Here is a 57671-nt window from a genome sequence, read left to right as displayed (position 1 = left end):
ACTTTGAATATGCGACTGCCTATGTGGCACGCCCTATGGTTGGGCTTGGAATTGCGTTACTTTTCATCATCATAGCTGCTTTTGCCGCCGGTCTGTTTTTTGGTGATTTCCCCTCCAACATGGTTGTGATCGCAGCCGCAGCAGTTGGCGCCTATATGGCGATCAACATTGGCGCGAACGATGTCGCCAACAACATGGGCCCGGCTGTTGGGGCAAATGCGCTGACAATGGGTGGTGCGATTGCCATTGCCGCTTTCTTTGAAAGTGCTGGGGCACTTTTGGCAGGCGGAGACGTTGTGTCGACCATTTCCAAAGGCATCATTGACCCTGCTGGCATTGCCAATGCGCGCGTCTTTATTTGGGCGATGATGGCCGCTCTGATTTCGTCTGCAGTCTGGGTTAACATGGCGACTTTTGTCGGCGCGCCGGTCTCGACCACGCACTCGGTTGTGGGTGGTGTTATGGGGGCTGGCATCGCCGCTGCCGGATTTGCCGCCGTGAACTGGCCGACAATGGGCAAGATTGCCGCCAGCTGGGTGATTTCCCCGGTTCTGGGCGGGGCAATTGCCGCCGGATTTCTGGCCTTCATCAAGGCCTATATCATCTATCAGGATGACAAGATTGCCGCCGCACGCCGCTGGGTTCCCGTTTTGATTGCCATCATGGCAGCAGCATTTTCGGCCTATCTGGCGCTCAAAGGCTTGAAGCGCATCATCAAGATCGACATCCAGACCGCGCTGTTAATCGGCCTTGGCATCGGTGCGTTGACCTATTTCATCTCCAAACCGCTGATCCGCCGACAATCCGAAGGGCTGGAAAATCGCAACAAATCTCTCAAGATTCTGTTCGGCATTCCACTGGTATTTTCTGCCGCGCTATTGTCGTTTGCACACGGCGCCAACGATGTCGCCAACGCGGTTGGCCCGCTTGCTGCGATTGTGCATGCGTCCGAGTTTGGCGATTTTGCCGCCAAAGTATCGATCCCATCCTGGGTGATGATTATCGGAGCGTTTGGGATTTCCTTTGGTTTGTTTCTGTTTGGCCCCAAGCTGATCCGCATGGTGGGTGAACAGATCACCAAACTGAACCCTATGCGCGCTTACTGTGTGGCACTGTCGGCCGCGATTACCGTTATCGTCGCGTCCTGGTTGGGCTTGCCGGTGTCGTCCACACACATCGCCGTGGGTGGCGTGTTCGGGGTTGGCTTTTTCCGCGAATGGCACGCGGAGCGTCGCCTGCGCAAATCTGCACAAGCCCGTCCTCAGGCCAAGCGTATTGCGTCAGAAGAGCGCCGCCGACGCAAATTGGTGCGCCGCAGTCACTTTATGACCATCGTCGCCGCATGGGTCATCACCGTGCCCGCCGCCGCGATCATGTCGGCTGTGATCTTCCTGGTCTTAAACAGCGTCGTCGCTTAAACGAAAAAGAGGCGCTATGCAGCGCCTCTCCTTTCTTGCATCGGCTTCACCGGTGGTTACGCGGACCATGGCCCGTGGTGTTTTCCCGGTTGATCAACTCGCTCAAACCCATGCGCGCCAAAGAAATCACGCTGGGCCTGAATGAGGTTGGCGGTGCCACGTGCATGACGCAGGCTGTCATACCAAGCCAAAACCGCGCTTAATGCAGGGGCTGGCAAACCAGCCACCACAGCCGCCGACACCACCCTACGCAAGGCCGGAATGCCTTTGGCCAGTCTTTCGGCCATCACGGGCGCTAAAATCAGCGCCCGTGATGGCGGGTCGGCGCGAATGGCATCCGAAAGATCATCCAACAAAGCTGAGCGTATGATGCATCCTGCGCGCCAGATTTCAGCGATCCGTGCCAAATCAAGGTCCCAGGCAAACTCGTCCGAAGCGGCCTGCATCACCGCGAACCCTTGGGCATGGGCCAATATTCGAGCCGCTTCAAAGCCCAGCGCCATATCCTGCCCTGAGGGTTTTTCGTATCCGATCTCCCCGCCTTCCAGAGTATCAGAGGCGGCGATCCGCAAGTCTTTGTCAGCCGACCATCCACGCGCGCCAACTGCCGCTTCGATCCCATTCGCCGATTGGCCAAGCTTAAGGGCTTCAATCACTGTCCAGCGCCCCGTGCCCTTTTGGCCCGCGCGATCTTCGATTACATCCACCATGGCAGACCCTGTTTCAGGGTCGACAGCAGCTAGAACCTCGCCAGTGGCTTCAATCAAATAACTGCGCAATGGACCATCGTTCCACTTGCAAAACTGCGCGCCGATCCGAGCGGCATTCCAGCCATCACCATCCCTCAACAGGCCGTAAACCTCTGCAATCATTTGCATATCGGCATATTCAATACCGTTGTGTATGGTCTTGACAAAATGACCTGCCCCGTCAGGGCCCAGATGATCCACACAAGGCGCGCTCTGAAACTTTGCCGAGATCGCCTCGGCCATGGGGCGCAATTGTTGCCAGCTATGCGCTGTGCCACCAACCATCATCGACGGTCCAAATCGCGCGCCCTCTTCGCCGCCAGAGACACCCATACCGACGAAATGCAGCCCCTTGCCTTCGAGTTCTGAAAACCGGCGCCGAGTGTCGTTGAAATCGGCATTCCCACCGTCAATGATCGTGTCTCCCGCCTCTAACAAAGGCGCGATCACACCGATCATTTGATCCAAGGGCGTTCCGGACGGGATCATGAACAAGATGACTCTGGGTGTTTTCAGAGACAAGACAAAGTCTTCAAGCGTCTCGCAGGGCTGAATACTCGGGCCCAGCGCACCGGCCTCTGTGATGAAATCCGAAATCCATGGAAGTTCGCGGTTGCTGACGGCAACCCGGAAACCATGCTCGGCAATATTCAACGCCAAGGCGCTGCCCATCGTGCCCAACCCATAGACCCCGATATCCGCCTTTGTCATGAGGCTGTGTTCCCGCGCTTTTAACGTTAGTCACAATGTTGCGACGGAATGCGGAAGGTCGCAACCCTGTTGTCATTTCAGGGTCGTATTTCATGTGCCATCAACCCCGGCGAGCGCTCTTCTTTGGCCTCGACTTCACGAACAAGCTGCGCCACGCGTTTGTTGATTGGGGTCTTAATTTTTTCTTTGTTCCCCAATTCAACAATCACGCCCTGTAATTCTTCAACCTCGGTTCTGCGGCCCATTTCAAGATCGTCCCACATTGAACTGCGCGCATGCGGGTCGATCGTCAGCATGGCGCGTGCCACACGGTTAAACAGCGGCGAAGGCAATCGGAGGATTTTGGGCAAAAAGCGAATTGGCATCCGGGTGGACATCGGCGGTACGGCCCGAATGCCCGCAGCTTCAAGCACTCTCAGCGCCTCTCTGATCTGGTCAGACATCAGGCGACGCCAGACCATACTGTTCAATTCTTCTTTAAGCGTCAAACCTGACAGGGCAATCAATGCGTTGTTCAGATTTACGATCAGCTTCCCCCACTGCAATTCGGTCATGGATTTACGCTCGTGAAACGCGAGACCCTGAACGCTCAGATGACGCGCCAGATGATTGGGCCCTTTTTCAATGACGATGTCTCCGCTTGTGCCCCTATGAAAACGGCCGCCTTCGATGGCCGCAACGCTGAACGGCACCATCCCGGCCCGCACATCTAGGTCGGGCAGCAATTCCTTGAGAACACCGGCATTGCCGATGCCGTTTTGCAGGCTGACGACAATTGTATCTTTGCGCGCGTGTCGGCGTATCAGGTGGCCCATTTCCTCGGTGTCACCGCTTTTGACAGTCACCAGAATGACGTCTGCCTTTTCAAGGCAGGCCGGGTCACTGGCCAAGGCAAACAAATCCGGCGACAGGTCTTCGTCCAGCCCCTGAAAGTCCGTCAGGTTAAGGCCCTGGCGCAACAATTCTTCGGCCATTCTTGGGCGCAGTAACAGAGTTACGTGATGCGCTCCGCGTGCAAGCATCCCGCCAACGAAACACCCAACGCTGCCTGCGCCTGCAACCACAATATGTGGAGTATTCCCCCGGCTTCCCGAAGCTCCGTCCATCCAAAATTCCCCAAAAACTCACGCAAGAGTCACGCATTCATTTCAAAGAAAACCAGAAAACTCGTTAACAACAGGATACTCACGCCCCAAAGGCTGTGGCCCTCAGAATGCGTAAAGATTGAGGCAATATTGTGTCTTTAGAATCGAAATTTGGCCGTCTCTTCGGCAAATTTTGCAAAGCTTTTCGGCAAACACCCCTCCTGTTTCAGAGAGGTGTTTCCTGGCTGCTTTGCAACAATACGCGGGTCTACTTACTCAAGCACCAGCGCATGACCGCTTTTTGCGCATGCAGACGGTTTTCGGCCTCGTCGAATATCACCGAATGTGGGCCATCCATGACAGCGCTGGTGGCTTCCTCATCACGGTGCGCTGGCAGGCAATGCATAAACAATGCGTCTGGCTTTGCATGGTGCATCAGAGCCTCGTCAACCTGATAAGGGCGCAACTGGTTATGACGACGTTCGCGTGCTGACTGGGAATCATGCATGCTGACCCAAGTGTCCGTCACCACCAGATCGGCACCCTCAACCGCAACCTGAGGATTGCGTTCAATCTCGACTTTCACCCCTTTTGAGCGCGCCAATGTGACAAACTCTTCCTCAGGGTCCAACACTTCGGGGCCGGTAAAGGTCAGATCAAATCCGAACTGGCCAGCCGCATGCAGGAACGACGCACAAACGTTGTTACCGTCACCCGACCACACCACTTTTTTGCCAGCAATTGGCCCGCGGTGTTCTTCAAAGGTCAGAATGTCCGCCATAATCTGACAGGGGTGCGTCCGGTCTGTCAGGCCGTTGATCACCGGCACATCGGCATATTCTGCCAGTTCCAGCAGCACCTGCTCTTCAAAAGTTCGGATCATGATCAAATCAACATAGCGGCTTAGAACTTGTGCGGTATCAGCAATGGTTTCGCCGTGTCCCAGCTGCATTTCCTTGCCGGAAAGCACCATGGTTTGCCCGCCCATCTGGCGCACGCCCACATCAAAAGACACGCGCGTCCGGGTCGATGGTTTTTCAAAGATCAACGCAACCATGTGATCTTTCAGCGGCAGATCATCATCCAGAGCCCCCTTAGGGCGACCATTGCGCGCATTTTTGATGGATTTGGCGCTGTCGATGATGCCCCGCAGATCAGCGGCATCAGTTGTGTGAATATCAAGAAAATTGGCCATCGGGATTAATCCTTGTTCGCCGCGACCTGCGCCGCCGCGTTGTCGAGCCTGCTGACAGCCTCGGAAATTTCGTCATCGGTGATGTTCAAAGGTGGCAAAATGCGCACCACATTGTCGGCGGCCGGTACGGTGATCAGCTCAGCATCATAAGCCGCGTTCACCACATCCGTGTTAGGGGCATAGCATTTCAACCCTAACATCAGCCCAGTGCCACGAACCTCTTCAAACAGGTCTGGATACGAGGCCACCAGCCCTTCAAGTTTCTGACGGAATAGGCCGGCCTTTCGGTTCACATCCGCAATAAACTCAGGCGTCGCCACCGTGTCCATCACTGCGCAGCCAACCGCACAGGCCAAAGGATTGCCACCATAGGTCGATCCATGCGTGCCCGCGGTCATACCGCTAGCCGCTTCTTCACTGGCCAAAACAGCCCCAAGGGGAAACCCGCCGCCGATGCCTTTGGCCACCATCATGATGTCAGGTGTGATCCCGGCCCATTCATGGGCAAACAGCTTTCCTGTTCTGCCAACCCCGCATTGGACTTCGTCCAAAATCAGCAAAACATTGTTTTCTTTGCAAATATGCGCCAGCTCGCGCAGGTCGTCATCGGCAATTGGGCGAATGCCCCCTTCACCTTGCACGGGTTCAATGATCACTGCTGCGGTCTCATCGTTGATCGCATCATTCACCGATGCAATATCGCCCCACGTGAGGTGTTTAAAACCGGGCAACAGCGGTCCAAAACCTTTGGTCAGCTTCTTGCCGCCCGCAGCCGCAATCCCAGCCGATGACCGGCCATGGAAGGCACCATCAAAGCCAATGATCTCAACCTTTTCAGGCTGACCTTTGTCATACCAGTACTTGCGCGCCATCTTTACGGCCAACTCACACGCCTCGGTGCCCGAGTTGGTGAAAAACACCGTGTCGGCAAAGGTGTTATCCACCAGCTTGTCCGCCAAAGCCTGTTGTTCAGAGATGTTGTAAAGGTTCGACACATGCCACAGCTTGCCCGCCTGCGCGGTCAGAGCCTCAACCAAAATCGGGTTGGCATGCCCCAGAACATTCACCGCAATCCCGGCCCCAAGGTCCAGAAAACGTCGGCCATCTGCTTCGATCATCCAAGAGCCTTCGCCTTTGACAAAGGTCAAAGGGGCGCGGGTATAGGTCGGTAGAACAGAAGGGATCATAGTCCGGTCCTCATATAGGAAGCCCCGTGGTTGCCCCACGTGGGCGATCAAGTCAATAATTTGAGAATGAAGTGCGCCCATCCGGCGCGGTTTTTTAGGAAACTCGCTGCGCTATGAGCGCACCAAATCGTATCGCAGCCGGTTTATCGGCGTCGATTGCATCGCAGGCGTCGGAGGCCTTTTTGAGCGAAAGTGGTTTCCATGACGCCTCTCTAGCGATGCAATTTGCGCTTGAGAACCCCCTAAATTCTCGATCAGGTCTTTGACCTTGCAACACCGCCACACCCACGTCAAAAGCTCGCACTATGGTTCACCCGCCTCAAAACCCAGCCCTTGCCGCGGCTTTAACCGTTGCAGCGTCGGCCTTTGCCGCTGGCACCACGTTGCTGGCCAAGGCTTTGGGTACAGACGCACTTGGCCCTCCATTGCATGCACTACAAATCAGCCACGGCCGGTTTTTGTTCGCTTTTATTGCGATATTCAGCGCCGCATTGATAATGCGACCTGCTTTTACGCGGCCAAGCTGGGGTTGGCATCTGGGGCGCTCAACACTGGGTTGGCTGGGTGTCACCATGATGTTTGCCGCCGCCGCCTTTATCCCCTTGTCTGATGCCACCGCAATCAGCTTTCTCAACCCTGTGTTTGGCATGCTGTTTGCCATTCCCTTTCTCGGGGAGCGCATTGGACCATGGCGGTGGGGCTCTACCGCAATCGCTTTGATCGGCGCTTTCGTTCTCATGCGTCCCGGTGCGGGTGCACTTCAGATTGGCGCGCTGATCGCCGTGGCCTCGGCGCTGTTTCTTGGGGCCGAAGTGATCTTCATCAAACTGTTGTCGGGTAAGGAAACGCCGTTCCAAATTCTTTTGGTGAACAATGCTTTGGGGTTGGTGATCTCCAGCATCGCCACCGTAATTGTCTGGCAATCTCCAACGTCGGCACAATGGTTGGCACTGGCAGGCATTGGCATTCTGATGGCATCGGCACAAACTTGTTTCGTTAATGCCATGCGCATGGCCGACGCCAGCTTTGTTGCACCCTTCTTTTACTGTGCCTTGGCCTTTGCCGCGTTTTACGACGCTGCCGTCTTCCACGTACTCCCAGACAAGATCAGCATTGCAGGTGCCACCCTGATTCTGGCCAGCGCTGGCATTCTGGCCTGGCGCGAAACGCGCAATCGCTAACAGCTTCACTTTTTCAAAAATGCTCACAGTAGTAGGTATGGTGGAAACGCCACAAAGGCGGGTTTCTCAGTGACTTAGCTTTTCAACCGATAGCCGCGCTTCATCATCGCCCAGGCCACCCAACACAGGCCCAGCGTCGCCCCACCGACAACCGCCAGCCCAAGCACGGGTGAGCCGTCCGACACACCAATCACCCCATATCTGGCCCCATCAATCAGATAGAAGATCGGGTTAAATCGCGTGATCACCTGCAGCACTGGCGGCAACGCCGTCACTGAATAAAACGTGCCCGACAAAAACGCCAAAGGTGTCACGATGAAATTAGTAATCGCTGCCATCTGATCGAACTTGTTGGCGAAAATACCTGCGATGATCCCGACCGCTCCCAAAAAGGCGCCGCCCAGAAGAACAAAAATCAGCGCCCACAAGGGATGGGCAACGCCGATCCCCAGAAACACCCAAAGCCCCAGACATATTGCAACCGCCACAAACAGCCCGCGCACCACGCCACCTGCCAAATACCCCAGAACCATTTCCAGTGGCGCAAGGGGGGGCATCAGCGTGTCGACAATATTGCCCTGCACTTTGGAAATAACCAAAGACGACGACACATTGGCAAAACTGTTCTGGATCACTGTCATCATCAAAATCCCTGGTGCCAGAAATTCGATAAACGGGACCCCCATGACCTCGCCCCGGCGCGATCCCACCGCAATCGTAAAGATCATCAGGAACAAACCGGCGGTCACCAACGGTGCCAAAAGGGTCTGTGTCCACACCACTACAAACCGGGTGATTTCGCGGCTGGCAAGCGTGTAAAGCCCCAACCAGTTCACCCGACCAAAGCGGCGCACACCCATTTCAAGCTGATTCATGGCCTCAAGCCCCCGTTTCGCTGATTCTCTGCCTTGTAACTCGGACAAGGGTGACTAAAATAGGCCCCTGACCAAGAAATGCGTGACGGCTCGCTACGGGCCGTTTTTTAATTGGGGAACATTGAATGTCCTGGACCGACGAACGCGTAGAGTTGTTGAAGAAGATGTGGGGCGAGGGCCAGTCGGCCAGCCAGATCGCCAAAGAGCTGGGTGGCGTGACCCGCAACGCTGTGATCGGCAAGGTGCACCGCCTTGGCCTGTCCAACCGCGCGACCACCACCAAGGCTGACGCCAAGCCCAAAGCAGACCCAAAGCCTAAGGCAGCCCCCAAGCCAAGGGCCGCGCCCAAAGCGGCGGCCCCCAAGGCGGAGCCCAAACCGGAACCGGTTGCGGCCAAACCTGCGATGTCAGCAGCGCGTCGGGCGATCATTCCCGCAGGCCAGCCCCTGCCACCGCAACCTTCGGCCAATGAAATCAGCCCCGAAGCGCTTGCCAAAGTGAGCGAGATTGAAAAATCAGCCAAACGGTTGTCGCTGATGGAATTGACCGAGCGCACTTGCAAGTGGCCTGTTGGCGACCCTGCCACAGATGATTTCTGGTTCTGCGGCTTGCCAGTCAAGGCTGGCAAACCCTATTGCGAAGCCCATGTTGGCGTTGCCTTCCAACCAATGAGCGCGCGACGCGATCGCAAACGCTAACTTGTCGGCATCAGCCGACACATAATAAACCAGCAAACCCCATGGCCTTCAGGCTGTGGGGTTTTCCTTTGGATTACGTTCTCTGTCGGCATCAAAATGCGCACGCAATGTATCTGCGTGGGCAAAAAACGCCTCGCGCACTTCAGCCGAGTATGGATTGGCCACCTCGATCGCGTGCAGCACCGTGGGCGGGTCATCTTTCACCATCCCCACCGCCTCTCGCAAAAGGTCGAAACTCGCCGTGGTCATGCGCTCGGGCAAGGGACCAAGGCCCACCAGAACTTTGGCAATCAGATGTGTCAGCCCTTGCACCATCGCGGCCTCACGATCATGCGCCTCAGCACATTCCACAATCACTTTGAGTCCGAGTCGCCGCAGAACTCTGGCAACCGACCTGAGCCGTTGCCCCCGTACAGGGCACAGCACCACTTTATGCCCCTCCACACCATCTTTTGCACTTTGCGGCCCAAACAAAGGATGCGTAGCAACAATGTCGACATGATCCGGCAAAAGCTCCTGCATGATGGCAACAGGCTCAACCTTGACCGATCCCACATCCAAAACCAGAGTGCCGGGGCTGAGTAGAGGCGCCAAAGTGGTGCAAAGATGATGCAAGCGCGCCACAGGCACTGCCATCACAACAACATCCAACCTGGCCACATCTGCAAGCGTCCCCATCCGGCACAGACGCCCGTCCGGCAGGGTCGCCTGGACATAGCCGGGATCACATACCGTCAGGTCAAAGTGGTCCACCAAGGTTGCTGCCACCAATCGGCCAAAGGCACCAAAGCCAATCAGGCCAAGACTTGGCCTTGCTGTATCTTGTTTATCAATACCCATCACGGGGTTCCCTTGCCATAAGGGCCGCGTGTCTTTCGGGATGATTTGCCTCGTTGCTCAACCTCCGGCCACGCGGCGGTTGAACATGCTTAAAGCCCCGCCACCTATGTGGTCAGGGGATAATAGACTGTGCTGATAAGGCGTTTCAGTGTCATGGGCACGGAGGTCTCACAAATGGAGCCGTTCTGTCAATAGGGTGCGCCTTCGTGCAAATCGATCCGGCGCACGTAAAGCGCAGCCAACAAACCCGCAAAGGACGAAATCAACATAATGACCAACAAAAGCCAGGCGGCATTACCCGGAGACAGCAACGTTCCGGCCAAAGACGTCAAAGCGGCGCCTCCGGCCATCATCAACGCACCAGACAACCCCGAAGCACTGCCTGCCAGTCTGGGCCGTACCGACATGGATCCGGCGTTGGCCGCAGGCAAAGTTAAACCGTTGCCCATGCCCACCAGAACCACAGCGCCAAAATAGGTCGGCACTTCAACCACACCTATCAAAACAAACAGCAATCCAGCCAGCAGCCCTGCACAGGCGGTCAACCTGCCAATAATCATCATCGTTGTCAGCGAAAACCGCGTCGACAATCGCCCCGAGAGAAAATTGCCAAAGGCAAACCCGCCGGTGATTGAGCCCATGCCCAACCCCAGTTGCGCGGTTGTCAAATCGAATTCGGTTGTCGAAACCAGCGCAGCACCCCCTAAAAAAGAGTAAAACGCGCCCACGGAAAACGCCAAACACAACGAATAGCCCCAGAACCGACGTGACCGGATCAACTCGGGGTAAGCCAGAAACTGTTTGGTAAAGGTCTCCGACGGCGTGAGATTAGTTTCGCCCAGATCGACCCAGACCAGTGCCAACAGCCCCACCCCCATAAAGGAAAAGGCCAGAAAAGACGCGCGCCATCCGAACCACTGATCCAACAGGCCACCAAAGCTGGGCCCGAGAAACGGCGCAATGGCCATCACCATGGCGATATAGCCCAGAATGCTGGCCGCCTGTTGAGGTGGCGCAATATCACGCACCACCGCCCGGCTGAGCACTGAGCCGGAAATCACCGCCCCCTGAAGCACGCGAAAGGTCAGAAACCACCAAAAATCCTGGGCCAGCAAGCACCCTAAAGAGGCAAGGCAAAACAACACCAGCCCCACCAAAAGAACAGGTCGACGCCCATACCGATCCGACAACGGTCCAAAAATCAGCTGTAGAACAGAAGTGACGGCGAGGTATCCTGCGACCGTTAAATTGACCAAGGCATAGTCCACGCCGAAATCATCCGCCATATGCGCTAGTGACGGCAGAAACATATTCAATGTCAGAATGGAAATCGCTGTCAGCAAGATCAGCGTGGCCATGCGTGGCGGGGTTTGCGCCGCGCCTAGCATTGAAGGGTTCGCACGGTCAGTCGCCCCCGCCCAACAGGTCCAGCAATTTATCCTTCACCTCGTCTTCCAATTTGTCCTGAATGGCCTCTTCGGTCGACCGCTCATCGTCTGGCGCAAGGTTTAATTCTTCATTCAGTTTGTCCTTCAACGCTGCATCGGCCTCGTCTTTCAGCTTTTCTTTCTCGGCTTCCAGATCAACCCCCAGGGCCTTGTCCAATTGTGGGCGAATGCTCGGGTCATCCCAGCTGCCTTTGACAAGCACCGGAATGGCCAGCCCCTGGTCGTCTGACGATCGGATTTGTGGGGTGAAGAGGTAGTCAATCGTGCGCGTGCCCAGCCCCACAACACCTTCCCCCTTGGCAATCACGCTTGGCAACTCCAGCAGCAGGTCGTCATTGCTGAGCACGCCTTTTTCAATCACCGCCGTGCCGGTCAACGCGTCAAACACCGTGGTGCCGCCTCCCGGGATGCCGCGCAATAACCTGTCCAGATCAATACCCGCTATTGTGCCCTGCCCGACTTTGACCGATGCATCCCCTTTCAGGGAATTCATGATGGCGTGTACTGACTGGCCGACACCCAGAAACGAAAAGTCCACGGCGGCTTTGCCCGAAAACCGCGAGATTTCCATTGTGTCCTTGAGAACGCTTTTCAACTCAACCCCGGCCACTTTCATCTTGCCACCCACCGACAGACCACTGCGGTTATTGGCGACAAACTGTCCCGTCACCTGCCCCTCATAGGCGTTCAACTCATTGAGCAAAAACACAGCCCGCGAATTGTCAATCTTGACCACCATGCGTGAGCGACCAAATTTCAGGTTCCCCAGATCGATCGCCTCAGCTGCCAAAGCAATCTCACCATCAATCGCCGCCAGACCGCTGGCATCGATGGCCGCTTTGGACCATCCGGTATCCCCGCCATCGGACTGCGCGTCTCCCCCGCTGTTTCCAAAGGCGCTAAGGTCCAGTTTTCCGGCCACAAATTGCGCTGTCACCACCGGTTTTCTGCCCGCCGTGGCCACATCCGCTTGCGCGCTCAACGAATTACCCAGGGCCGTCAGGCTGCCTTCGCGCAATGTAAACCGCCCGTCCTTGGTATAGGTGATCTGGCCGCGCATCGACGCAGGGCCAGCAATCCCAGCCGCAGGCAAGCCCAAAGCCGCCATCAGCTTGTCCGGATTGGGCACCGACGCATCCAGCAGCCCGCCCAGTTGAGGTGCAATGCCCGCGCGCCCGTCAAATGTCACTTTGGCACCGGCGGCCTGCATTTCAGCCACAACACCGGCCACCTGACCGTTCATCAACGCCTCAAGATCATTCACCGTGGCAGTCACCGTCACCGCGTCATCCGCCGGGCGCAGGGTCAGCGAAATCTTCGCAGGCTTGCGTGGATCGGGCCATTTCAGCTGAGCATCCACATCCGCAATCTCAAAGCTTTCGCCGCCATGATCAACATAGCGCAACCGGGCGTCGCGGATTTTCAGGTTTTCAAGAATTAGCGCGCCGCCTGACTCGTTTTGCCCAGCCCCCGCCGGAGCCGCAGAGGCAGCCTCATTGCCAAACAGCTCCCAATTGGCGCGTCCGTCTTTGGCAACCTCAAGCAATACATCCGGTTTGACCGCTTCAATCCGTGTGACACGAATGTCTCCGCCAATCAGGCTCATCACATCGACGCCAATCGCGGCACTTTCGGCACGAAACATCGGCCCCGCGTCGGACCACTCCGCATTGCTCAGGCTCACCGGCCCCGTGGCCACGCCAAACACCGGATACCAGCTGATCCCGACCTTACCGTCAAACACCAGATCACGACCTGTATAAGACTTCACCTGATCTGCTGCGATCCGCGCAATCTTTTCACCCGGCAGGGCAATCACAAGAACCACAAGGCCGATGACCAAAGCCACGACCACCATCAACAAAATCCGGATCAAACGCATGGGAACCCTCAACAATACTGCTCAGGATCAGCCTAGCCTCCTGCAGGGCAAAGGCGCAATGGCCATGCGCTCAACTGTGGGTGAGATATGGTCTGTCTCCTTCCGCCCTATGAATCTTTGCTTTCACCTTCCCCATCCCCTATACGGCCCGCCATGACCCAGAACCCGCCAGACCTTCGCCCCGACCTCGCCCGTGCCCAAGTCACAGGAACCAACCGCCCTGGCCAGCCGACCATCGGCATGGTGTCGTTGGGCTGCCCCAAAGCCTTGGTCGACAGCGAACGCATTCTCACCCGGCTGCGCGCCGAAGGGTATGGTGTTTCGCCCGACTATTCCGGGGCCGATGCGGTGATTGTGAACACCTGCGGATTTCTGGATTCGGCTAAGGCGGAAAGCCTTGAAGCGATCGGAGAGGCCTTGCACGAAAACGGTAAGGTAATTGTCACGGGATGCCTGGGGGCCGAGCCAGAATTCATCACAGGTGCGCATCCCAAAGTGCTCGCTGTGACGGGCCCGCATCAGTACGAACAGGTGTTGGACGCGGTGCATTCTGCCGTGCCGCCGGACCCTGATCCGTTTGTCGATCTGTTGCCAGCCTCCGGCGTGTCCCTCACCCCGCGTCACTATAGTTACCTAAAGATTTCAGAAGGTTGCAACCATAAGTGCAAGTTCTGCATTATCCCCGATATGCGCGGAAAACTGGCGTCAAGGCCCGTTCATGCCATCCTGCGTGAGGCGGAAAAGCTGGTGGAAAGCGGCGTCAAAGAGCTGTTGGTGATCTCTCAGGATACCTCGGCTTATGGGCTCGATCGCAAATACTCGACCCACCCGTGGAAAGACCGCGAAGTGCGCAGCCATATCACCGATCTGGCACGTGAACTTGGGCAGTTAGACGCCTGGATTCGCTTGCATTATGTCTATCCTTATCCACATGTGCGCGACTTGATCCCACTGATGGCCGATGGGTTAATCCTGCCCTATCTGGACATCCCGTTTCAACATTCGCACCCGGATGTCCTGAAACGTATGGCGCGCCCGGCGCACACGGCGAAAACTCTGACCGAAATCGCCGCGTGGCGTGACACTTGCCCCGACATCACCCTGCGCTCGACCTTTATCGTCGGCTACCCCGGAGAGACCGAGGCCGAATTCCAGCATCTATTGGATTGGATGGACGAAGCACAACTGGACCGAGTGGGTTGTTTTCAATATGAAAATGTCGACGGAGCGCGCTCGAACGCGCTGCCGGATCACTTACCCGCCGAGGTCAAACAAGACCGTTGGAACCGCTTTATGGAGAAGGCGCAGGCCATTTCCGAAGCCAAGCTGGAAGCCAAAGTCGGTCAGACAATGGACGTGATTATCGACGATATTGACGGCGATGGCATCGCCACCTGCCGCACCAAAGCGGACGCCCCCGAGATCGACGGAAACCTGTTCATTGATGAAGGCACCGAGAACCTTTCAGTGGGTGATATCGTGTCAGTTGAGGTCGATGAAGCGGGCGAATACGACCTTTGGGGTGCATTGACGGTTTGAGCGCGTTTTCGGTGAAATGACCGGTTTGTACAAAACTTTCCCGGTAAATGTTCGTTTTGTACAATTTGAAAGTGCGAAATCTGTTAACCCGTGAGTAAGGTTTTCATGCCTTTCCGGACGTGTTCGGCGGGGTGAACGCCCGCCCTGCGATTTTGTGAAAAGCGTGTTAGGGTTCCTGCAATCCTCAGGAGGACACCATGCCCGCGTATCTGATCTATGACGTCGAAATTCACGACCCCGAGCCTTACGGCGAATTCATGCGGCAGGTGAAGCCTCTGGTCGAGGAGATGGGTGGCACTTATCTGGCGCGCGGTGGTGCGCATGAGGTGCTGGAAGGCGACTGGAATCCAACCCGGATTGTTCTGTTTCAATTCCCCGACATGGACAGCGCGCGCGCCCTGTTCAACTCGGACGCTTATGCGCCGCTGAAAGAATTGCGGCAGGGCTGTTCGAGCGGGCATGTGGTGATTGTGGAGGGCGTCTGACCTCACGCCTCAGGGAGATTGCGCAAGTAGCCACTCGCAAAACAGCCGGGCGTTTTTCCGACCCCCCGCTTGATCCACAAGATAGAATGTATCCCGTGTGAGGCCGGGAGCGCCCGGGACTTTCATCAAAGACCCGTTTCTGATGCAGTGATCGACCAGTGGGAAGCTCCCCAAAGCCACGCCCTGCCCCTCGATCGCGGCCTGAATCATGTTGCTGTAAGTGTTGACCGACACCCCCATGTTTTCTCGTGGTGCGGACAGTCCGACCTGTCGAAACCAATTGGGCCATTTGGCTCCGGGACGATATCGACCAGACAGCGACAAAAGGTTTTCGTTCAGCAGATCCTCTGGGGAACTCAGCTTGGTTCGTGGGGAATACTTCGGACTATAAACCGGGCAAACCGTTTCCTGAAACAACGGCGTAATATGATCGCCTGTCATGGGCATATCCGGATACCGAATGGCGACATCGACATTTTCAGCATCAAGGTCCAGATATTTGTCTGAAATAATAAGGTTCAATTCCACTTCGGGGTACTTGTTGTTGAAATCAACAATGCGCGGCATCAACCAATAGGTCGCAAAGGCGGCCGTTGCTGTAACAGACAGGCGCGTGTCCCCGGCCCCCAGTTTGATCTGTTGCAGGGTCGCCGCAACATCATTCAATGCCGGGCCGACCGAGCTTTTCAAAGCCCGCCCGGCCTGCGTCAGAGACGTTGTGCGATGATGCCGGTGAAACAGTTTGGTGCCAAGAAACTCTTCCAGTTCCGTGATTTGGCGGCTGACAGAGACCCGAGTCACGCCCAAATGGTCGGCGGCACGTGAAAAATTATCCGCACGGGCTGCCGCTTCAAACGTGATCAGGTGGTTTAGTTTTGAGAGTTCTAGACGTAGATTTCGCATAACGCTGTGGTTAACACATTGAAACGGAAATTGGAACTTCACAGGTGTATTCGTCCTCCTAATATGAACATCTCAGCAAAGGGGAATTATTTGCTGCCTTGAAACCCGGAGGAAATATGAACGCTCACCTAACGATGACAGCTCAGGGTTTATAACGCTCCGTGACAATGCTTTCCTTTCCCCCTTCAGACAAATTTACTGCGTCCCGCATCAAAATGTGGCGAAATTCTTTGTCTGATTGGTCAAATCAAGGTGTTTTGGCACCAGGTCGGGAAATCATTGCGGGCGAAGTCGATCAGCAAAGCTCTCAACAAACCCCACAGGAACACCGAGAAACGGCCCAATTTTGCAACCCGGCAAAATGTGATTCTTTTGACCCGCATGCGCCGCAGGCACTACACTTACCGAGTCGGCCTGTCTTTGAACAAAGACGAGGAGAAGGTCAGCCGTAACAGTTTGGTCAACATATGAAGCCGGGAATTCCCAAGCTTTATCGTGATCAGCAGGGCTCGGAAACACTTTCACCAAACCGCCAAAATCTGCGGTTTGCCACCAGGAGGAAAAAATGACAGCGAAAAAAATGATGATGGCTTTGGCCACAGCAGGAATGACAATGGGATCGGCGGCTTTTGCGGCAGACCTGCCCGGTGCAGGCGTAGAGGTCTCTCCGATTAAGGGCAGTACAGCGAACGCATGGTTCCAGCATATTATTGTCAGAAAAGGTCTGGAAAAGCTGGGCTATGAACTGGAAGAAACGCAGGAAGCCGATTACCCTGCGGTGCATCTGTCGATCGCTTCAGGCGATACGACTTATACGTTCAACCACTGGAAACCGTTGCACAACAGCTTTTATGACAAGTCCGGCGGCAACGATGTGATGACGCGGGTCAAAGCTGGCGTAAAAGGCGCAGGCCAGGGATTTTATATCGACAAGAAAACCGCTGAAGCGCATGGCATCACCAATATCGGCCAGATGACTGATCCCGCAATTGCGGCCTTGTTTGACGCGAATGGCGACGGCAAAGCGAACCTGTCGGGTTGTAACCCGGGCTGGGGATGTGAGCTGGTGATCGAAGGGCATTTGGACAAGTTTGACCTGCGTGACTCGATTCACCACGATCAGGGCAGCTATTTCGCCATCATGGCCGACACCATCACGCGCTACAACGAAGGTGGGTCGATCTTTTATTACACATGGACACCCAACTGGATCAGCGACGTTCTGATTCCCGGCACAGACACTGTGCAGATTGGCGTGCCTGCCAGTGACGACAGCACAACAGTTGCGGCCGACGGTACCGACCCGGGGTTTGCGGTGAACGACATCTATATTGTCGCCAACAACGACTTCCTCAAAGAGAATCCGGCGGCTGCCGCGTTCTTTGAACAGGTCGACGTTCCGATTGGAGCCATCAACGCCCAACAGGTGAAGGTCAAAGAAGGTGAGGATACGCTGGAAGATTTCTATCGCCACGCCGAAGCCTGGATTGCTGCCAATCAGGCGGAATTCGACAGCTGGGTTGCCGCCGGAATGGCCGCTGCCAACTAAAACTCCCCTACTGGAGCGCGGCTTGGTCCGCGCTCCCCTTTTTTGAGGTCAGTTCATGAGCAACGCCCAGATCGAATGCCGGGATTTGTGGAAAATCTACGGTGCGAATTCCCAGAAAGCCATGGAAGCGGTTCTGAAAGACAACCTTACCAAAGAGGAAGTCCGAGATCAGTTCGACTGTGTGCTTGGAGTCCGAAACGCCAGCTTTTCCGTTAAAGAAGGCGAAATTTTTTGCATTATGGGCCTGTCAGGCTCGGGGAAATCCACCCTTGTGCGCCACGTTAATCGCCTGATTGAACCAACGTCGGGACAAATTCATGTGGCCGGCCAACGGGTGGATACGATGGCCGAACCCGAACTACGTCTTCTTCGGGCAGAAACCATTGGCATGGTGTTTCAGCACATGGCGCTGTGGCCGCACAGAACACTGGGTGAAAACGTCGGATTTGGTCTTGAGGTCCGTGATGTGCCCTATGAGGCCCGCCGTGAGGCTGCGATCAAAGCGCTGGAAGCGATGGATCTGAGCGGCTGGATTGACCATTACCCCGATCAGCTTTCTGGCGGAATGCAACAGCGGGTCGGATTGGCACGCGCTTTGGCCGCTGACCCTGAAATCCTGCTGATGGATGAACCATTCTCGGCTTTGGATCCGCTGATCCGCCGACAATTGCAGGATCAGTTTCTGGAACTGTCTGCAAAGCTCAAGAAAACAACACTGTTCATCACCCATGATCTGGATGAAGCGATCCGCATGGGGGACCACATCGCAATTATGAATGATGGCGAAATCGTTCAGATCGGGACACCCGAAGAGATCGTGACCAACCCCAAAGACGACTATGTCGCTGAGTTTGTCAAAGGCATCAGCCGAGTCAGCCTCGTGCATGCCGAGACTATCATGGAGCCGCTGGAAGGGCGCGCAGCCACAAACAAAACCATTCAGACAGGGGCCGAGTTGAGCGCAATCATTGATTGCTTTCTTGACGACCAAGAGCCGCTGACTGTTGTCGATCCGGATGGCAATTCGGTTGGTCATATCACCATCAAGGCCGCGTTGACGGCGCTGCGCGGATAGGAGAAACGAAAATGGATCTCTGGGATATCTTCGATAAAGAATGGGTGCCGGTTGGGGCCTGGGTTGAACAATTTCTTAACTGGGTTGTGTCCAATTTCCGCTTTATTTTCCAAGCAATTAAAGTGCCATTTGATTTTGTGTTGAGCGGTCTGGAAGACACGCTGACCGGTGCGCCCGATCTGGTCATGCTGGCTGTAATTACGCTGGTGGCCTGGCAGGCTGGCGGGCGACGTCTGGGGCTGATTTCGGCATCCTGTATGCTGGCCATCGGGCTGATGGGGGCTTGGGAAGAAAGCATGACCACCTTGTCCATTGTGCTGACTTGCGTGGTGTTCTGTTCGATCATTGGCATTCCGCTGGGCGTGGTGGCGGCCAAACGTGATCGGTTCTGGTACGTGTTGCAGCCCTTTTTGGATCTGATGCAGACCATTCCGTCTTTTGTGTATCTCGTGCCTATCGTGATGCTGTTCTCGATCGGCAATGTCTCGGGGGTTATCGTGACCTTTATTTACGCCCTGCCACCGGTTGTGCGCCTGACCAACCTGGGTATCCGACAGGTGCGCCCCGACATGGTCGAAGCCGCGCGCGCCTTTGGCGCCAGCAAACGGCAAACTCTGTACAAAGTAGAACTGCCTTTGGCGATGCCAACCATCATGGCTGGCGTCAACCAGACGATCATGATGGCGCTGTCGATGGTGGTCGTGTCTTCGATGATTTCGGTGACCGGTCTGGGACAGATGGTTTTGCGCGGTATCGGGCGTCTGGATATGGGGCTGGCGACCGTGGGTGGTCTTGGCATTGTGTTTCTTGCTGTGGTGATTGACCGGGTGTCGCAAAGCTTTGGTATCTCTGCGCGCGATCGTGGACATAAGAAATGGTACGAAACTGGCCCGATTGGTTTCTTGCGATCAAAAATCCTCAAGAACTGATCAAGGACTAATCCATGTCGCAACAACCGAATATCCTGTTCCTTCAGGTCGACCAACTGACCGCGTCAGCCTTGCGCACCTATGGCGATCAGTCCTGCCACTCTCCGGCGTTGGATCATCTGGCGGACAATGGCGTGGTGTTCGAAAACGCCTATTGCAACTTTCCGCTCTGTGCCCCGTCACGGTTTTCCATGGCCACAGGGCAGCTTTGCTCCAAAGTTGGGGCCTATGACAATGCAGCCGAGTTTTCAGCAGAAGTGCCAACCTATGCGCATTATTTGCGCGAACTTGGCTATCAGACCAGCCTGTCTGGCAAGATGCATTTCATCGGCCCTGACCAGTTTCACGGGTTCGAAAAGCGGCTGACGGCAGACTTGTATCCCGCTGACTTTAGCTGGGTGCCAAATTGGGAGGACGAAGGCGATCGCGACACCAATGATGCCCGCGCCATCCTGATATCTGGTATCGCCGAACGCACGGTGCAGATGGACTATGACGAAGAGGTCACGTTCAAAGCGGTGCAGAACATCTATGATCTGGCGCGGTCAAATGACAAGCGTCCGTTCTTTATGCAGGTGAGTTACACCCATCCACACGAGCCTTATCTGTGCCGCAAGGAATATTGGGATCTGTATGAAGACAAGGATATCCCCTTGCCCGCAGTCGGCCCCTTAAACGAACAGGATCACGATCCGCATTCGGTGCGGCTGTTGAATGATTTCGGCATGCTTGAGCACCGCTTTAAAGACGAAGAGGTGCTGCGGGCGAAACGGGCATATTATGGCGCGATCAGTTATATCGACGCGATGATCCAGCAATTGCTGGACGCTCTGAAAGCCACCGGCGCAGATCAAAACACTGCAATTGTGTTTACGTCAGACCACGGCGAAATGCTGGGTGAACGCGGCATGTGGTTCAAAAAGCATTTCTTTGAACATTCCATGCGTATTCCGATGTTCATCTATGCCCCCTGGCTTGACGCCCAGCGCGTATCGGAACTGACGTCGCTGGTTGATCTGGTGCCCACGTTCAACAGTCTGGCGACCGAAGGGCAATGGTCTGCCACGGCAGAGCCGTTGGAAGGCAGCGACCTGATGACGTTGATTGATCGGGGCAATCCGCCGCCGGAGCGCGCGGTTTACGGCGAGTATCTGGCCGAAGCCACTCCCGCTCCGATTTTCATGATCCGGCGCGGCAAATACAAATTCATCACCTCCTCGCACGATGGTCATCTGCTGTATGATCTTGAGGCGGACCCCACCGAGGTCAACAATCTGGCTGAAGACGTCAACCATCAGGACGTGGTCGCACGGTTTGTAGATGAAGCCCGCGCCAAATGGGACACGGATGCGCTGAACACTCAAATCAGGCTCAGCCAGAAACGTCGGGCCGTGGTACGAAACGCCACCAGCACCGGTGTCAAAACCCGTTGGAATCATGATGAAAAACCGGGGGACGAGGTTCTGTGGTATCGTGGTGAAGGTGGGTACAACGAATGGGCCTTTAACCACCTTCCGTCAAAAGCCTGACCCCTTCAGAAGGAACGCGCGATGCCTGCAACAAGACCCAACATTTTGGTCATTCAGGCAGACCAGCTCGCCGCGCAGGCTTTGTCGCTCTATGGAGGGGCGGCGAAAACGCCCAATCTGGACCGGTTGGCCAGCGAGGGCACGGTGTTTCGGAATTTTTACTGCAACTACCCCCTGTGCGGCCCGTCGCGCGGCTCAATGTTAACCGGGCAACTGGCCAGCAAGGTTGGTGTTTATGACAATGCCGCAGAGCTGCCGGCCTCCGAGCCAACTTTTGCGCATTTCCTGCGTCGTGCGGGGTATCACACCTGCCTGAGTGGCAAGATGCATTTTGTCGGCCCCGATCAGCTACACGGGTTTGAAGAACGGCTAACGGCCGAGATTTACCCCGCCGATTTCGCATGGCTGCCGGATTGGACAACCGGCGAAAAAGGTTTTGAGCCGATGCGCAACACCATCGAAAATGGTGGTGTCTGTGCGTGGAATATGCAGATCGCCTTTGACGAAGAGGCCACGCAAAAGTCGGTTCACAAGTTGTTTGAATACGCGCGCGCGCCAGACGATCCGTTTTTCCTGTTTGTGTCCCTCAGCCATCCACATCATCCGTTTCTGACACAGCCCGAATATTGGGAGATGTACCGCGAAGAGGAGGTTCCCGAACCCACCGTTGACCGCCTGCCAGACGCCAATCTTGATCCACACAGCCAAAGGTGCCGCAAAATGATCGGGCTGGATCACAGTGATGTCAGCGCCGACCACGCGCGTCAGGCCCGGCATGCCTACTACGGGTCAATCTCGTATTTCGACGCCAAAGTCGGGCAAATCATTGAGGCGCTGGAGGCCTCCGGGCTGAAAGACGACACCGCAATCATCGTCACCGCAGATCACGGCGAAATGCTGGGTGAACGCGGATTGTGGGCCAAGGACTGTTTTTTTGAATGGGCCATGCGGGTGCCTTTGATCGTCCACCTTCCCGGCCAGTCACAGACCCCCATGGTGGAACAGAATACATCGTTGATGGATTTGCTGCCGACCTTTCTGGATATCGCCGGAGCCGACGTTGGGCAGGATCACTGCAACCAGGATCATTGTGATCTGGAGGGCGCGAGCCTGCTGGGCCTGGTGACCGGAGCAGCCGAGGATTGGTCTGACGAAATTCTTGCGGAATACACAGCAGATGCCACCACCACGCCGATCATCATGATCCGCAAAGGCCCCTACAAATACATCGCCTCGACAGATGATCCCGAGATGTTGTTTGATCTGAGGGTTGATCCAAATGAACTGAACAATCTGGCGGAACATGCCGACAGCGCAGAGCTTCTGTCGCAGTTTCGCGCCCGGCAGGCGGAGGTCTGGGATCTGCCCAGACTGAACGACAAAATCCGCCGAAGCCAGAAGAAGCGCGATGTTGTCCGTGATGCGTTGAAACAGGGGCGGGCCGAGCCGTGGGATTTCATCCCCAAGCCGGACTATAGCGACACCTATGTGCGGTCAGCCAACAGCCACGAGGTGATTGACCGAAAGGTGCGGCTCCCGGCCAAGGGATACCCGCTGCCGAAAAACCACTAGACCTTTCTCCACACGACTATGGCAGGCTGAGTTTGGCCATACGCCCACCATCCACGGTGTACACTTGCCCGGTGACAAAACCGCTTTCTTCAGCCGCCAGAAAGGCAACCAAAGCAGCCACTTCGTCAGGGTGTCCGGTGCGGCCCACCGGGTGGATTTTGCCGATCTCACGGCGAAACGCGTCCGGGTCATCCATGCTGTCGATGAAATCCAGATTAAGGTCGGTGTCGATCCAGCCCGGCGCGATGGCGTTGCAACGCACGCCATCAACACCGTGATCCACCGCCACGGCGCGCGTCAGCCCGTGCAACCCTGCCTTGGACGCGCAATAGGCGGCGTGACTGGGATTGCTGCCCAGACCTTCGATGGACCCAATGTTGACGATACTGCCTTTGGCTGAACGCAGATGCGGCAGTGCGGCCTTAATCATCAGAAACGGCGCGGTCAGGTTCACGGTCAGCGATCTCTGCCAATCGCTCAGAGACATATCCTCGATACCCGCTTCCTGCATCATACCGGCGTTATTGACCAGAACATCAAGCCGCCCTGCCCGGCCAACCATTTCCGCAATCACTTTGGCAGGGCTGGCAGGATCCGTGAAATCGGCGGATATCCAGTCAAACTCGGGGTCTGCGCTGCGCTGAGCCGTCACAACAAGCGCGCCCTCATTGCGCAACCGTCGGGCAATGGCCTGCCCGATGCCGCTGCGCCCGCCAGTCACAAGCGCGGTTTTGCCTTCAAAACGTGTCATCCGACGGGCTTGCCTCCGTTCACTTCAACCAGTTCCCCACAAATATAGCGCGCGTGGGGGGACGCCAGAAACAACACCACTTCGGCAATGTCTTCGGGTTGCGCGATACGGCCAAGAGGAACCGTTTTGCCAAGCTCTGCCACTGCCGTTGAGGGATCAAATCCGCGCATTTCAAATCCGGTGCGCAACATTGGCGTGTCAACTTCGTTTGGGCAAACTGCGTTGATGCGGATGCCCTGATGGGCATGGTCACGTCCCATACATTGGGTGAGCGACGCAATCGCGGCCTTGGTCATACAATAGACCGCGTGGTCCGGTCCGGGATGCACCCCCCAACACGAGGCAGTGTTGACGATTGCCCCGCTGCCCTGTTCTGCCATCAACGCAATGGCCGACCGGCAAATCCGAAACGGCGCTTTGACGTTGACCGCCACCGACAGATCAAAGTCCTCATCTGTGCTGGCAGTGACTGGCCCGCGTCGCATGATACCTGCATTGTTGATCACGATGTCCAGACCACCAAGAGCGTCCATGGCCGCTGCGGGCAACCCATTTGCATAGTCGCCATCGGTCAGGTCGCCCGGCAAATACGCCTCGGCCTCAAGTCCCGACACATCCTTGTCGGCCACTGCGGCTTTGGCCCCTGCTGTACGTAGCATCCGAACGATAGCCGCACCAATGCCGCCAGCCGCGCCCGTCACCAATGCGTGTTTTCCAGTGAAATCCATGATCGCTCCTCAGAAGGACGCCGCCGAAGCGCCAAATTGTGTTTCGTCTGGCACCACGCCCAGCCCCGGGCCTTTGGGCAATGCGATATGACCGTCCTTAATTTTAATACCGTTGACCGGGTCATAATGCCCTTTGATATAGGGCTGCGCCAACCAGACACCTTCCAATAGCCGTGGCTGAACTGTGGCGCCGATGTGGGTGCAGGCCGCCGCGATAATATCGCCGCCCCAGGAATCATCGCAGGTATGGGGCATGGATCGCGCCTCGCAGATGTCGCGGAATGTGGCCATCGCATGCAGGCCACCGATGCGCGTGACTTTCATCCCGAACCCGTCGCATATGCCATCCCCAACAGCGCGCAACACAGTGTTCAGATCAACGGTGTTCTCATCAAGATAGATCGCATGGCCAACTTGCGCGCGAATGGCGCCAATTTCTTCGATGGTATTGCAGGGTTGTTCCATGATGAAAGGAATTTCCGCACACTCGCGGGATACGCGCAACACGTCCCGCGTGGTCCAACCCCGGTTGCCATCAACCGCCAGCCGCATCTTTAGGCCAACCGTTTCCCAGACCTTGTGGATCACCTCGATATCAATCTCAACCGGGCGCCCCCCGACTTTGATCTGCATCCGGGGATAGCCTTCGGCGCTTTTTTCTCCGGCGAGCCGCGCGATATCATCCGGGGTGCCCACACCGCTGGCATAATAGGACGGCACATTTTCGGTCATCGCGCCCCCCAACAGATCAGCCACCCGCAATCCTGTTGCCTTGCCCATAAGGTCATAGGCGGCGATATCAATGGCGGCTTTGGCATAGCGGTGACCATTCAACAAACCATCCATCGCCCGCCGCAACGCCAGAGGATTGATTTCGGTCCCGACCAGTTTCGGCGCCATCTCAGACAGTGCCGCAAGCGCCCCCAACGCATGGCTTTCGGCATAGGTGGGGCCCACAGGACAGGTCTCTCCCCAGCCGACAAGGCCATTGTCGGCCACCATTTTCACCAGCGTTGTTTTAAGGGACCAGACCTCGGCGTTTGCCATCGTATAGGGGCCGTTTTCAACCGGCAGATCGTGTTGGTAAATATGGAGTTCTTTGATCTTCACGGATGCCTCCTCAGATTTCAGCGAATACCGACGACAAATCGACCGGTTTTAAAACCCGCCCCCCAAAGGGTTCAATATGGGCGCGCTTCGATGTCCGATGTCTTTGTGCCAAGCTTGCGAGCGCAAAGCATAGATTTCTTGCCAGTTTCCGAAGCCTGTTGACTGAATCCGACCTTGCAAGGCGATGGTCTCATGCCTGCCTCAGGAAATTTTTGGCCCGAGGTTTGGGGGCCGGAATTTCAAATGGAAAAAGCCGCCTCAAAAGGCGGCTTTTGGTTGTTAGGCGCATTTAGACCTGTTCTGCCTTTTGCAAGCGGCAGGAATTGGTGTTTGCGCGGGCCTCTATTTGGACCCGATCTGGCTAAAGATCTTGTCCTTGGCGTCACCAATCGTGAAGCTGCCGGGTTTTTGACGCGGCGGGAATTCTTCAAATGTGTCAAGGAACTGGCTGACGTAGGCCGCTGCTGGCAACAGCAGATAGACGCGGTCAATGTACCAGTCCCAGTAGGTGTTTGAAGTCACCGATGCACGTTCATAAGGGTCACGGCGCAGGTTAAACAGCAGTGGAATACGCAATTCGGTCCAAGGCTCGGCCCAGGCCTGCAGCGTTTGTGGATAGCGATGCTCAAGGAAAACAGCCTTCCAATCGCCATAACGCAGAGCTGTCAGGTCACCGTCATCCGAGAAATAGAAAATCTCCTGGCGCGGACCTTCGTTGGTTTCCCCGGTGAGGTACGGCAAGAAATTGTAACCATCCAGATGCACTTTGTATTCGCGCCCGATGGCCTGAACGCCACCATCTTTCAACTGTTCCTTGATATCCGGGTTCCCAGCCACAGCCACATAAGTGGGCAGCCAGTCCATGTGGTGCATGATGTCGTTGCTGATTGATCCGGCCTCAATTTTGCCCGGCCAACGCACCATGGATGGCACGCGCCAGCCACCTTCCCAGTTGGTGTTCTTTTCACCCCGGAACGGTGTCATTGCGGCATCTGGCCACGTGTTCATATGGGGGCCGTTGTCGGTTGAATAATGCACGATGGTGTTGTCGGCGATGCCCAACTCGTCCAGCAAATCAAGGAACTGACCAATGTGCAGGTCGTGTTCGATCATGCCAGCCTGATATTCATCCATATGCCGCCCGGCAAGCTCATCCGCTTTGAGGCGCATTTCGTCTTTGACGTGGGTGCGAAAGTGCATCCGTGTGCCAGACCACCACACGAACCAAGGCTCACCTTCTTCGTTTTTACGTCGAATAAAGTCCAGCGCAGCCTCTGTGGTTTCATCATCCACAGTTTCCATGCGCTTTTTGGTCAGCGGGCCGGTGTCTTCGATGGTGCCATCGGCGTTCGACTTAATCACACCGCGTGGACCAAAGTTTTCTCGAAATTCAGGGTTTGTTGGATAGTCTTCGTTCTCGGGCTCTTCTTCGGCATTCAGATGGTAAAGGTTGCCAAAAAACTCATCAAAGCCATGGTTTGTCGGCAACATTTCATCGCGGTCACCAAGGTGGTTTTTGCCGAATTGTCCTGTGCTGTAGCCTTGTGCTTTCAACAAGCCCGCAATCGTGGGGTCCTGGACTTGCATGCCCTCTTTGGCACCGGGCATTCCCACTTTGGACAGGCCCGTGCGGAACACCGATTGACCCGTAATAAAGGATGACCGCCCCGCTGTGCAGGATTGTTCGGCGTAATAATCGGTGAAAATCATGCCTTCTTTGGCCACGCGGTCAATGTTGGGCGTCTGATAGCCCATCATCCCCATTGTGTACGCCGAAATATTGGATTGGCCGATATCATCGCCCCAGATCACCAGAATGTTGGGTTTGTCCGCCTGGGCCCATGCAGGTGCCGCCAAAGCGACCACCGCGGCGGCGGTTCTGAGGACACCGCCCGTGCACCGCCCTAAAATGGATAATTGCAAAATCATAAAACTCTCCCCGATTTACGAATACTGGTACATTTAGATTGGCGCGGCGGCAGGGCAACTTTTCGGCGTAATTTTTTTGCCCTCGCGATTTAACTTCCTTTTTCTAAGAATTTCCAGTTCGCGGTGGCGATTTGGTGAGGCAGCGGGCTACATAGCCTAAGGCAGTCCCTTTTTGCGGAAAGACATCATGTTTCTTTTTCGATCTTTCATTTTTGGTTTTGGCCTTTTTCTGATCTGTCAGGCCACCCCCGGTCAGGCAGAACCTGCCTATATTGGCACCGACGCCTGCATTGCCTGCCACACGGATGAGGCCAAGGCCTGGGAAGGCTCACATCATGACTTGGCTTGGACGCCGCCATCCGAGGCCACCATTCTGGCCGACTTTGGTGATACATCTTTTACACTCGATGGTGTGACCTCGCGATTTTCCCGCGAAGGTGAAGATTTTATCATCGAGAGCGACGGGCCTGATGGCGAAATGACACGCTATCCGGTGGCGGCGGTGATCGGAGTGGCCCCGCTCCAGCAATATGCCGTCGAGACCGAACCGGGGCGCTTGCAAAGCTTTGATGTGCCTTGGGACATTGTGCGAAAAGAATGGTTCCATATGTATCCTGAACAGGGATTGAACGCCCAAAATGGCCTGCACTGGACCGGATCTTACAAAACATGGAATGCCCGTTGCGCCGAATGTCACGCCACGGATTATCAGCGCAATTACGATCCACAGACCCGCAGTTATTCCAGCACGCAAGCCGAGATAGGTGTGGGGTGCGAAGCCTGTCACGGACCGGGGTCTGCGCATGTGGACTGGGCCAATGACGTGCCCTCCAGAGAGGCCCAAAACACCCTGACAGACACCCGGCTGACCGTCGATTATGCCGCCGGAGATGGTGAAGTGCTGATCCAGCAATGTGCGGGTTGTCATTCGCGACGTGAACCGCTGTTGGGCGGCTCCCCTGCCCCCGGCACACCGTTCCACGACGCCTATCGCCTGTCCACGTTGCGTGCGCCGATTTACGAACCCGACGGTCAAATTCTGGACGAGGTTTATGTTTATGGGTCATTCCTGCAATCCAAGATGTACGCCAAGGGTGTGACCTGTAAAAACTGTCACGACGTGCATGCGGCCAATCTTGAGGCCGAAGGCAATGCGGTTTGCACCACCTGCCATTCCGAGGCAGGCAACAGTGATTTTCCGTCTCTGCCACTGGCCGAATATGACAGCGCAAAGCATCATTTTCACGAGGTCGACAGCAAAGGTGCAGAATGCAAAAGCTGTCATATGATCGAGCGGGTCTATATGGGTGTTGATGGGCGGCGCGATCATTCGTTCCGGGTGCCACGCCCTGATCTGACAGCCAAAACCGGCGCGCCAAATGCCTGTAACGATTGCCACGCCGACCAAAGCCCGCAATGGGCCGCGCGGCAGGTGGAGCGCTGGTATCCGAATTCGACCAACCGCGGGTCGCATTTTTCCGAGGTGTTTTTTGCGGCGCGTCAGGGCCGTCCCGAAATGGGGCGTTTGCTGGCGGACCTTGCGCTTTATGATGGCCTGCCCGCAATTGTTCGCGCCACCGCATTGGAGCAATTGCAGGCCTATATCACACCCGAACTGGCGGACGCAGTGGCGCCGCTTTTGCGGGATAAAAACCCAATGGTGCGCGCCAACACCGTGCCTTTGCAACGTTCTGCCAAACCGCAGGACATGATCGCTCGCCTGTTTCCCTTGCTGGAAGATACGCGGCGGGTGGTGCGGATTACGGCTGCGCGCGAGTTGCTGACAACTCCGGCAAGCGGCCTGTCAGGCGATCAAAGGTCGGCCATGAGCCGGGCATTCGGTGAATGGCAAAATGCGCTGCAGACCCGGTTGGATTATCCCGAAACGCATATGCAACTGGGCGGCATCGCCTTGACGACACGCAATTTTGCCGGTGCGCGGGCGGCCTTTCTTGAGGCCGTGCGGATGGACCCACAAATGGTACAGGCCTGGAGTATTATCATTCGCCTGAGCCTTGCCATGGAAGAACCTGACGCCGCACGGGCGGCACTGGTCGAGGCGCAAGCCGCCAACCCCGGTGACCCAACGATCGCGGGGCTGGCTGCGCAAATTCCGTAGTCTTAGCTTTGGTAGTACAGTGAGACCACGTGCTTGGCCTCGGCAAAGAACAGCCAGCGTCCGGCCATGATGCCGACCAGATGCGACAGGATCGCAACCAAGGCGAGCCCATGTGAAAACGGCAACACCGTCAGGCATAGAACGGGCACAATCACCCCCAAAGCCAGCGCAATCGCGCGCAGTTTGGCGCTGTGTTTGCGCCCCACCTGAAAGGCCATTTCCTTTAACAGATAGTTCTTGCCGGAATGCGGTGGCTCCAGCTGACGCACGGTGCCGATGCTGTCCAGCCCGGTTGCTGTGCCAAGGGTTGTGCCGGTGTCTTCAAAGCGTTGATCGCCCTGTTTCCAGGAGATCGCCAGGACCGCACCAAGGAGCGCCAGAAGGATCGCGGCTGCCGAGATTTGCCCCGCCAGCAAGGCACCGCCTGCGAGCGCGTGGGTGAGGAACAAGGCCGGTGTCCAACGCATGTTCCAACGCGGCACAGTTTTCAGCTGCGCGTAGATCATCGAGGTGGTGAACACGGTCCCAAGGCACAACAAGGCCCCGACCCAGCCCAAAATGGCCCAGTTCGCGTCGCAGAAAATACGACCAATCGCATAGGGTGCCATAACCAACAGGGCGGCAACGGAACAGACGCCTTCACGGCTGAGCCAACTTGTGCGCCATTGGCTGAACGCCTTGTGGGCATTGACCTTGTTGCCAAGGTGGAATGTTGCCGCCAAGAGGCCTGCGATGGCGAGACCATAGCCAATAAAGAAGAACACGAAAGCCGTCATGCCAGAGACATCCGGCAGACCAAGGCCCAGGAAAGCCAGCAGGCCAAAGCCCAATCCGCTAAGTGTGGTGAATACGATTACTGAGGGTGCCGGGTGCATCAGAGGGCCTCCAGTGCTTTGTCAAGCCAGGCCAGAAAGCCTTTGGGTTCTTCGGATTTCGGGGTCAGCGCCATATCAGCCAAAAGCGTATCCTTTTGACGGGGTGGCAGGTATTTGTTCACCGGTTTGGTGCCCATTTCCGGCATCAAGTCCATGCCTTCGCGCTCGGCGACCAGTTTGGACACATCGCTGCTGGGATCACCCAGATCACCAAAGTGACGGGCCCCTGCCGGACAAGTGCGCACGCAGGCAGGTTCACGATCTTCTTCGGGCAGGTTCTCGTTGTAAATGCGATCCACACACAGGGTGCATTTCTTCATGATGCCCGCCAGCGCGTCCAGTTCCCGCGCGCCATAAGGACAGGCCCAGGCACACAGGCCGCAGCCCATGCAGTCGTTTTCATTGACCAGAACAATGCCATCTTCGACCCGTTTATAGCTGGCGCCCGTCGGGCAGACGGTCACACAAGGCGCGTCTTCGCAGTGCAGACAGGATTTGGGGAAATGGATAGTTTGCGCACATCCCCCGGTATCCGGTGTCACCTCGAATGCATGTACGCGGTTGAGGAACGTACCTTCGGGTTCAGCGCCATACGCATCGATGTCCGACAGCGGGTTGCCATAGTTCGAGGTGTTCCATTCCTTGCAATTCACCACACAAGCGTGACAGCCGACGCAAGTGTCCAGATCAATCACAAGGCCCAGTTTTTTGTCGGCGGCTTCGGGAAGTGCAGTCATCAGAATTCCTCCCCGTAGGCCATGTCTTTGGGTCCCTGCCCGATGTGCGATTTCGACGCTTTATGCGCAGGCTCCGATGGGCCGCCCGGTGGGGCCTTTTCGATGCGCACGCGCAGATCAAACCACGCCGCCTGTCCGGTGACAGGATCGGAGTTCGCCCAGCGTTGGCCATCGCCCTTTTCAGGCAGCAACTCATTGATAAGATGGTTTAAAAGAAAACCCTTGGTGGCTTCGGGAGCGTCTTCAGAAAGCGCCCATGCACCACGTTTTTTGCCGATCGCGTTCCATGTCCAAACCGTATTAGGGTTCAGCGCATCCATACGCGCCACCGGCACTTTGATCTTGCCATGAACCGATGAGACATGCGCCCAGTCGCCCTCTTCAAAGCCTTTTTCATCCCAGATTTTGCCGGGAATATAGAGCCGGTTCACGTTGGTGATCTGGCGCAGCCATGCGTTTTGTGACCCCCACGAGTGATACATGTGCATCGGGCGCTGGGTCAGCGCGTGGACGGGGTATTCGTCGTGATCCACGGCGGCATCTTCAAACGGTTGCGACCATTCCGGCAGGGGCGTGAACGCCGCCTTCACACGCTCGCGCATGTTGTCGGGGGGCTGCACGTCACCATGCCCTTCGGCGGCGCGCTGCATTTTGCGCATCGGCTCAAGGTAGAGGTTGAACACGTAAGGTTGCGGTTTGTCGAACAGGCCGATCTTCACCGCCCAATCCTGATAGCCCGCGTTCCATGGTTTGTAGTAACTCGCGTCGTCCGGCACTTGGGTGTGCCAAAAGCCGCCGTTTTCGATATACCGATTCAGCTGTTCAGGATTCACGCTGCCCCGGCCTTCGCCGGTGCCGTCTTCGCCGCGGAAACCACCCAAGGGGCCCACACCGGGACGCCGTTCGTGGTTGACGATATAGTCGGCGTAATCGGCATATTTCTGGCTGCCATCTTCGTTGACAAACCCCGGCAGACCAAGCCGTGCACCCAGATCACACAGGGCGGATTGAAAGCCTTTGACGTTGCGGTCTGGTTCCACCACCGGCCAGCGGATGGCGTCGGCGGCAGCGTCCGCTTCACAGATCGGACGGTCCAGCATTGAGATGCAATCATGCCGCTCCAGATAGGTGGTATCCGGCAGGATTAGATCGGCGTAAGCCACTGTTTCTGAAGAATAAGCATCCGAGTAGATGATATGCGGGATCACATAGTCGCCATTGTCATCCTTGTCGGTGAGCATGCGCATCACCTCGGAGGTATTCATCGACGAATTCCATGCCATGTTCGCCATGTAAAGGAACAGCGTGTCGATCTTGTAAGGGTCCCCGGCATGGGCGTTTGAGATCACCATATGCATCATGCCATGCACCGAGAACGGGTTCTCCCACGAAAATGCCTTGTCGATGCGTTTGGGGGTGCCGTCGCCTTCGACCAACAGGTCCTCGGGGCCCATCGGATAGCCCAGATGCGGGCCTTTCATTGGCTGACCGGGTCCGTTCATGTCATGCGGTTTGGGATGGGCCTCGGGGGGTTTGGGATAAGGTGGTTTAAAGCGGAAACCGCCGGGCACTTCGACACTGCCCAAGAGAATTTGCAGGATGTGCAGCGCGCGACAGGTCTGAAAGCCGTTGGAATGCGCCGAAATTCCGCGCATGGCGTGGAAGCTGACCGGGCGCCCGATCATCTTGTCATGCTTTTCGCCTTTCCAGTCGGTCCAAGGCTGATCCAGAACAATTTCTTCTTCAAAGGCCACGCGGGCCAGTTCCGCCGCGACCGCACGAATTTTCTGAGCGGTCAGTCCACAACGTTCCGCCACTTCTTCCGGCGCATAGGCACCGTCCATGTATTTTTCGGCCAACAACTGGAATGCGGGGCGATAGGTGGTGCCACCCTGACGCAAATGCCCAGCCAGATCGGGGTTGATGCCCGGCGTATCGAAGGCCACGGCTTTGCCAGTGGCGCGATCCAGTACCAGCGCTTTGTCATCGTCACCACGCAGGAACAAGCCAAAGTCAGCCGCGCCTTCATCGGTGCTGACCAAGAACCCGGCATTGGTATAGCGGCACAGGTAATTCAGGTCGACTTTGCCTGCGCGCAGCAATTCATGGATGATCGACAGGATGAACAGCCCATCGGTGCCCGGCGTGATGCCGATCCATTCATCAGCAATCGCATTATAGCCCGAGCGGATTGGATTGACGCCAATGACCTTGCCGCCATTGGCCTTGAGCCGCCCCAGCCCGGCTTTGATCGGGTTGGAATCGTGGTCTTCGGCGACACCGAAGATCATGAACAGCTTGGCGCGGTCCCAATCGGGTTGGCCAAACTCCCAGAACGCGCCGCCCATGGTATAGATGCCAGCCGCCGCCATGTTGACCGAGCAAAACCCGCCGTGCGCGGCGTAGTTTGGCGTCCCGAACCCTTGGGCCCAGAAGCTGGTGAAACTTTGTGACTGATCGCGACCCGTGAAAAAGGCGAGCTTTTCCGGGGCGGTATCGCGCAGTGGCTTTAACCAGCCTTCAGCAATGTCATAGGCTTCATCCCAGCTGATCTCTTCGAACTCGCCTGATCCACGCGGACCAACACGTTTCATCGGCGCCTGAAGGCGGGCGGGCGAATAATGTTGCATGATCCCGGCGGAGCCTTTGGCGCATAACACACCCTTGTTCACCGGATGATCTTTGTTGCCTTCGATGTATTTAACTTTGCCGTCCTGAAGATGAACGTTGATGCCACAGCGACATGCACACATGTAACAAGTGGTCTGACGGACCTCATCCGATACCTTCGGAGATGGCCGCGCCTCCACTTTCCCAGCCTTGATATCGCCCATCTTTCCTCCGCTGCATTGGTTCGGCCACTTAGACAGCCTTTTGCCCTCAGAACATAAAGCCAAATTCTCAGGGCATATCAGTCCAGAAGTTTCATTTTTGATTAATGCTTTATAATTATTGATACGTTTGGTATCATTTTATGTCAAATATTGCCTGTAATTTTGAACTTAGAAAACCGCGCTATTTGGCCTTGAGTGCGATGACAGAGCGCGCCAACTCTGACCCGATCACGTTTCGCATTTGGTGTTCGTCAACATCGGCAACAGCAGCACCCGCCAGAAAGGCAACAGGCGCACCCATCCCGGCCGGGCAGTATGGCACCGCCACAGCGTGAATGGTCTGTGAATAATGCGCCTCGCCTGACACACAAATGAACCCGCTTTCTGCCAACTCGCGTCTGGCATCCTGTCGGGCACTCATCATCTGCGCCACTGACTTAGGCTCTATCTGCTCTGACACCACGCTCATCGCAGCATCCGTCAGCCCTGCCAAAAAGGCGCGACCGCTGGAGGACGAAGAAATAGGCATTCGATAGCCAACATCCATCCATTCACGGCCCGTCGCATCCGGTGTCCAGGTTTTACACATCAGCATGTGATCTTCGTCGCGAATGGCAATACCAACCAGAACACCCGTCTTATTTGCCAAAGCCTGCATCACCGGTGTTGCTTCATCGACAAAGCCAAACGATGCCCCGGCAATTTGACCCAAAGCCAATGCGGCGGGGCCAAGGCGGTATTTGTCGTTGCGTTTGCCTTGGGTGAGATAGCCATCGGCGCAAAGCGTTTTTGTAAGGCGGCAAACCGTTGGTTTGGGAATGCCTGTGCGTTCGGAAATCACCTGATTGCCCAGCCCGTCGTCCGAAGGGCGAAAGGCGCGCAACACGGCGAGCCCACGGGCAAGGGTGGAGGAAAATCGCATATCCCGGTCGGTTCCCACCATGCTTACCCCCGGAATCGTGGACTGCGTTTGTTGAGAAAGGCGCTGATGCCTTCGGCGGCCTCATCCCCCCCCAAGGCGCGCGCCATGGCGTTGCGTTCGGCTTGCAATTGCTGTTCCAAGGTGGCCGTTTCAGCAGAGTTCAGCAGCCCCTTGATGGTGGCGATGGCCTCGGCTGGCCCCTGCCCGACTTGCACGGCCAAGCCATGCGCGCGGCTTAGGACATCGGCATCCGGCGCCAGTTCGCTGATCGCGCCCAGCGCGTACATGCGCGCAGCGTCCAGCGGCAGGCCAAGCATCGCCATCCGCGCAACTGTGGCACGTGGCATGGCTTGCATCAGCGTGTAGGTGGCTCCGCCGTCAGGCACCAGACCTGCTTTGACATAGGCCAGCGTGAACTTGGCACTGTCACCCGCAACGATCATGTCGCACGCCATGGCAATCGACAGACCCGCCCCGGCAGCGCCGCCTTCTACGGCAGCAATCACTGGTTTGGGGCAGGATTTCAGCGCACGGATAATGTCGTTCAGCCGCTCGATCTGCGCGCGCCGCGCCTCCTCGCTCATATCGCGACGTTGCTTGAGGCTGTTGAGGTCTCCGCCCGAGCAAAAGAACCCGCCTTCGCCTGCCAGAACAACGGCCACGATGTCGTCTTCACTGCTGGCGCGTTGCAACCCCTGGATCAGGCCCGCGTAGTATTCCGCCGACAACGCATTGCGGCGCGGCGCATTGCAGTTCCAGATGGTCAGAACACCGTTTGTCACCTCATGTCGGAACAGGGCGCTCATGGTGCGGGCTCCTTCGGGCGGACCCGTTTGAACACGCCGGTCGACGTGGCGATCTTGCGTCCGTCAGCATCGCGAACCTCGGCCTCCACAAAGGTGAGACTGCGCCCGCCACCTGATACGCGCCCCGTCGCGCGCACCTGTCCCGCCTGCACAGGCGCGAGGAAGTTGATGTTCAGCGACACAGTGGTGAAGGGGGTGAGGCCGTGCGCGTCGACCGTCATGCTGGCGGTCACCCCGCTGGTGGTATCCAAAAGGGTCGAGATAACCCCGCCATGCAGGACGCCATGGCGATTAAGGTGCACGGGCGTGATATCCAACAGGCAAGACGCTGATGTGTTGGCGGCGTCGACCTCAACCCGGAACCCAATGAGACCGGCGAGCGGGATAGGTTTGCGAATGGGTTCGGTCATGCCTCCCCCGCAGACAAATCGATGAAGCGGGCAAGGTGGTGATCCACATCACCCAGCCAGTGGTCGATCATGGTGATACGTCGGGCAAAATGCGACAGGGCGTATTCATCGGTCATGCCAATGCCGCCATGCATTTGCACCGCCTCTTCCACCACCTGCGCACCGACCCGACCCATCAGGTTCTTGGTGGCACTGACGTGGCGCTCGCGTGTGTCGCGATCAGCCTCCATGTGGCCTGCCAGATTGATCACCGCCGAACGCGCCTGCTCTACCTCAATCAGCACATCCGCCATACGATGCTGCAAGGCCTGAAACTTACCGATTGGAATGCCGAACTGCTTACGTTCCTTGAGGTAGTCGAGCGTCAGCGCTTTGGCCGATTCCATTGCACCCAGCGCCTCGGCGGACAAAGCCAGTGTGCCCCGTGCGACAGCCAGTTCCAGCGCCGCAAAACCGCCGGTCAGGCGCGCATCAGGCGTGACATTATCCAGCACCACAGTCGCGCCCGAAGTGCCATCGTTGTTGACGTGATCGGTGATGGTCACACCAGTCGCATCCGTGCGCACCAGAAACAGGGCAATGCCGTCTTTGTCCCAGTCATCCCCACCTTCGCGCGCCGAGACCACCAGATACGAGGCCTGCGCACCGTTCAGCACATGCACTTTGGCACCGTTCAGCACGCCATTACTGCTGGTTGTGGTGACATAGTTCAGATCATAACGTGCTGCGGCCTCGGAATGAGCGAGCGTCACGACGGCCTCACCGGCGATGATGTTTTCGACAAGGTCGGCGTTCTCAGCAACCAACGATCCCGTCAGCACGGCTGGCAGCACCGGCTCAATCACGCCTGCACGGCCCAGTTCTTCGAACACCACAGAGAGATCAAAGCCCAGCCCGCCAAAGCCGCCTTGGTCCTCGGCGAACAATGCCCCAAGCACACCCAGTTCGGCCAGTCCGGCAAACAGGCCGGCATCATAAGGTTTGCCCGCTGCAATCACTTTGCGGCGGCTTTCGTGGTCGTATTTATCGGATAGAAAACGCCCAAGACTGTCCTGCAGCATCCGGCGTTCTTCGGTCAGATTAAAATCCATGATTGATCCCCCCTCAGAGCCCCATAATGGCTTTGGTTATGATCGTCCGCTGGACCTCGTTCGAGCCCCCAAAGATCGACAGTTTTCGGTTGTTGAAATATCCCGGCGCCGAGGTTGCCGCGTGTTCCGGCCCCATCATTTCGGCGTTGTCGCCGCCTTCCAGATAGTCCGCCTGAAACGGCAGCGCATCGGGCCCGACGGCGCGGCGCAACAGCGATGTGAGTTCCTGACGGATCACCGTGCCTTTGACCTTGAGCATCGAGCTTTCCGCGCCTGGCGCCTGTCCTTTGGCGGCCGCTGAGACCACCCGCAGGTTGGTGGTGGCCATGGCCATCAGGTCAATCTCGACCTGTGCCACACGGGCGGCGAAATGCGGGTTCTGGGCCAACGGTTTGCCGCCCGCGTGCACCTTTGCGGCCACGTCTTTGACGGTCTGTAAGGCGGCATTGGAAAATCCAACACCGGCGATATTTGTGCGTTCGTGGGTCAGCAGATACTTGGCATAGGTCCAGCCCTTGTTTTCCTCGCCCACAAGGTTTTCGGCGGGCACGCGCACATCGTCAAAAAACACCTCGTTCACCTCGGCTCCGCCATCGACGAGCACGATCGGGCGCACCGTGACACCGGGGGTTTTCATGTCGATCAAAAGGAAAGAAATGCCTTCTTGTTTCTTCACATCCGGGTCGGTGCGCACGAGGCAGAAAATCCAGTCGGCATGTTGCCCCAGCGTGGTCCATGTCTTTTGACCGTTTACAACATAGTTGTCACCGTCACGCACCGCACGGGTTTTGACGGCTGCCAGATCGGACCCTGCACCGGGTTCAGAATAGCCCTGACACCACCAGTCTTCACCGCTTAGGATACGCGGCAGAAACCGCTGGCATTGTTCTTCGGACCCAAAGGCCATCAGCACCGGCGCCAGCATCGACAAGCCAAACGGCACAATACGTGGCGCGTGGGCGCGACAGCATTCATCCTCAAAAATCTGGCGTTGTACTGCATCCCATTCCGCTCCGCCGTACTCTTTCGGCCAGTTGGGAGCGAGCCAGCCACGCGCATTCAGCATGGCATGCCAGCTTTCGCTGTCTTGCTTGGTCAGGCGTTTGCCCAACCGTACTTTTTCGGACATTTCACGCGGCAAGGTTTCAGCCAGCCAATCGCGTACTTCGGCGCGAAAGGCTTGTTGCTCGTCTGTGTAATTCAGGTCCATTGCCGCCTCCTAGTAAATCTCGAACAGGCCAGCCGCGCCCATGCCGCCACCGATACACATGGTGACAACGCCCAGCTTGGCGCCGCGACGTTTGCCTTCCAGCAACAAATGTCCGGTCATGCGCGCGCCTGTCATGCCAAACGGGTGTCCGATGGCGATCGAGCCGCCGTTCACGTTGTATTTCTCTGGATCGATGCCCAGACGATCACGGCTATAGAGACACTGGCTGGCGAAGGCTTCGTTCAGTTCCCACAGATCAATGTCATCCACCGTTAGCCCGTGGCGCTCCAACAGACGCGGAACAGCAAAGACCGGGCCGATGCCCATCTCGTCCGGCTCGCAGCCCGCCACAGCAAAGCCTTTGAACGCACCCAGCGGGTTCAGGCCCCGACGTTCGGCGTCTTTGGCGTCCATCACCACAACCGCCGCTGCGCCATCGGACAACTGCGAGGCATTGCCCGCAGTGATGTGGTGGCCGTCGCCGCGCACAGGGTTCAATCCGGCCAGCGCTTCGAGCGTGGTGGTCGGGCGGTTGCATTCGTCTCGGTCCACAGTGACCTCTTGCATCGAGATCTCGCCGGTTTCCTTGTCTTTCACCGCCATGGTTGCCTGCATCGGCACGATTTCATCGTCAAACTTGCCACTGGCCTGCGCGGCGGCAATCAATTGCTGCGAGCGCAGGGCGTATTCGTCCTGATAGGCGCGCTGCATACCATAGCGCTCGGCAACGATGTCGGCGGTTTCGATCATCGACATATAGATTGCGGGCTTATGCTCGAGGATCCAGGGATCCGGCGCGGGGCGCATTTTGGATTGCACCATTGAGATGCTTTCCACACCGCCGGCGACCATCGGCCCGGCACCTTCCTGAGTGATGGCGTTGGCGGCCAGCGCGATGGCCTGCAACCCGGATGAACAGAACCGGTTCACGGTCATGCCCGAGGCGGTTACGGGCAGGCCTGAACGAATGGCGATCTGACGGCCGATGTTGCCACCGGTCTCGCCTTCGGGCAGGCCGCAGCCAATTACGCAATCCTCGATTTCCCCCCCCTCAAGACCCGCGCGCGACACGGCGGCCTGAACCGCATGACCGCCCATGGTCGCGCCATGGGTGACATTGAACGATCCGCGGAAGGATTTCGCCAGCCCGGTGCGGGCGGTGGAGACAATAACAGCTTGTTTCATGGGGGTTTTCCTTTTCAGCGGTTCAAAGAGGCAAAGGTTTTGCCGTCGGCGACCAGTTGTTCGAGCAAAGGTGCAGGTTGCCAGAAATTGGTGTCTTCTTTGGCAAAGGTTTTGATATCGTTCAGAACCTTATCTAACCCCACAGTGTCCGCGTAATGCAGAGGCCCACCACGCCAACGGGGGAACCCATAGCCGTTCAACAGTGTGATATCGACGTCCAGCGGGCGCAGGGCGATGCCTTCACCGACCACTTTGGCAGACTCGTTGATCATCGCGGCCATGTAGCGGTCGATCACTTCGGCGTCGCTGATCGCGCGCGGCGTGATGCCTTTGTCGGCACGTTCCCTGGCGATGATCTCAAGAACCTCGTCGTCGGGCAACTCACCTTTGGCCTTGTCGTGGATATAGAAGCCGCGCCCGGTCTTGCGGCCAAAGCGGCCCAATTCACAAATGCGGTCGGCAAACTCGGCGTATTGCTCGTTTGGATCGCGGCTGTCGGCCTTGCGCTTGCGATTGGCCCAGCCAATGTCCAGACCGGCCAGATCCGCCACCCGGAACAGGCCCATCGCCAGTCCGAAATCCTGCATCGCGCGGTCCACGTCATAGGGGCTGGCGCCCGCCAAAACCGCGCCGTTGATCGCCTTGGCATAGGCGTTCAGGATGCGATTGCCGATAAAGCCATCGCACACGCCTGAGCGCACGGCGATCTTTTTCATGGTCTTGGCCAGAGCGAAGCCGGATGCTACAACGTCGTCAGACGTCTTGTCGCCAACCACAACTTCCAACAGGCGCATCACATGGGCCGGTGAAAAGAAGTGCAACCCAATCACATCTTCGGGCCGGTTGGTCATGGCGGCGATTTCGTCGACATTCAGATATGATGTGTTCGATGCCAGAATGGCGCCGGGTTTGCAGATTACGTCCAATTGGCCAAAAACGTCCTTTTTGACTTCCATGCTTTCAAACACCGCCTCGATCACCAGATCGGCGTCGGCAAAGTCGTTGTAATCAGTGGTGGTGCGGAATTTGCCGCCCATGATCGCATCATAAGCATCTTGCTTCAGCTTGCCGCGCTTCACCGCCCCTGCCAGATGGCTTTGCACGGTGGCCGCGGCGCGCTCTGCCGCCTCGGCTTCACGTTCGGCCAGCGTCACGTCCAGGCCTGCCAGCAAGGCCGAAGTGGCAATCCCTGCCCCCATGGTGCCGCCGCCCACCACACCCATTTTGGCAATATTGCGCGGGGTGCCGGTTTTCAATTCGGGCACTTTGGCGACTTCGCGGTCGGCAAAAAACGCATGGATCATCGCGCCGCTTTGCGGGCTGGCGAACAGTTCCATGATCAACTCGCGTTCGCGTTGGCGGCCCTCTGTGAAGGGCATGGTCATCCCGGCCTCTATGGCCTTCATGCAGTTCAGTGGGGCAATCAGGCCACGGGCCTTTTTGGCGACCATGCTGCGCATCGTCTCAAATTCTTCGGCAGTCACGCGATTTGGCTCTTCAGCACTTAGCGGACGCACACCTTTGCCCTCAGACACCAGACGTCTGGCCATCGCGATCCCTGCGGCGCGAATGTCATCCCCTTCGGCAATCTCATCAATGAGCCCCAGAGCCAGCGCTTCTTTGGCGCCGATCATGCCGCCACCGGTGATCATCTCGACCGCTTTGGCAATTGGCACCACCCGCGGCAATCGTTGTGTACCGCCAGCACCCGGCAGGATACCAAGGTGCACTTCGGGCAGACCAAAGCGGCCCGATGCAAGCGCGATCCGGTAATGCGCGCCCAAAGCGGTCTCTAATCCACCGCCCAGCGCCGTGCCATGCAAGGCCGCTACGGTAGGGGTTGAGACCAGTTCAAATTCGTCGATCACCTCGGGCAATCCAGGCGGCATCGGCGGCTTGCCAAATTCGCGAATGTCGGCCCCGGCAATAAACGTCCGCCCGGCACCATAGACCACAATAGCCTTCACATCCGGGTCTGCATCTGCAGCGCGGGCCGCTTCGATCAAACCCTGCCGCACGGCCTGACTAAGGGCATTTACGGGTGGGTTGTTGATTTCAATGACGGCAATACCGTCTTCCACGGTCATCTGAACGGGCGAGCTCATAGCTTTCCTCCAAGCAAGAAACGCATTTCTTCCAGCGACGGGATTCGCCATTGGACTTGAAAAAATTTTACTATGTGAAATTCTTTTAACGCAAACGACTTTGCAAATGACGGTGCGTCAGAGGTGGTCGCGGATGGTGCCCGCCTTGGGTGACAGGCTGGCATCAATGTCACGCATCTCCAACGACAGAGCCACCGGACGATGCGCCATCACAGGGGCCAAAAAGGCGCGGGCCGTCTCAAATATCTCGGTGGATGCGGCCTCTTTCACATCCTGTGCGCGCCCTTCGCGCAAGCGGATCGAGATATCCACAAAGCCATGTTTGAGGTTGCCATCGGCAATGGCATAGTGATCCGCCCGAAACGCGCGCACACGGATACCAGCCGTTGGAAACGTATCAATCTTTGCCGCCGTCGCCCGGATAGCTTCGCATAACTGGGCCACATCCACCTCGGGCTCAAGGTTGGCAGAATACTCGACAATAAAGTGCGGCATGGACTGACCTTTCGGAAAAACTACTTAATATATTAAGTTTTACAGCCCGACCCTGTCAAAGCAAACTTTGCACCCGAGCCTTGACCTCTTTGCTAGCGGCTTCCTTCACCGGGCCATACCCACGAATGTCCATGGGCGCCGAGAGAATGTCTGCAAAGACAGACAGATCGCCCCCACCTTTGCGGGTTGTCACATCGGTTATCAGCTGTTCATACCATGTAATTACCGCCCGTTCCTCACGCCGCTCAGCAGAATACCCAAACGGATCAAACGGGGTTCCTCTCACCGCCCTCATCGCCGAAAGGCCACGCATCACAGGCGTCATCCACGCTCCAAACTGACGTTTTTTCGGCCGTCCCCGAGCATCTTTTCCAGTTGAGAAAATTGGCGGAGCCATGTGGTATTTTACTTTGAAATCACCTGAAAAGATTTCGGCCAGGGTCTCATGAAACCCGGTTCCGGTCTGCAATCTCGCAACCTCATACTCATCCTTGTAGGCCATCAGTTTGAACAAGGATCGGGCGGCGATCATACCCAATTCGTCCCCCAAAGCAGCCTGCACTTTCATCACCGACCCACGATAGCGCGCGGCATAAGCGTCGTTCTGATAGGCCGTCAAAAACGTCACTCTGTCATTGACAACCGATTGAAACGTTTCCGCTTCTTCGCCTTCCTCTTTCACAAGCGCACCAGCATCTTGCGCCAACACCCGTCCCAGATCAAAGGCCAGCGCGTTCTTTTCAACAGCCACGCCATTGAGCAGAATCGCCTGTTTCAAAGCACTTTCGCTGACCGGAACCAACCCCTTTTGCCATGTGAACCCCAACATCAGAACATTGGCGAACACCGCGTCCCCCATCAGGTTTTCGGCCACTTCGTTGGCGTCAAATCCGCTGACATTTTCGGGACCCACTGCGCCCCGGATCACTTGCTCCCGGGCATCCACACGCAAATTAGCGTCGCGATGCAAAACCAGATCGCCTGTCGGCATTTCCGCCCGGTTCAAAACCACCTGAGAGCCTTCTCGGTAGTGTATCGATGCCCGTGGGGACGACGACACCACGATATCGCACCCGATGACGGCATCCGCTGCCCCCTGATCGATACGCACCTGATGAAGATCGTTCGGGGTTTGTGCCAGCCGAATGTAACTCAGCACTGTGCCAAACTTCTGCGCAAATCCGGTAAAGTCCAACACCGACGCACCGCGCCCCTCAATATGTGCCGCCATTGTGATCAGCGCCCCGACTGTCACCACGCCCGTGCCCCCCACACCAGTCACCAAAAGATCAAACGGTTTTGTCAGCGTTGGCAGCATGGGCTGCGCCACCCCCGCAACCAGTGATGCAACATCCAGATCCGCACCATCTTTCTTGCGTCGTTCAGCCCCTTCAACGGTGACAAAGCTCGGGCAAAACCCGTTCAGACAGGAAAAATCCTTGTTGCAGTTTGACAGGTTGATTTTGCGTTTGGTGCCGAATTTGGTTTCCAACGGCTCGACGCTCAGGCAGTTGCTCTCCACCGAACAATCCCCACACCCTTCGCACACCAACGGGTTGATCACCGCGAATTTCTTGGGATCAATCAGCGTTCCCCGCTTGCGGCGGCGGCGCTTTTCGGTGGCACAGGTTTGTTCGTAGATCAGCACGGACACACCTTTTACCTCGCGCAATTCGCGCTGCACTGCATCCAGTTCCTCTCGGGGGCGGAACATGGTGCCTGCCGGAAAATCGCCGTGCGAAAACTTGGATATGTCGTCCGAGACCAACACAATCTGGTCAACACCTTCGGCGCGACACGTCTGGGCAATGCCATGTACCGACACCGGCCCGTCCACGGGCTGCCCTCCGGTCATCGCCACGGCGTCATTGTAGAGTATTTTGTAGGTGATATTCGTGCCTGCGGCCACGGCCTGCCGGATCGCCAGACTGCCCGAATGATACCATGTGCCTTCGCCCAGATTTTGAAAGATGTGCTTGTTTCCATTGAACTTTGACGATGCGACCCATGGCACACCTTCACCACCCATCTGTGCATATCCAACTGTGTCTCGGTCCATCCAGCTGGCCATCACATGACAGCCAATACCGCTCGCTGCCTTGGACCCTTCCGGCACTTTGGTGGATGTGTTGTGCGGACAGCCGGAACAAAAGTATGGCGTCCGGTTGGCGCCCTCAACTTTGAGCAAAACCGGCGGTGTGTTGGTTAAAGATTTCGCTGTCTGCAACAGATTTTCGCCGGGGAAAAACCGATCCAGCCGCTCAGCCACTATTGGCACCAACTGCAGTGGGCTCAACTCTCCGGTCCAAGGGATCAGCGGATCGCCAACCGCACGATGTTTGCCGACCATCTTTTCCGGTTTATCACCCGGCCAATCATAGAAGTATTCCTTGAACTGGCTTTCGATAATGCCGCGTTTTTCTTCGACAACCAGCACCTCTTCCTTGCCTCGCACAAAGGCCAGCGCATCCCGGCGTGCCAGGGGCCAGACCATGCCGACCTTGTAAATATCAATGCCCAGCTTTCGGCATTTTGCCTCATCCAGCCCCAGCAATCGCAAAGCCTCCATCAGGTCCAGATGCCCCTTGCCGGTCGTTACAATCCCAAACGACGCATTTGGCAAATCATAGATGCGCCGGTCAATCGGGTTGGCTTCGACAAAGGCTTCCACCGCACGCAGTTTATGACCAATTCGGGTTTCAATCTCGGGGGATGGCAAATCGGCGCTGCGCACGTGCAGCCCCCCTTGCGGTCCGGTGAAATCAGGCTGTTCGAAAACGCGATCCGCGCATAGCTCAACCGACTGGCCGCTCTCTACGGTCTCGGAGATGGCCTTGAACCCAACCCAGGTGCCGGAAAACCGCGACAACGCAAATCCATATTCGCCAAACGCCTGATACTCTGCCACCGACGCCGGGTTCAGCGTTGGCATGAACCACGACATAAAGGCCACGTCCGACTGATGCGGCATCGATGACGACACACATCCGTGGTCATCCCCGGCCACCACCAAAACGCCACCCTTTGGGGCCGATCCATAAGCATTGCCGTGCTTCAGCGCATCGCCAGAACGATCCACGCCGGGGCCCTTGCCGTACCACATGGAAAACACTCCCTCGACCTCGCAATGCGGATCAAGGCTGGCCTGCTGCGCGCCCAAAACGGCTGTCGCACCCAGGTCTTCGTTGACGGCTGGCATGAACGTGATGCGGTCTTGCGCGACCTGCGTGCGTGCGCGCCACAGTTCCAGATCAAGCGCACCCAACGGCGACCCGCGATACCCCGAGATGAATCCGGCCGTGTTGCGCCCCGCGTCCCGATCGCGCCGCGCCTGATCCAGCATGATCCGCACCAAAGCCTGCGTCCCGGTCAGAAACACCCGCCCCTCGCTTAGGGCATAGCGGTCGTCCAGCTGATAGGTCTTAAGCTTTGGGCTGAGGTCAGTCATGAGGTCTCTCCTGTTTGCGCCCTGACAGAATACCTCACCCCGCCTGAACAGGTTGACCGAATTTCATTGCCTGAGCATCACATTTTGACTATTTTACCCAAATTAAATGAACTTGTGACAATCTGAACCATGCAACTCAACAATCGTGACAGACGCATTCTGGCGCTCTTGCAACAGGATTGCCGGATATCAAACGCAGATCTGGCGCAAAAAGTTGGCATGTCTGCCTCGGCCTGCTGGCGACGGGTGCGCGCCTTTGAAGAGGCTGGCATCATCGCGCGCTATGGTGCAGTGCTCAACCCCGACAAGGTGGGGCTCGAATTTGAAGCGATCGTACTGGTACAACTCACCCGCCACGATCCCGACAACCTCGCGGAGCTGGTTCGCGTGATTGAAATGCGCCCCGAAGTGCTGGAATGTTTCGCCACCACCGGGCAGGCCGACTACCACATGCACGTGCTGTTTGCGGACATCGCCACCTACAATGACTTCCTTGAAAACGTGCTGTTCCGCCTGCCCGCCGTGGCCAGCGCGCAAACCAACGTGGTGCTGCGCAAAATCAAACGGGCGGCTGTGATCTCACCATAAGAACAGGGGGCCGAAACCCCCTTTTCATTATTTCAAAAATGCTCTGGGGTCCGGGGGCAGCGCCCCCGGCCTTGTTCAGGCAAATGAGATATGCTTGCTAAATGGCATCTCACGAATACGCTGGCCTGTGGCCGCAAAGATCGCATTAGCCAGCGCAGGTGCCGCAGGTGGCACAGGAGGCTCGCCAATCCCGCGAATGCGGTTGCCGTTTTCCAGCCCTTTTACAAAGATCTCAGGGCACTGGTTCAGGCGCATTCCCTCAAAGCTGTCGAAATTTGACTGCTCTGCCATGCCATCCGCATAGGTGATTTCGCAATTGATCGCGTGGCCCAGACCAAACACAACCCCGCCCTGCACCAGATTTTCAAAGTTGACCGGATCAACCACGGTGCCGACGTCTGCGGCCACCCAGACCTTATCAATACGAATGCCATCGGGTGTATTGGTGACCTCAACCACCTCTGCGGTTGGCACCCCAAAGCTTTCGACATAAGCCACGCCGCGCCCGCTGTTCGGAGCCAGTTGGCCACCCCAGGACGACATCTCGGCCACGGCCTCCAGCACCTTGCGGCTGACGTCATGATCCATCAGCCGAATGCGTTCCTGCATTGGATCGGCCCCGGCTGCGTGGATCAATTCATCCAGCGCGCAGTCAAAGAAAAATCCATTGGCCGACGCCCCGACCGAGCGCCACGACGACACCGGCGCCAGTTCCGGCGCGCGGTAGGCGCGCATCCGGAAATTCGCAATCCCATAAGGATTATTCCATGACCCGGCCGAAATCTGGCTGTCGGGGCCCGGCACCGAAATATTTGCGCGTCCCATTTGCGAGCCAATCACCGACGGCATCGTAACCTGTAAGTCCAGCGCCTCAACCTGCCCGTTTTTCACTGTGCCAGCGGCGCGCGCGATGCCCGGATGACGCGGAAAGTCATGCGCAAAATCTTCTTCGCGGGAATAGGTCAGCTTAACCGGCGTGCCCCGCATCTGATTAGCAATCTCAGTTGCCTGCCGGACATGTTCAAATTCCAGCCGATGGCCAAAACTGCCGCCCATATACTGGTTTTGGAAATCAATCTGATCCTGATCATGCCCGGTGATCGCCGCCACCATTTGTTGCAGCATGCGCGGCAGCTGATGACCCGTCCAGACCGTCACACCGCCGTCCTCTACCAGAACCGTGGCATTCAACGGCTCGAGCGGCGCGTGTGCCACATAGGGCGCGCGGTATTCGGTTGTGATCGCTTTGCCCGTAGCCAATGCCGCGTCCACATCTCCGTCGTCACGCCATTTGCTGTCCAGCTGGTCGTCATTAAAGGAGGCTTCCAGCGCCGCCCAATGCCCGTCCTGCTCTGCCGGATAGGGCGCCTCGCCCCAGTCAAAATCAATAGCATCCACAGCCTGAAACGCGCGCCATGTATTGTCGGCAATCACCGCCACACCATTGGTGACTTCGACCACTTTTTGCACACCGCGCATGGATTTGGCGGTGGTCGCATCATAGCTGTTCAATACCCCACCCTGACGCGGGTTCACTTTCACGGCTGCATGCACAGCGCCTTCGGTCTCAATATCGATGCCATAAGCCTGCGTCCCGGTGGATTTTGCCAGCATGTCCAACCGCTGCATTGGCTTGCCAATCAGACGCCACTGGCTGGGATCGCGCAGTTTTACATCTGTGACCGGGTCCAGCCCTGCTGCAATCGGGGCCAATTCCTGATAGCTGAGCTTAGTACCATCCGGCAGGATCACATGCCCCGCCTCGGTTTTGAGTGCAGTCGTGTTGATGCCCGACTTTTGCGCCGCCGCAGCCTTCAAGGTTTCGCGCGCCACGGCTCCCGCCTCGCGCAGTTTCACGAAACTGTCCGGGATCGCCGTCGACCCTCCGGTACCCTGCATCCCCATCAATTTCATCACGCCACCCATGACGCTTCGCATGCTTTCCGCGGCGAACCCCTGATTGGTGGACATGAACGGCACGCCCTCAGAGGCCATAGCGGTGTTCCAATAGGCCTTGTCCGGTTTGCCAAAGCTCACCTCGAACTGGCCAAACTCAAGGTCCAACTCTTCGGCAATCAAGGCCGCCTGACTATGCGCCACGCCCTGCCCCTTGTCGCCATGTGGTCCGATAAGCGTAATGGTGTCGCCGTCGATCACCACCCATGGGTTGAACGTCGCGGCACCTGCGGCCAGATCTTCTTCCAGCGGGTTCGCATAAGGGGTTTTCACCTTGTAGACGCCAAAGGCCACGCCGCCCACAACAGCAGCAGAACCGATCAGAAATGTGCGGCGGGCAATTTTTCCAACTTTGCTCATGATCACACTCCCTGTGTCTTGGTGACGGCCAGCTTTACGGCGGCCCGGATACGCGGATAGGTGCCACAGCGACACAGGTTGCCTGACATGGCCTCGTCAATCTCATCGTCTGTAGGGGTCGGATTTTCTGCCAACAAGGACGCCGCCTGCATGACCTGCCCCGACTGGCAGTATCCACATTGCGCCACTTGGGTTTCGACCCACGCCTCTTGCACAGCATGCAGCGCATCCGGTGTGCCCAGCCCGTTGATGGTGGTCACAGGGCCGTCCACATCCGACACGAAAGTCTGGCACGACCGTACCGCCTCGCCGTTGATATGCACGGTGCAGGCCCCACAAGCGGCGATACCACAACCGTATTTCACGCCCTTGATGTTCAGCTCATCCCGCAACACCCACAAAAGCGGCATGTCCTCTTCAACATCCACGTCATGTTTTTTCCCGTCTACAACCAGTTGCACTCGCATTCTCCCGTTGAACGATTTGCCATGTTCCTTTCAAGATTAGCAGTCTCGACGGAAATTCAACTTGCAGATCGCGCCAAAATTCATTCTGATGACGCCAAGTCACTTGGAGAGACTGGCAAGAGGCCCTTCCAGCACGCATTCTTGGCCCAATCTTCACCGCCGAAAGGCCCCCTTTCATGACACTTCGCCCCCTCTATCCTGTGGCCCAAAAAACCGCCCAGCTCTGCCAGGTTCTCGAAATTTCACCCGAGCGTGTCATGCGCCGTGCAGGCCTGCCGCCGGACTACTTTGAAAACGAAGGCAAGGGCAGCACAGCTGAGCAGTTCTTTGCCCTGTTTGAGGCTGTCAAAGACGAAGCCAAACGGGACGATATCGCGTTGTTTGTAGGCAAAATGATGGCCCACGGCCCCTTTGTGCCGGCAATTTTTGCATTTTCATGTAGCCAGAACATTGAGATCGGCCTTGCGCGGCTGGCCTTGTTCAAACCTTTGCTGGCACCCTTGCGGCTGGACGTAAAGCGCACCGATCACCGGGTATCGTTGACCTTTTTGTCGGTTGATCCGGCGATACCGCTGCCGCAAAGCATGGTGATGTTCGAACTGGTCTACTTCATCGAATGTTGCCGCATGTTCACCGGCGAGCATCTCGTGCCTTTGGCCATTGATCTACCCAAGGGGATGACCCCGACCGAGGATGAAGTCGCGTTCTACGGCATAGCCCCTCAGACGGCCGCGCTGCCTGCCATTCACCTTTCGGTTCAGGATGCCACCCGCCCGCTGATCTCGGAAAATGCCGAAATGCTGGATGATGTTCTGACCGATCTGAACCGCCAGCTTCTCAAGAAATCGGCAGACAATGCCGTGGCCACGCGGGTGCGCAGCGCTTTGATCGAGATGCTGCCCTCGGGCCAGTCTTCGGTGGACGCGGCCTGTCAACGGCTGGCGATGTCCAAACGCAGCCTGCAGCGCAAGCTGCGCAGCGAAAACACATCCTATCAGGCGGTGCTGGACTCCGTTCGCTCGGAACTGTCGCTGCATTATCTCAAACAGAACGACATGACTGTCGAAGAAATCTCATATCTGCTCGCCTATCAGGACCCCAACTCGTTTTACCGCGCCTTTCAGGGCTGGACCGGCATGACACCGATGCAGGCCCGAAGCACTCCGATGCACTAACTGCATTCGCTAAACGCGCTTGGCAGGTCATCTGGCGCAATCCGCAATTGAACCATCCGATGCAACTCTCATGTATCGGCTGCGCGCCAAGACACAGGACATAAACTGATGAAAATCGACACCAAATCCCCCGTCATGATCACCGGTGCCACAGGTTATGTTGCCGGCTGGATCGTCAAAGGCTTGCTGGATGCGGGCCTCACCGTGCATGCCCCGGTGCGCGACCCGGACAATTCTGAGAAACTGCAGCATTTGACCAACCTTGCCGCCAATTCCGCCGGTGAAATCAAGTTCTTCAAGGCAGACCTTCTCGACGAAGGGTCTTATGATGAGGCCATGCAGGGGTGTGCAGTCGTGTTTCACACCGCTTCCCCCTTCACAATCAACGTGAAAGATGCCCAAAAAGAGCTGATAGACCCGGCGGTCAACGGCACCCGAAACGTGCTGACACAAGCCCGCAAAACCGACAGCGTCAAACGCATTGTCCTGACCAGCTCTTGTGCGGCGATCTACACCGATGCCAGTGATTGCGCCAAGGCGCCCAACGGCACCCTCACCGAAGACATCTGGAACACCACCTCATCGCTGGACTATCAGCCCTATTCATATTCGAAAACACTGGCTGAAAAAGAAGCCTGGAAGATTGCAGACGCCCAATCACAGTAGAATCTTGTGGTGATCAACCCATCTTTGGTGCTGGGGCCTGCGCTCAATGCGGCGCCCACATCCGAAACCTTCCGTATTGTGAAGCAGATCGGTGATGGCACGATGAAAGCAGGTGCCCCGCGCGCAGGTGTTGGTGCCGTCGACGTGCGCGATCTTGCGGATGCTCATGTCGCCGCCGCTTTTACGCCGGACGCCAAGGGTCGCAACATTGTCTCAGGCCACAACACCGACTTGCTCGAGCTGGGCCTTGCCTTGCAGGACAAATACGGCGCCGACTATCCTCTGCCCAAACGGGCTTTGCCCAAATGGCTGGTCTGGCTGGTTGGACCTTTCTCAGGCATCTCGCGCACATTTGTGGCCCGCAACGTCAACGTGGTCTGGAAGGCGGACAATGCCAAAGGTCGGCGCGAATTGGGCGTAACCTATCGCACCTTGCAGGACACCATGGAAGACATGTTCGCCCAGATGATTGACGATGGTACTTTCAGGAAACCCTGACCGGTCTTCATTATTTCAATAATGCTCCGGGGGTGAGCGTCGCCTTTGCCCCCGCAAAGACGACCTAAGGGGCAGCGCCCCTCTTGCGACCCCGCAATTTGCAACCTTCCTGTGACAAGAAGCCTTGCACCCCCTTGACCTTCCAATTACTGGAACCCTTATCTAGGGAACCAAAGATCACCGGAGTGCGTCATGTCGGCCATTAGCCTGCGTTTTGAAATCGACGGAATGAACTGTGCGGGATGCGCGGGCCGGGCCGAGCGGGCCCTTCTGGCCATGCCCGGACAATCGTCCGCATCGGTCAATCTGGCCTCGGAAACCGGTCTAGTCACTTTGGATGGGGCTGTTAGCTCTGACATCCGCGACACCTTGCAGACCGCGGGGTATCCCGCACGCGAAGACGTGGTGACATTGGATGTCGCCAATATGAACTGCGCATCCTGCAGTGCGCGTGTTGAAAAGGCGTTGATGGCGGTGCCCGGTGTTCTGGAGGCGTCTGTCAATCTGGCCTCGGAAACCGCCCAGATCACCGTGCTGCGCGGCGCGACGGCCCCCGCTGACCTCGCTCGCATTGTCACGGATGCCGGGTATAGCGCCACACCGCGCCAGTCTGGCGATCACGCCGATCCTGCCCGAAGCGACACAACCAAGCTGACCTCCGCGCGCAATGCGACGTTGCTGGCGGCCCTTTTGACCCTGCCGGTTTTCATCCTTGAAATGGGCGGGCATCTGTTTCCGGCGTTCCACCATTGGATCGCCCGCAGCATCGGCCTCCAGACCAGCTGGACAATCCAGTTCCTGCTGACCAGCCTTGTGCTGATCGGCCCCGGACGCGGCTTTTTCACCAAGGGCCTGCCGCTTTTGGCAAAGCGCACACCGGATATGAATTCCCTTGTGGCGCTCGGCGCAGCTGCGGCCTGGGGCTATTCCACCGTGTCTCTGTTTTTCCCCCAAATTCTGCCACCCGGCGCGCAGAACGTCTATTTTGAGGCCGCCGCAGTCATTGTCACGCTGATCCTCATGGGCCGCTGGATGGAAGCGCGCGCCAAAGGCCGCACCGGAGCCGCCCTGCGCAAACTGGTGGGTTTGCAGGCCAAATCCGCCCGCGTGCTCCGCGACGGAGACCTTGTCGAACTGCCTCTTGAACAGATCATCGTCGGAGATGAATTGCACCTGCGCCCCGGCGAAAAAATCGCCGTAGATGGCACCGTGATAGCGGGCATGTCCTATATCGACGAAAGCATGATCACCGGCGAACCGGTGCCTGTCGCCAAAGCCGAAGGCGCAGCGGTTGTCGCGGGCACTCTGAATGGTCAGGGGGTTCTGACCTATCGCGCCACCAGTGTCGGCAGCGACACGGTGCTGGCGCGCATCATTGCTATGGTCGAACAGGCCCAGGGCGCAAAACTGCCCGTGCAGGCGCTGGCGGACCGCGTGGTGCTAATCTTTGTGCCTGTGGTGATCCTGATTGCGCTTTTGGCCATCGCCGGCTGGCTGGTCTTTGGGCCTGATCCCCGATTGGCGCATGCCTTGGTTGCCGGCGTTTCCGTTCTGATCATCGCCTGCCCCTGCGCCATGGGGCTGGCCACACCGACCTCGATCATGGTGGGCACCGGACGGGCGGCCGAAATCGGGGTCTTATTCCGCAAAGGCGAAGCCTTGCAGCGCTTGGATGAAACCCGCGTCGTGGCCTTTGACAAAACCGGCACGCTGACTTTGGGCAAACCCAAAATGGCGGCTTTTGAAACCCGCGACGGGTTTGAGCCGGATGCCTTGCTGCGTCTGGCAGCGGCAGTCGAAAGCCAGTCTGAGCACCCGATTGCCCGCGCCATCGAAGACGCGGCCCACGACCGGGATTTGACCCTGCCTGCGGTCAGTGATTTTGCCGCCAGCAGCGGGTTTGGCGTGCGGGCACAAGTTGAAAAGCAGGCAATTGCGATAGGTGCGGATCGGTTCATGGCGCAGCAAGGCGTCGATGTGACCTCTCTTGCGCAACGCGCCACCATTCTGGCCAGCAAAGGGCAAACACCGTTCTACATCGCCGTCGACGGTGTGGCGGCAGGCTTTGTCACGGTGGCAGATCCGATCAAACCCGGCGCGCGGGCTGCCGTGCAACATTTGCGCCAATCCGGGCTGACTGTGGCCATGATCACCGGCGACAATGCAGCCACCGCCAACGCCATCGCCACCGAGCTGGGCATTGACCAAGTGGCCGCCGAAATCCTCCCCGAAGGCAAAGCAGACACCATCAAGTCCTTGCGGGCCGACCTTGGGCCGGTCGCCTTTGTCGGTGACGGTATCAATGATGCTCCGGCGCTGGCCTTGGCGGACACAGGCATTGCCATTGGCACCGGCACAGACATTGCCATTGAAAGCGCCGATGTGGTGCTGGCGTCTGGCGACCCGCTGGGAGTGGTGCATGCGCTTGATGTGTCCCGGCGAACCATGCGCAATATCCGTCAGAACCTGTTTTGGGCCTTTGCCTATAACATTGCCCTGATCCCTGTCGCCGCCGGACTGTTTTACCCCATCTTAGGGTGGCAACTGTCGCCGATGCTGGGGGCTGGTGCCATGGCGCTGTCCTCGGTCTTTGTGCTGAGCAATGCCCTGCGCCTGCGCCACATCCCTGCCACCACACCGGGAGCTTCCTCATGAATATCGGTGAGATTTCTGAAAAATGCGGCCTGCCCGCCAAAACCATTCGCTATTACGAAGATATCGGCCTGGTCACGCCAAACCGGTCTGACAACGGCTATCGCCACTTTAACGCCAATGATCTGCACAAGCTGACCTTCCTATGCCGCGCCCGCACATTGGGGTTTTCCATCGAAGACTGCCGCATTCTGATGGCCCTGTACGAAGATGAAACCCGCGCCAGCTCGGACGTTAAATCGGTGGCCAAACAACATCTTACCCGGATCGACGAAAAGATCGCACAGCTGCAATCGATGCGCGACACGCTATCTCATCTGGTCTCGGAATGTGCCGGCGACAATCGCCCGGACTGTCCGATCCTGAACGATCTGGCCGCTGTCAAAGGCTGATCAGCCCTCTTCCTGCAAATTGTGGCTGTCCTCGGCGCTAAGGTCGAGCCCGTAAGCCATCTTCATCTGCTCGATAAACTGCAGCGTGTCGTCGCCAAAAGGCTGACGGCCCTCAAAGTTGTGCAGAACGATGCCTTCAATCAAATCCCCAAGTCCAATGTCGTGCTTTTCAGCAACCGCCTTCAGCACTTTGAGGATGCGCTTTTCGATACGCACGCCGGTCTGAACACGTTCAACAGTCTTTCCCACGGTCGCCACAGGTTTCTCCTTTACATTTCAATAGGTACCATGGTACCAGATTACCTTTGCAACTTCAAGGGGCACCCAAATGACAAACCCGCACCCCCCTCCCGCACATCCCCCTGGGATGTCGAGCAACATGCAGGGTGTTCTTTGGGCTATGCTGGCAACCGGTTTGTTCGCGACCGTTGCCGCGATGGCCAAAATTGCCGTGGCCGAATACCACGTCCTTCAAATCCTGTTTTTCCGCCAGATCATGGTGTTCTTGTCGTCGCTGCCATCGCTCGCCCGGTCTTTTCCCGAAAGCTTGCGAACACAGCATCCCGGCCTTCACGCATTACGCCTGATCGGCGCTTTCGTCGCGCTCTCAACTGGTATCTGGGCGGTGTCAGTGCTGCCCCTGACAACCGCAATTACGCTGGCTTTTGTGCAGGTGTTTTTTGTGGCACTTCTCGCTGCCCGCTTTCTGAAAGAACCTGTTGGAATAAGCCGAATTTGCGCAATATTGGTCGGATTTCTGGGAGTGCTTGTTATCTTGCGGCCCAATGCTCAGGGGTTTGCCGATCCCAATGCCATGATCCCTGTTGCCGGAGCTCTTGGTGCTGCATTGGCCGTTACATCTGCGCGCCGGCTGTCCCAAACGGACTCCACAGCGACATTACTGGTCTATCAATCGATATTTGTTGGTCTGCTGGCTGGCGTGCCCGTTTTCTGGCTTTGGAAACCCCCCGATATGGCCGGGTTCTTACTGTTGGTGACAATGGGAGCACTGGCAACAACAGGTCAGTGGGTCGGAGTCAAAGCTTTGCGGTTGGCAGAGGCCAGCGTCATCGGCAACATCCAGTACACCCAACTAATTTACACGGCCATTTTGGGGTATGTTCTGTTTGATGAAATTCCAGATGTTTACACGATTTTCGGCGCACTGTTCATCGTAAGCTCTGCGCTCTTCATTCTGCATCGCGACAGGAAGAACAAACGCTCAGAATAGGGAATCACACCGCTCCTCCAGACACGAGGCAATCACCGCACTTCTGATGCGGTCCGTTCGCAGGCCCAATCGTTACCGCTATCATTGGTCACCACGTCACGTTTATCGCTAACATACCGCGATAGGGGACGTTTGAGACTTTCCCATAGGAAACAAGCCTCCTATACCGCAGTCAAATTCAGGACTAAAGGAAATGACATGACCGTCACTGTTGGGATCAACGGATTTGGCCGGATTGGCCGCTGCACCCTAAGACACATTGCTGAAACTGCCCGCGATGATGTGAAAGTGGTCAAGCTGAATGCCACCGGCCCCGTGGAAACCGCGGTCCATCTGTTTCGCTATGACACGGTGCATGGCCGTTTTAAGAACGACGTCAAAATCGGTGACGGAACGATTGACCTCGGTCAGGGCGAGATTGAAATGTTTTCAACCTATAACGCCGAGGAACTGGACTGGTCTGGCGTGGACATTCTCATGGAATGCACAGGCAAGTTCAACGACGGTAAAAAAGCAAAAATCCACCTTGAGCGGGGCGCGAAAAAAGTTCTTCTTTCCGCACCGGGAACCAATGTCGACAAAACCATCGTTTTTGGTGTGAATGACGAGATGCTGGAAGCCTCTGACACCATGATTTCGAACGGCTCCTGCACCACCAACTGCCTCGCACCGGTGGCCAAGGTTCTGCACAACACGGTTGGCATTGAATCCGGCAACATGACCACGATCCACGCCTACACGGGCGATCAGTCAACCGTCGACCGCCGCCACAAGGACCTCTATCGCGCCCGTGCCGCAGCCATGTCGATGATCCCAACTTCGACCGGTGCGGCCAAAGCTTTGGGGGAAGTTTTGCCAGCCCTCAAAGGCAAGCTGGACGGCTCTGCCATGCGTGTTCCAACCGCCAACGTCTCAGCGGTCGATCTAACCTTTACCGCATGTCGCGATGTCACAGAGGCCGAAGTCAACGCAGCAATGGCCGAAGCGGCAGCTGGCCCGATGAAGGGCGTTCTGGGATACAACGAAGAACCACTGGTTTCGATCGACTTCAACCACTCTGAAGAAAGCGCCATCTTTGCTGCCGACCAGACCAAAGTCACCGGCAAACGTCTGGTGCGAGTGCTGGCATGGTACGATAATGAGTGGGGCTTCTCCTGCCGGATGGCGGATGTTGCGGCCCAAATGGGTCGCCTGTAATCCATCAATTTACGTGACGCAAAATGTTGCGCCTCCGGACGCTCTCAGGCATATCTGATGCCACAAGCTTCTGGAGGCGCATTTCATGACCAACCCGATCGCCGTATTCTTGACTCTGCTTATTTTAGCAGGACTGGGCTATGATCTGATCTGGATGGATGGTCAGGCGACCCTGGTGTTATCCCGCAAATTCTTTGATTTGATCGAATGGGTCGCCTTCTGGCGCTGACCGAATTAGTCCATTCGCATGCGCACAGTCACAGTGCCAGAGACCGCCGTTTGCCAGTTCAGATAGACCTGGTCATTGTTTGCCCCTTGCTCGGTGGTAACATAAGGCGACGTAAACTGCGTCACATTGCCAGCGTTCTTGACCTTACCCTTCATCACAACGGATTCAATAGTGCGTGTCTGACCGCCGAATGGCAGCCTGTCATCGCTGTCCACCGTCCATGTCTGAGCCGCCGTATTTTGCGTGTGCGTGACAACCAGCGGGTTGAAACACGGGGTATCAACCGCGTGAAACGTATTGCCCTCGAACAAGATGTTTTTGCCTTTTGACATGTCCAGACTGGCATGGCTCGTATCCACGCTGTCCACCCGATCAATGCTTGTGCTTTGGATCGAGCGGAACTTGTTTCCGGTCACCGTCATTCCTCCGATGAAATGCCCGCTCCCGTGAGGCTTGATCACCAGATAGGCAAACCACGGTGCCACGTTTCCGGACAAAAACACATTGTCCGTGATACTAAGCGCAGAGAATGAATATCCACTGGTAAAGTCTGGCTCCGGTGAGCCTCCCCATCTGAATGGGTCCACCGTTAAGGTTAGGAAACGGAGGACTAAGAATGGCAAACAAGCGACTGAAGCCGGAAGAGATTGTCTCA

The 57671-nt window shown here is 56.9% G+C and carries 49 protein-coding genes (1 of these 49 running past the window's edge); 20 read left to right on the top strand and 29 right to left on the bottom strand.

Features of this window, described 5'->3' with window-relative positions; all coding sequences use genetic code 11:
* Positions 1 to 1418: the 3' portion of an inorganic phosphate transporter gene (locus BUC32_RS07845; RefSeq protein WP_073251363.1), read on the top strand. The gene continues 64 nt to the left of window position 1, outside the view; 1418 of the gene's 1482 nt are visible here — the last part of the coding sequence; its start codon lies off the left edge, out of view; it ends in the stop codon at positions 1416 to 1418.
* Positions 1419 to 1474: 56 nt separating this feature from the next.
* Here BUC32_RS07845 and gndA read toward each other — a convergent pair whose 3' ends face one another.
* The 4 genes from gndA to BUC32_RS07825 all read right to left on the bottom strand — a co-directional run bounded on the left by gndA (position 1475) and on the right by BUC32_RS07825 (position 6345).
* Positions 1475 to 2878: an NADP-dependent phosphogluconate dehydrogenase gene (gndA, locus tag BUC32_RS07840; protein ID WP_073251361.1), complete on the bottom strand. Its 1404-nt coding sequence runs from the start codon at positions 2876 to 2878 to the stop codon at positions 1475 to 1477.
* A 77-nt stretch (positions 2879 to 2955) separates the two neighbouring features.
* Complete coding sequence (locus BUC32_RS07835) at positions 2956 to 3984, bottom strand: 2-dehydropantoate 2-reductase (RefSeq protein ID WP_073251359.1); 1029 nt, start codon at positions 3982 to 3984, stop codon at positions 2956 to 2958.
* Positions 3985 to 4231: 247 nt separating this feature from the next.
* A complete protein-coding gene (gene argF, locus BUC32_RS07830) occupies positions 4232 to 5158 on the bottom strand; it encodes an ornithine carbamoyltransferase (protein WP_073251357.1) in 927 nt (308 codons plus the stop codon).
* Positions 5159 to 5163: 5 nt separating this feature from the next.
* Positions 5164 to 6345, bottom strand: coding sequence for an aspartate aminotransferase family protein (locus tag BUC32_RS07825; RefSeq protein ID WP_073251582.1), 1182 nt, complete (start codon positions 6343 to 6345; stop codon positions 5164 to 5166).
* 305 nt (positions 6346 to 6650) lie between these two features.
* On the opposite strand from BUC32_RS07825, the gene BUC32_RS07820 reads away from it, so the two are divergent.
* Positions 6651 to 7526, top strand: a complete 876-nt coding sequence (locus BUC32_RS07820) for a DMT family transporter (RefSeq protein ID WP_073251355.1) — start codon at positions 6651 to 6653, stop codon at positions 7524 to 7526.
* Positions 7527 to 7600: 74 nt separating this feature from the next.
* Here BUC32_RS07820 and BUC32_RS07815 read toward each other — a convergent pair whose 3' ends face one another.
* On the bottom strand, positions 7601 to 8401 hold the full coding sequence (locus tag BUC32_RS07815; RefSeq protein WP_245815152.1) for an ABC transporter permease: 801 nt from the start codon (positions 8399 to 8401) through the stop codon (positions 7601 to 7603).
* Between the two features lie 125 nt (positions 8402 to 8526).
* On the opposite strand from BUC32_RS07815, the gene BUC32_RS07810 reads away from it, so the two are divergent.
* The gene (locus BUC32_RS07810) at positions 8527 to 9099 is read left to right on the top strand and encodes a GcrA family cell cycle regulator (protein WP_073251353.1); all 573 of its coding nucleotides are present in this window, start codon (positions 8527 to 8529) and stop codon (positions 9097 to 9099) included.
* A gap of 48 nt (positions 9100 to 9147) precedes the next feature.
* Here the strand turns inward: BUC32_RS07810 and BUC32_RS07805 are convergent, their stop codons facing one another.
* From BUC32_RS07805 to BUC32_RS07795, 3 genes are all read right to left on the bottom strand, one after another.
* Complete coding sequence (locus BUC32_RS07805) at positions 9148 to 9939, bottom strand: prephenate dehydrogenase (protein WP_073251351.1); 792 nt, start codon at positions 9937 to 9939, stop codon at positions 9148 to 9150.
* A 188-nt stretch (positions 9940 to 10127) separates the two neighbouring features.
* Entirely contained in the window at positions 10128 to 11297 is a 1170-nt protein-coding gene (locus BUC32_RS07800; RefSeq protein ID WP_245815151.1) for a multidrug effflux MFS transporter, read from the bottom strand.
* Positions 11298 to 11343: 46 nt separating this feature from the next.
* Positions 11344 to 13269 carry an AsmA family protein gene (locus BUC32_RS07795; RefSeq protein ID WP_073251347.1) on the bottom strand — a complete coding sequence of 642 codons (1926 nt, stop codon included), beginning with the start codon at positions 13267 to 13269 and terminating at the stop codon, positions 11344 to 11346.
* Positions 13270 to 13422: 153 nt separating this feature from the next.
* Here BUC32_RS07795 and rimO point away from each other — a divergent pair, with 153 nt between their 5' ends.
* Positions 13423 to 14808, top strand: coding sequence for a 30S ribosomal protein S12 methylthiotransferase RimO (rimO, locus tag BUC32_RS07790; protein WP_073251345.1), 1386 nt, complete (start codon positions 13423 to 13425; stop codon positions 14806 to 14808).
* A gap of 197 nt (positions 14809 to 15005) precedes the next feature.
* Positions 15006 to 15293 (top strand): DUF1330 domain-containing protein, encoded by a 288-nt coding sequence (locus BUC32_RS07785; protein ID WP_073251343.1) that lies wholly within the window; start codon positions 15006 to 15008, stop codon positions 15291 to 15293.
* A gap of 9 nt (positions 15294 to 15302) precedes the next feature.
* Here BUC32_RS07785 and BUC32_RS07780 read toward each other — a convergent pair whose 3' ends face one another.
* On the bottom strand, positions 15303 to 16196 hold the full coding sequence (locus BUC32_RS07780) for a LysR substrate-binding domain-containing protein (protein WP_073251341.1): 894 nt from the start codon (positions 16194 to 16196) through the stop codon (positions 15303 to 15305).
* Between the two features lie 565 nt (positions 16197 to 16761).
* On the opposite strand from BUC32_RS07780, the gene proX reads away from it, so the two are divergent.
* From proX to betC (BUC32_RS07750), 5 genes are read left to right on the top strand one after another with little or no spacing between them, the layout of a single operon-like run.
* On the top strand, positions 16762 to 17745 hold the full coding sequence (proX, locus tag BUC32_RS07770; protein WP_073251337.1) for a glycine betaine/L-proline ABC transporter substrate-binding protein ProX: 984 nt from the start codon (positions 16762 to 16764) through the stop codon (positions 17743 to 17745).
* Between the two features lie 55 nt (positions 17746 to 17800).
* Positions 17801 to 18820, top strand: coding sequence for a quaternary amine ABC transporter ATP-binding protein (locus BUC32_RS07765; RefSeq protein ID WP_073251335.1), 1020 nt, complete (start codon positions 17801 to 17803; stop codon positions 18818 to 18820).
* Positions 18821 to 18831: 11 nt separating this feature from the next.
* Complete coding sequence (locus tag BUC32_RS07760; RefSeq protein ID WP_073251333.1) at positions 18832 to 19749, top strand: ABC transporter permease; 918 nt, start codon at positions 18832 to 18834, stop codon at positions 19747 to 19749.
* Between the two features lie 14 nt (positions 19750 to 19763).
* Positions 19764 to 21278, top strand: coding sequence for a choline-sulfatase (betC, locus tag BUC32_RS07755; protein ID WP_073251331.1), 1515 nt, complete (start codon positions 19764 to 19766; stop codon positions 21276 to 21278).
* 21 nt (positions 21279 to 21299) lie between these two features.
* A complete protein-coding gene (gene betC / locus BUC32_RS07750; RefSeq protein ID WP_073251329.1) occupies positions 21300 to 22850 on the top strand; it encodes a choline-sulfatase in 1551 nt (516 codons plus the stop codon).
* A gap of 16 nt (positions 22851 to 22866) precedes the next feature.
* Here betC (BUC32_RS07750) and BUC32_RS07745 read toward each other — a convergent pair whose 3' ends face one another.
* The 4 genes from BUC32_RS07745 to BUC32_RS07730 form a co-directional block, all read right to left on the bottom strand.
* Entirely contained in the window at positions 22867 to 23601 is a 735-nt protein-coding gene (locus BUC32_RS07745; RefSeq protein ID WP_073251327.1) for an SDR family NAD(P)-dependent oxidoreductase, read from the bottom strand.
* Positions 23598 to 24329 carry an SDR family NAD(P)-dependent oxidoreductase gene (locus tag BUC32_RS07740; protein WP_073251325.1) on the bottom strand — a complete coding sequence of 244 codons (732 nt, stop codon included), beginning with the start codon at positions 24327 to 24329 and terminating at the stop codon, positions 23598 to 23600. The genes BUC32_RS07745 and BUC32_RS07740 overlap by 4 nt, the downstream gene beginning before the upstream one ends.
* Before the next feature lie 9 nt (positions 24330 to 24338).
* Entirely contained in the window at positions 24339 to 25439 is a 1101-nt protein-coding gene (locus BUC32_RS07735; protein ID WP_073251323.1) for a mandelate racemase/muconate lactonizing enzyme family protein, read from the bottom strand.
* Between the two features lie 342 nt (positions 25440 to 25781).
* The gene (locus tag BUC32_RS07730; protein WP_073251321.1) at positions 25782 to 27368 is read right to left on the bottom strand and encodes an arylsulfatase; all 1587 of its coding nucleotides are present in this window, start codon (positions 27366 to 27368) and stop codon (positions 25782 to 25784) included.
* A 187-nt stretch (positions 27369 to 27555) separates the two neighbouring features.
* On the opposite strand from BUC32_RS07730, the gene BUC32_RS07725 reads away from it, so the two are divergent.
* Positions 27556 to 29487 carry a multiheme c-type cytochrome gene (locus tag BUC32_RS07725; RefSeq protein ID WP_073251319.1) on the top strand — a complete coding sequence of 644 codons (1932 nt, stop codon included), beginning with the start codon at positions 27556 to 27558 and terminating at the stop codon, positions 29485 to 29487.
* 2 nt (positions 29488 to 29489) lie between these two features.
* Here BUC32_RS07725 and BUC32_RS07720 read toward each other — a convergent pair whose 3' ends face one another.
* From BUC32_RS07720 to BUC32_RS07665, 12 genes are all read right to left on the bottom strand, one after another.
* Entirely contained in the window at positions 29490 to 30362 is an 873-nt protein-coding gene (locus BUC32_RS07720; protein WP_073251317.1) for a dimethyl sulfoxide reductase anchor subunit family protein, read from the bottom strand.
* On the bottom strand, positions 30362 to 31099 hold the full coding sequence (locus BUC32_RS07715) for a 4Fe-4S dicluster domain-containing protein (RefSeq protein ID WP_073251315.1): 738 nt from the start codon (positions 31097 to 31099) through the stop codon (positions 30362 to 30364). Before BUC32_RS07715 ends, BUC32_RS07720 begins: the two co-directional genes overlap by 1 nt.
* Positions 31099 to 33933 carry a molybdopterin oxidoreductase family protein gene (locus BUC32_RS07710; RefSeq protein WP_073251314.1) on the bottom strand — a complete coding sequence of 945 codons (2835 nt, stop codon included), beginning with the start codon at positions 33931 to 33933 and terminating at the stop codon, positions 31099 to 31101. Before BUC32_RS07710 ends, BUC32_RS07715 begins: the two co-directional genes overlap by 1 nt.
* Before the next feature lie 181 nt (positions 33934 to 34114).
* Positions 34115 to 34876 (bottom strand): IclR family transcriptional regulator, encoded by a 762-nt coding sequence (locus tag BUC32_RS07705; RefSeq protein WP_073251312.1) that lies wholly within the window; start codon positions 34874 to 34876, stop codon positions 34115 to 34117.
* Positions 34877 to 34878: 2 nt separating this feature from the next.
* On the bottom strand, positions 34879 to 35661 hold the full coding sequence (locus tag BUC32_RS07700) for an oxepin-CoA hydrolase, alternative type (protein WP_073251310.1): 783 nt from the start codon (positions 35659 to 35661) through the stop codon (positions 34879 to 34881).
* Positions 35658 to 36071: a PaaI family thioesterase gene (locus BUC32_RS07695; RefSeq protein WP_073251308.1), complete on the bottom strand. Its 414-nt coding sequence runs from the start codon at positions 36069 to 36071 to the stop codon at positions 35658 to 35660. The genes BUC32_RS07700 and BUC32_RS07695 overlap by 4 nt, the downstream gene beginning before the upstream one ends.
* Positions 36068 to 37162 carry an acyl-CoA dehydrogenase family protein gene (locus BUC32_RS07690; RefSeq protein WP_073251306.1) on the bottom strand — a complete coding sequence of 365 codons (1095 nt, stop codon included), beginning with the start codon at positions 37160 to 37162 and terminating at the stop codon, positions 36068 to 36070. Before BUC32_RS07690 ends, BUC32_RS07695 begins: the two co-directional genes overlap by 4 nt.
* 13 nt (positions 37163 to 37175) lie before the next feature.
* Entirely contained in the window at positions 37176 to 38372 is a 1197-nt protein-coding gene (locus tag BUC32_RS07685) for an acyl-CoA dehydrogenase family protein (protein WP_073251304.1), read from the bottom strand.
* 9 nt (positions 38373 to 38381) lie between these two features.
* Entirely contained in the window at positions 38382 to 39557 is a 1176-nt protein-coding gene (locus BUC32_RS07680; RefSeq protein ID WP_073251303.1) for an acetyl-CoA C-acyltransferase, read from the bottom strand.
* A gap of 14 nt (positions 39558 to 39571) precedes the next feature.
* Positions 39572 to 41662, bottom strand: a complete 2091-nt coding sequence (locus BUC32_RS07675; RefSeq protein ID WP_073251301.1) for a 3-hydroxyacyl-CoA dehydrogenase NAD-binding domain-containing protein — start codon at positions 41660 to 41662, stop codon at positions 39572 to 39574.
* A 117-nt stretch (positions 41663 to 41779) separates the two neighbouring features.
* The gene (locus tag BUC32_RS07670) at positions 41780 to 42157 is read right to left on the bottom strand and encodes a 5-carboxymethyl-2-hydroxymuconate Delta-isomerase (RefSeq protein ID WP_073251298.1); all 378 of its coding nucleotides are present in this window, start codon (positions 42155 to 42157) and stop codon (positions 41780 to 41782) included.
* Between the two features lie 55 nt (positions 42158 to 42212).
* Positions 42213 to 45605 carry an indolepyruvate ferredoxin oxidoreductase family protein gene (locus tag BUC32_RS07665; protein ID WP_073251296.1) on the bottom strand — a complete coding sequence of 1131 codons (3393 nt, stop codon included), beginning with the start codon at positions 45603 to 45605 and terminating at the stop codon, positions 42213 to 42215.
* Positions 45606 to 45734: 129 nt separating this feature from the next.
* Between BUC32_RS07665 and BUC32_RS07660 the strand changes: the two genes are divergently transcribed.
* Positions 45735 to 46193, top strand: coding sequence for an Lrp/AsnC family transcriptional regulator (locus BUC32_RS07660; RefSeq protein ID WP_073251295.1), 459 nt, complete (start codon positions 45735 to 45737; stop codon positions 46191 to 46193).
* Between the two features lie 75 nt (positions 46194 to 46268).
* Here the strand turns inward: BUC32_RS07660 and BUC32_RS07655 are convergent, their stop codons facing one another.
* A complete protein-coding gene (locus BUC32_RS07655; protein ID WP_073251293.1) occupies positions 46269 to 48509 on the bottom strand; it encodes a xanthine dehydrogenase family protein molybdopterin-binding subunit in 2241 nt (746 codons plus the stop codon).
* A gap of 2 nt (positions 48510 to 48511) precedes the next feature.
* Positions 48512 to 48976 (bottom strand): (2Fe-2S)-binding protein, encoded by a 465-nt coding sequence (locus BUC32_RS07650; protein WP_175556914.1) that lies wholly within the window; start codon positions 48974 to 48976, stop codon positions 48512 to 48514.
* Positions 48977 to 49152: 176 nt separating this feature from the next.
* On the opposite strand from BUC32_RS07650, the gene BUC32_RS07645 reads away from it, so the two are divergent.
* From BUC32_RS07645 to cueR, 5 genes are all read left to right on the top strand, one after another.
* A complete protein-coding gene (locus tag BUC32_RS07645; RefSeq protein WP_073251291.1) occupies positions 49153 to 50151 on the top strand; it encodes an AraC family transcriptional regulator in 999 nt (332 codons plus the stop codon).
* 108 nt (positions 50152 to 50259) lie between these two features.
* The gene (locus BUC32_RS20795) at positions 50260 to 50817 is read left to right on the top strand and encodes an NAD-dependent epimerase/dehydratase family protein (protein ID WP_220387626.1); all 558 of its coding nucleotides are present in this window, start codon (positions 50260 to 50262) and stop codon (positions 50815 to 50817) included.
* Positions 50818 to 50826: 9 nt separating this feature from the next.
* A complete protein-coding gene (locus tag BUC32_RS20790; RefSeq protein ID WP_220387625.1) occupies positions 50827 to 51315 on the top strand; it encodes a Rossmann-fold NAD(P)-binding domain-containing protein in 489 nt (162 codons plus the stop codon).
* Between the two features lie 192 nt (positions 51316 to 51507).
* Positions 51508 to 53970, top strand: coding sequence for a heavy metal translocating P-type ATPase (locus BUC32_RS07635; RefSeq protein ID WP_073251288.1), 2463 nt, complete (start codon positions 51508 to 51510; stop codon positions 53968 to 53970).
* A complete protein-coding gene (gene cueR / locus BUC32_RS07630; RefSeq protein WP_073251286.1) occupies positions 53967 to 54359 on the top strand; it encodes a Cu(I)-responsive transcriptional regulator in 393 nt (130 codons plus the stop codon). Before BUC32_RS07635 ends, cueR begins: the two co-directional genes overlap by 4 nt.
* Here the strand turns inward: cueR and BUC32_RS07625 are convergent, their stop codons facing one another.
* Entirely contained in the window at positions 54360 to 54617 is a 258-nt protein-coding gene (locus BUC32_RS07625) for a hypothetical protein (RefSeq protein WP_245815150.1), read from the bottom strand.
* Between the two features lie 121 nt (positions 54618 to 54738).
* Between BUC32_RS07625 and BUC32_RS07620 the strand changes: the two genes are divergently transcribed.
* The 3 genes from BUC32_RS07620 to BUC32_RS20645 all read left to right on the top strand — a co-directional run bounded on the left by BUC32_RS07620 (position 54739) and on the right by BUC32_RS20645 (position 57016).
* Positions 54739 to 55590, top strand: coding sequence for a DMT family transporter (locus tag BUC32_RS07620; protein ID WP_220387624.1), 852 nt, complete (start codon positions 54739 to 54741; stop codon positions 55588 to 55590).
* A 198-nt stretch (positions 55591 to 55788) separates the two neighbouring features.
* Entirely contained in the window at positions 55789 to 56787 is a 999-nt protein-coding gene (gene gap / locus BUC32_RS07615) for a type I glyceraldehyde-3-phosphate dehydrogenase (RefSeq protein WP_073251282.1), read from the top strand.
* A gap of 85 nt (positions 56788 to 56872) precedes the next feature.
* Positions 56873 to 57016: a hypothetical protein gene (locus BUC32_RS20645; protein ID WP_175556913.1), complete on the top strand. Its 144-nt coding sequence runs from the start codon at positions 56873 to 56875 to the stop codon at positions 57014 to 57016.
* A gap of 5 nt (positions 57017 to 57021) precedes the next feature.
* Here BUC32_RS20645 and BUC32_RS07610 read toward each other — a convergent pair whose 3' ends face one another.
* Positions 57022 to 57501 carry a hypothetical protein gene (locus BUC32_RS07610; RefSeq protein WP_139280678.1) on the bottom strand — a complete coding sequence of 160 codons (480 nt, stop codon included), beginning with the start codon at positions 57499 to 57501 and terminating at the stop codon, positions 57022 to 57024.
* Positions 57502 to 57671 lie beyond the last annotated feature (170 nt).

Origin of the sequence: Shimia gijangensis (assembly GCF_900142085.1) — a bacterium.
In the GTDB taxonomy this organism is placed as follows: Bacteria; Pseudomonadota; Alphaproteobacteria; order Rhodobacterales; family Rhodobacteraceae; genus Shimia; species Shimia gijangensis.
The sequence above is the reverse complement of the archived record's forward strand: the minus strand, read 5'-3'. Positions and strand labels throughout refer to the sequence as shown.

Bases quoted from the DNA above. Each gene is read 5' to 3' on its own strand.
- BUC32_RS07820 (WP_073251355.1), top strand. From the start codon at position 6,651: ATGGTTCACCCGCCTCAAAACCCAGCCCTTGCCGCGGCTTTAACCGTT.
- BUC32_RS20645 (WP_175556913.1), top strand. From the start codon at position 56,873: ATGACCAACCCGATCGCCGTATTCTTGACTCTGCTTATTTTAGCAGGA.
- rimO (WP_073251345.1), top strand. From the start codon at position 13,423: ATGACCCAGAACCCGCCAGACCTTCGCCCCGACCTCGCCCGTGCCCAA.
- BUC32_RS07835 (WP_073251359.1), bottom strand. From the start codon at position 3,984: ATGGACGGAGCTTCGGGAAGCCGGGGGAATACTCCACATATTGTGGTT.
- BUC32_RS07795 (WP_073251347.1), bottom strand. From the start codon at position 13,269: ATGCGTTTGATCCGGATTTTGTTGATGGTGGTCGTGGCTTTGGTCATC.
- BUC32_RS07745 (WP_073251327.1), bottom strand. From the start codon at position 23,601: ATGACACGTTTTGAAGGCAAAACCGCGCTTGTGACTGGCGGGCGCAGC.
- BUC32_RS07680 (WP_073251303.1), bottom strand. From the start codon at position 39,557: ATGAAACAAGCTGTTATTGTCTCCACCGCCCGCACCGGGCTGGCGAAA.
- proX (WP_073251337.1), top strand. From the start codon at position 16,762: ATGACAGCGAAAAAAATGATGATGGCTTTGGCCACAGCAGGAATGACA.
- BUC32_RS07710 (WP_073251314.1), bottom strand. From the start codon at position 33,933: ATGGGCGATATCAAGGCTGGGAAAGTGGAGGCGCGGCCATCTCCGAAG.
- BUC32_RS07660 (WP_073251295.1), top strand. From the start codon at position 45,735: ATGCAACTCAACAATCGTGACAGACGCATTCTGGCGCTCTTGCAACAG.
- BUC32_RS07650 (WP_175556914.1), bottom strand. From the start codon at position 48,976: ATGCGAGTGCAACTGGTTGTAGACGGGAAAAAACATGACGTGGATGTT.
- BUC32_RS20795 (WP_220387626.1), top strand. From the start codon at position 50,260: ATGAAAATCGACACCAAATCCCCCGTCATGATCACCGGTGCCACAGGT.
- BUC32_RS07740 (WP_073251325.1), bottom strand. From the start codon at position 24,329: ATGGATTTCACTGGAAAACACGCATTGGTGACGGGCGCGGCTGGCGGC.
- BUC32_RS07665 (WP_073251296.1), bottom strand. From the start codon at position 45,605: ATGACTGACCTCAGCCCAAAGCTTAAGACCTATCAGCTGGACGACCGC.
- gap (WP_073251282.1), top strand. From the start codon at position 55,789: ATGACCGTCACTGTTGGGATCAACGGATTTGGCCGGATTGGCCGCTGC.
- BUC32_RS07645 (WP_073251291.1), top strand. From the start codon at position 49,153: ATGACACTTCGCCCCCTCTATCCTGTGGCCCAAAAAACCGCCCAGCTC.
- cueR (WP_073251286.1), top strand. From the start codon at position 53,967: ATGAATATCGGTGAGATTTCTGAAAAATGCGGCCTGCCCGCCAAAACC.
- BUC32_RS07695 (WP_073251308.1), bottom strand. From the start codon at position 36,071: ATGACCGAACCCATTCGCAAACCTATCCCGCTCGCCGGTCTCATTGGG.
- BUC32_RS07675 (WP_073251301.1), bottom strand. From the start codon at position 41,662: ATGAGCTCGCCCGTTCAGATGACCGTGGAAGACGGTATTGCCGTCATT.
- BUC32_RS07780 (WP_073251341.1), bottom strand. From the start codon at position 16,196: ATGCGAAATCTACGTCTAGAACTCTCAAAACTAAACCACCTGATCACG.
- argF (WP_073251357.1), bottom strand. From the start codon at position 5,158: ATGGCCAATTTTCTTGATATTCACACAACTGATGCCGCTGATCTGCGG.
- BUC32_RS07635 (WP_073251288.1), top strand. From the start codon at position 51,508: ATGTCGGCCATTAGCCTGCGTTTTGAAATCGACGGAATGAACTGTGCG.
- BUC32_RS07815 (WP_245815152.1), bottom strand. From the start codon at position 8,401: ATGAATCAGCTTGAAATGGGTGTGCGCCGCTTTGGTCGGGTGAACTGG.
- gndA (WP_073251361.1), bottom strand. From the start codon at position 2,878: ATGACAAAGGCGGATATCGGGGTCTATGGGTTGGGCACGATGGGCAGC.
- BUC32_RS07730 (WP_073251321.1), bottom strand. From the start codon at position 27,368: ATGATTTTGCAATTATCCATTTTAGGGCGGTGCACGGGCGGTGTCCTC.
- BUC32_RS07705 (WP_073251312.1), bottom strand. From the start codon at position 34,876: ATGGTGGGAACCGACCGGGATATGCGATTTTCCTCCACCCTTGCCCGT.
- BUC32_RS07810 (WP_073251353.1), top strand. From the start codon at position 8,527: ATGTCCTGGACCGACGAACGCGTAGAGTTGTTGAAGAAGATGTGGGGC.
- betC (WP_073251329.1), top strand. From the start codon at position 21,300: ATGCCTGCAACAAGACCCAACATTTTGGTCATTCAGGCAGACCAGCTC.
- BUC32_RS07670 (WP_073251298.1), bottom strand. From the start codon at position 42,157: ATGCCGCACTTTATTGTCGAGTATTCTGCCAACCTTGAGCCCGAGGTG.
- BUC32_RS07620 (WP_220387624.1), top strand. From the start codon at position 54,739: ATGCAGGGTGTTCTTTGGGCTATGCTGGCAACCGGTTTGTTCGCGACC.
- BUC32_RS07685 (WP_073251304.1), bottom strand. From the start codon at position 38,372: ATGGACCTGAATTACACAGACGAGCAACAAGCCTTTCGCGCCGAAGTA.
- BUC32_RS07760 (WP_073251333.1), top strand. From the start codon at position 18,832: ATGGATCTCTGGGATATCTTCGATAAAGAATGGGTGCCGGTTGGGGCC.
- BUC32_RS07720 (WP_073251317.1), bottom strand. From the start codon at position 30,362: ATGCACCCGGCACCCTCAGTAATCGTATTCACCACACTTAGCGGATTG.
- BUC32_RS07725 (WP_073251319.1), top strand. From the start codon at position 27,556: ATGTTTCTTTTTCGATCTTTCATTTTTGGTTTTGGCCTTTTTCTGATC.
- BUC32_RS07825 (WP_073251582.1), bottom strand. From the start codon at position 6,345: ATGATCCCTTCTGTTCTACCGACCTATACCCGCGCCCCTTTGACCTTT.
- BUC32_RS07785 (WP_073251343.1), top strand. From the start codon at position 15,006: ATGCCCGCGTATCTGATCTATGACGTCGAAATTCACGACCCCGAGCCT.
- BUC32_RS07765 (WP_073251335.1), top strand. From the start codon at position 17,801: ATGAGCAACGCCCAGATCGAATGCCGGGATTTGTGGAAAATCTACGGT.
- BUC32_RS07700 (WP_073251310.1), bottom strand. From the start codon at position 35,661: ATGAGCGCCCTGTTCCGACATGAGGTGACAAACGGTGTTCTGACCATC.
- betC (WP_073251331.1), top strand. From the start codon at position 19,764: ATGTCGCAACAACCGAATATCCTGTTCCTTCAGGTCGACCAACTGACC.
- BUC32_RS07805 (WP_073251351.1), bottom strand. From the start codon at position 9,939: ATGGGTATTGATAAACAAGATACAGCAAGGCCAAGTCTTGGCCTGATT.
- BUC32_RS07655 (WP_073251293.1), bottom strand. From the start codon at position 48,509: ATGAGCAAAGTTGGAAAAATTGCCCGCCGCACATTTCTGATCGGTTCT.
- BUC32_RS07690 (WP_073251306.1), bottom strand. From the start codon at position 37,162: ATGGATTTTAATCTGACCGAAGAACGCCGGATGCTGCAGGACAGTCTT.
- BUC32_RS07715 (WP_073251315.1), bottom strand. From the start codon at position 31,099: ATGACTGCACTTCCCGAAGCCGCCGACAAAAAACTGGGCCTTGTGATT.
- BUC32_RS07800 (WP_245815151.1), bottom strand. From the start codon at position 11,297: ATGGCCACGCTGATCTTGCTGACAGCGATTTCCATTCTGACATTGAAT.